The sequence below is a fragment of the Kitasatospora sp. NPDC048407 genome (assembly GCF_043200475.1).
Lineage (GTDB): Bacteria > Actinomycetota > Actinomycetes > Streptomycetales > Streptomycetaceae > Kitasatospora.
On record NZ_JBICXW010000033.1, the window covers coordinates 1 to 57016 of the forward strand.

Annotated in this window: 48 protein-coding genes and 2 pseudogenes (1 of these 50 cut by a window edge); 27 read left to right on the top strand and 23 right to left on the bottom strand. The window is 72.9% G+C overall.

Annotation, left to right across the window (positions count from 1 at the left end; genetic code table 11):
• Positions 1 to 148 precede the first annotated feature (148 nt).
• A complete protein-coding gene (locus ACGFWJ_RS34090; protein WP_392956444.1) occupies positions 149 to 1327 on the bottom strand; it encodes a serine hydrolase domain-containing protein in 1179 nt (392 codons plus the stop codon).
• Between the two features lie 259 nt (positions 1328 to 1586).
• Here ACGFWJ_RS34090 and ACGFWJ_RS34095 point away from each other — a divergent pair, with 259 nt between their 5' ends.
• A complete protein-coding gene (locus ACGFWJ_RS34095) occupies positions 1587 to 2285 on the top strand; it encodes an ArsR/SmtB family transcription factor (protein ID WP_392956447.1) in 699 nt (232 codons plus the stop codon).
• Between the two features lie 347 nt (positions 2286 to 2632).
• Complete coding sequence (locus ACGFWJ_RS34100) at positions 2633 to 3016, top strand: hypothetical protein (RefSeq protein ID WP_392956450.1); 384 nt, start codon at positions 2633 to 2635, stop codon at positions 3014 to 3016.
• A gap of 269 nt (positions 3017 to 3285) precedes the next feature.
• Here ACGFWJ_RS34100 and ACGFWJ_RS34105 read toward each other — a convergent pair whose 3' ends face one another.
• On the bottom strand, positions 3286 to 3468 hold the full coding sequence (locus tag ACGFWJ_RS34105) for a hypothetical protein (RefSeq protein WP_392956452.1): 183 nt from the start codon (positions 3466 to 3468) through the stop codon (positions 3286 to 3288).
• A gap of 57 nt (positions 3469 to 3525) precedes the next feature.
• Positions 3526 to 3825 carry a hypothetical protein gene (locus tag ACGFWJ_RS34110; protein WP_392956453.1) on the bottom strand — a complete coding sequence of 100 codons (300 nt, stop codon included), beginning with the start codon at positions 3823 to 3825 and terminating at the stop codon, positions 3526 to 3528.
• 2671 nt (positions 3826 to 6496) lie between these two features.
• Between ACGFWJ_RS34110 and ACGFWJ_RS34115 the strand changes: the two genes are divergently transcribed.
• Genes ACGFWJ_RS34115 through ACGFWJ_RS34130 form a run of 4 tightly spaced genes read left to right on the top strand, consistent with a single transcriptional unit; the run spans position 6497 to position 13627 of the window.
• Complete coding sequence (locus ACGFWJ_RS34115; RefSeq protein ID WP_392956455.1) at positions 6497 to 8308, top strand: toxin glutamine deamidase domain-containing protein; 1812 nt, start codon at positions 6497 to 6499, stop codon at positions 8306 to 8308.
• Between the two features lie 34 nt (positions 8309 to 8342).
• The gene (locus tag ACGFWJ_RS34120; protein ID WP_392956457.1) at positions 8343 to 10442 is read left to right on the top strand and encodes an SUKH-4 family immunity protein; all 2100 of its coding nucleotides are present in this window, start codon (positions 8343 to 8345) and stop codon (positions 10440 to 10442) included.
• Between the two features lie 37 nt (positions 10443 to 10479).
• Positions 10480 to 12288, top strand: coding sequence for an ATP-binding protein (locus tag ACGFWJ_RS34125; protein WP_392956458.1), 1809 nt, complete (start codon positions 10480 to 10482; stop codon positions 12286 to 12288).
• Between the two features lie 58 nt (positions 12289 to 12346).
• Positions 12347 to 13627 carry an SUKH-4 family immunity protein gene (locus tag ACGFWJ_RS34130; RefSeq protein WP_392956460.1) on the top strand — a complete coding sequence of 427 codons (1281 nt, stop codon included), beginning with the start codon at positions 12347 to 12349 and terminating at the stop codon, positions 13625 to 13627.
• Positions 13628 to 13637: 10 nt separating this feature from the next.
• Here the strand turns inward: ACGFWJ_RS34130 and ACGFWJ_RS34135 are convergent, their stop codons facing one another.
• Positions 13638 to 14297: a DUF6193 family natural product biosynthesis protein gene (locus tag ACGFWJ_RS34135; protein ID WP_392956462.1), complete on the bottom strand. Its 660-nt coding sequence runs from the start codon at positions 14295 to 14297 to the stop codon at positions 13638 to 13640.
• Positions 14298 to 14588: 291 nt separating this feature from the next.
• Here ACGFWJ_RS34135 and ACGFWJ_RS34140 point away from each other — a divergent pair, with 291 nt between their 5' ends.
• On the top strand, positions 14589 to 15896 hold the full coding sequence (locus tag ACGFWJ_RS34140) for an MFS transporter (protein WP_392956464.1): 1308 nt from the start codon (positions 14589 to 14591) through the stop codon (positions 15894 to 15896).
• Between the two features lie 82 nt (positions 15897 to 15978).
• On the opposite strand, the gene ACGFWJ_RS34145 is transcribed toward ACGFWJ_RS34140, so the two are convergent.
• On the bottom strand, positions 15979 to 16593 hold the full coding sequence (locus ACGFWJ_RS34145) for a hypothetical protein (protein ID WP_392956466.1): 615 nt from the start codon (positions 16591 to 16593) through the stop codon (positions 15979 to 15981).
• A gap of 263 nt (positions 16594 to 16856) precedes the next feature.
• Between ACGFWJ_RS34145 and ACGFWJ_RS34150 the strand changes: the two genes are divergently transcribed.
• Positions 16857 to 18272, top strand: coding sequence for a glycoside hydrolase family 6 protein (locus tag ACGFWJ_RS34150; protein WP_392956468.1), 1416 nt, complete (start codon positions 16857 to 16859; stop codon positions 18270 to 18272).
• A 60-nt stretch (positions 18273 to 18332) separates the two neighbouring features.
• Here ACGFWJ_RS34150 and ACGFWJ_RS34155 read toward each other — a convergent pair whose 3' ends face one another.
• Complete coding sequence (locus tag ACGFWJ_RS34155) at positions 18333 to 18719, bottom strand: hypothetical protein (protein ID WP_387641715.1); 387 nt, start codon at positions 18717 to 18719, stop codon at positions 18333 to 18335.
• 66 nt (positions 18720 to 18785) lie between these two features.
• Here ACGFWJ_RS34155 and ACGFWJ_RS34160 point away from each other — a divergent pair, with 66 nt between their 5' ends.
• Positions 18786 to 18989 carry a hypothetical protein gene (locus ACGFWJ_RS34160; RefSeq protein WP_392956469.1) on the top strand — a complete coding sequence of 68 codons (204 nt, stop codon included), beginning with the start codon at positions 18786 to 18788 and terminating at the stop codon, positions 18987 to 18989.
• 332 nt (positions 18990 to 19321) lie between these two features.
• Here ACGFWJ_RS34160 and ACGFWJ_RS34165 read toward each other — a convergent pair whose 3' ends face one another.
• The gene (locus ACGFWJ_RS34165) at positions 19322 to 20242 is read right to left on the bottom strand and encodes an aldo/keto reductase (RefSeq protein WP_392956471.1); all 921 of its coding nucleotides are present in this window, start codon (positions 20240 to 20242) and stop codon (positions 19322 to 19324) included.
• 199 nt (positions 20243 to 20441) lie between these two features.
• Here ACGFWJ_RS34165 and ACGFWJ_RS34170 point away from each other — a divergent pair, with 199 nt between their 5' ends.
• A complete protein-coding gene (locus tag ACGFWJ_RS34170; RefSeq protein ID WP_392956472.1) occupies positions 20442 to 20669 on the top strand; it encodes a hypothetical protein in 228 nt (75 codons plus the stop codon).
• A gap of 56 nt (positions 20670 to 20725) precedes the next feature.
• Here the strand turns inward: ACGFWJ_RS34170 and ACGFWJ_RS34175 are convergent.
• The 4 genes and pseudogenes from ACGFWJ_RS34175 to ACGFWJ_RS34190 all read right to left on the bottom strand — a co-directional run.
• Positions 20726 to 20785, bottom strand: a pseudogene (locus ACGFWJ_RS34175) (hypothetical protein); the annotation flags it as partial.
• A gap of 253 nt (positions 20786 to 21038) precedes the next feature.
• A complete protein-coding gene (locus tag ACGFWJ_RS34180) occupies positions 21039 to 21902 on the bottom strand; it encodes an alpha/beta fold hydrolase (protein WP_392956474.1) in 864 nt (287 codons plus the stop codon).
• 201 nt (positions 21903 to 22103) lie between these two features.
• Positions 22104 to 22880, bottom strand: coding sequence for an SDR family NAD(P)-dependent oxidoreductase (locus ACGFWJ_RS34185; RefSeq protein WP_392956476.1), 777 nt, complete (start codon positions 22878 to 22880; stop codon positions 22104 to 22106).
• A complete protein-coding gene (locus ACGFWJ_RS34190) occupies positions 22877 to 23611 on the bottom strand; it encodes a DUF998 domain-containing protein (RefSeq protein WP_392956478.1) in 735 nt (244 codons plus the stop codon). Before ACGFWJ_RS34190 ends, ACGFWJ_RS34185 begins: the two co-directional genes overlap by 4 nt.
• Positions 23612 to 23664: 53 nt before the next feature.
• Here ACGFWJ_RS34190 and ACGFWJ_RS34195 point away from each other — a divergent pair, with 53 nt between their 5' ends.
• Entirely contained in the window at positions 23665 to 24249 is a 585-nt protein-coding gene (locus tag ACGFWJ_RS34195; protein ID WP_392956480.1) for a TetR/AcrR family transcriptional regulator, read from the top strand.
• A 60-nt stretch (positions 24250 to 24309) separates the two neighbouring features.
• On the opposite strand, the gene ACGFWJ_RS34200 is transcribed toward ACGFWJ_RS34195, so the two are convergent.
• Positions 24310 to 25614: an APC family permease gene (locus ACGFWJ_RS34200; protein ID WP_392956481.1), complete on the bottom strand. Its 1305-nt coding sequence runs from the start codon at positions 25612 to 25614 to the stop codon at positions 24310 to 24312.
• Between the two features lie 105 nt (positions 25615 to 25719).
• On the opposite strand from ACGFWJ_RS34200, the gene ACGFWJ_RS34205 reads away from it, so the two are divergent.
• The 4 genes from ACGFWJ_RS34205 to ACGFWJ_RS34220 all read left to right on the top strand — a co-directional run bounded on the left by ACGFWJ_RS34205 (position 25720) and on the right by ACGFWJ_RS34220 (position 30694).
• Entirely contained in the window at positions 25720 to 26229 is a 510-nt protein-coding gene (locus ACGFWJ_RS34205) for an Lrp/AsnC family transcriptional regulator (protein WP_392956482.1), read from the top strand.
• 271 nt (positions 26230 to 26500) lie between these two features.
• Positions 26501 to 27142 (top strand): HNH endonuclease family protein, encoded by a 642-nt coding sequence (locus ACGFWJ_RS34210; protein ID WP_387864811.1) that lies wholly within the window; start codon positions 26501 to 26503, stop codon positions 27140 to 27142.
• Between the two features lie 31 nt (positions 27143 to 27173).
• Entirely contained in the window at positions 27174 to 28058 is an 885-nt protein-coding gene (locus tag ACGFWJ_RS34215; RefSeq protein ID WP_392956484.1) for an aminoglycoside phosphotransferase family protein, read from the top strand.
• An 80-nt stretch (positions 28059 to 28138) separates the two neighbouring features.
• Complete coding sequence (locus tag ACGFWJ_RS34220; RefSeq protein ID WP_392956486.1) at positions 28139 to 30694, top strand: DUF3376 domain-containing protein; 2556 nt, start codon at positions 28139 to 28141, stop codon at positions 30692 to 30694.
• Between the two features lie 13 nt (positions 30695 to 30707).
• Here ACGFWJ_RS34220 and ACGFWJ_RS34225 read toward each other — a convergent pair whose 3' ends face one another.
• Positions 30708 to 31427 (bottom strand): GNAT family N-acetyltransferase, encoded by a 720-nt coding sequence (locus ACGFWJ_RS34225; RefSeq protein ID WP_392956488.1) that lies wholly within the window; start codon positions 31425 to 31427, stop codon positions 30708 to 30710.
• Between the two features lie 80 nt (positions 31428 to 31507).
• Between ACGFWJ_RS34225 and ACGFWJ_RS34230 the strand changes: the two genes are divergently transcribed.
• Positions 31508 to 32980, top strand: coding sequence for a PLP-dependent aminotransferase family protein (locus ACGFWJ_RS34230; RefSeq protein WP_392956490.1), 1473 nt, complete (start codon positions 31508 to 31510; stop codon positions 32978 to 32980).
• Here ACGFWJ_RS34230 and ACGFWJ_RS34235 read toward each other — a convergent pair.
• The 5 genes and pseudogenes from ACGFWJ_RS34235 to ACGFWJ_RS34255 form a co-directional block, all read right to left on the bottom strand.
• Positions 32964 to 33554 (bottom strand): GNAT family N-acetyltransferase, encoded by a 591-nt coding sequence (locus tag ACGFWJ_RS34235; protein WP_392956492.1) that lies wholly within the window; start codon positions 33552 to 33554, stop codon positions 32964 to 32966. The two genes, ACGFWJ_RS34230 and ACGFWJ_RS34235, sit on opposite strands and share 17 nt — an antisense overlap.
• Positions 33548 to 34924, bottom strand: coding sequence for an ATP-grasp domain-containing protein (locus tag ACGFWJ_RS34240; protein WP_392956494.1), 1377 nt, complete (start codon positions 34922 to 34924; stop codon positions 33548 to 33550). Before ACGFWJ_RS34240 ends, ACGFWJ_RS34235 begins: the two co-directional genes overlap by 7 nt.
• Positions 34925 to 35056: 132 nt before the next feature.
• Positions 35057 to 35410 carry an alpha/beta hydrolase family protein gene (locus tag ACGFWJ_RS34245; protein ID WP_392956536.1) on the bottom strand — a complete coding sequence of 118 codons (354 nt, stop codon included), beginning with the start codon at positions 35408 to 35410 and terminating at the stop codon, positions 35057 to 35059.
• 121 nt (positions 35411 to 35531) lie between these two features.
• A pseudogene (locus tag ACGFWJ_RS34250) lies at positions 35532 to 37040 on the bottom strand (S9 family peptidase); the annotation flags it as partial.
• A gap of 164 nt (positions 37041 to 37204) precedes the next feature.
• On the bottom strand, positions 37205 to 37657 hold the full coding sequence (locus ACGFWJ_RS34255; RefSeq protein WP_392956496.1) for a hypothetical protein: 453 nt from the start codon (positions 37655 to 37657) through the stop codon (positions 37205 to 37207).
• A gap of 203 nt (positions 37658 to 37860) precedes the next feature.
• Between ACGFWJ_RS34255 and ACGFWJ_RS34260 the strand changes: the two genes are divergently transcribed.
• Complete coding sequence (locus ACGFWJ_RS34260) at positions 37861 to 38754, top strand: helix-turn-helix domain-containing protein (RefSeq protein WP_392956498.1); 894 nt, start codon at positions 37861 to 37863, stop codon at positions 38752 to 38754.
• Positions 38755 to 38905: 151 nt separating this feature from the next.
• Positions 38906 to 40564 (top strand): alkaline phosphatase D family protein, encoded by a 1659-nt coding sequence (locus ACGFWJ_RS34265; protein WP_392956500.1) that lies wholly within the window; start codon positions 38906 to 38908, stop codon positions 40562 to 40564.
• Between the two features lie 44 nt (positions 40565 to 40608).
• Here ACGFWJ_RS34265 and ACGFWJ_RS34270 read toward each other — a convergent pair whose 3' ends face one another.
• The 4 genes from ACGFWJ_RS34270 to ACGFWJ_RS34285 all read right to left on the bottom strand — a co-directional run bounded on the left by ACGFWJ_RS34270 (position 40609) and on the right by ACGFWJ_RS34285 (position 43901).
• Positions 40609 to 41370, bottom strand: coding sequence for an ABC transporter permease (locus ACGFWJ_RS34270; RefSeq protein WP_392956538.1), 762 nt, complete (start codon positions 41368 to 41370; stop codon positions 40609 to 40611).
• Between the two features lie 32 nt (positions 41371 to 41402).
• Entirely contained in the window at positions 41403 to 42398 is a 996-nt protein-coding gene (locus ACGFWJ_RS34275; RefSeq protein ID WP_392956502.1) for an ATP-binding cassette domain-containing protein, read from the bottom strand.
• 50 nt (positions 42399 to 42448) lie between these two features.
• Positions 42449 to 43294 carry a DUF4097 domain-containing protein gene (locus tag ACGFWJ_RS34280; RefSeq protein ID WP_392956504.1) on the bottom strand — a complete coding sequence of 282 codons (846 nt, stop codon included), beginning with the start codon at positions 43292 to 43294 and terminating at the stop codon, positions 42449 to 42451.
• 85 nt (positions 43295 to 43379) lie between these two features.
• Entirely contained in the window at positions 43380 to 43901 is a 522-nt protein-coding gene (locus ACGFWJ_RS34285) for a toxin-antitoxin system HicB family antitoxin (RefSeq protein ID WP_392956506.1), read from the bottom strand.
• A 195-nt stretch (positions 43902 to 44096) separates the two neighbouring features.
• On the opposite strand from ACGFWJ_RS34285, the gene ACGFWJ_RS34290 reads away from it, so the two are divergent.
• From ACGFWJ_RS34290 to ACGFWJ_RS34305, 4 genes are all read left to right on the top strand, one after another.
• Positions 44097 to 44324 carry a hypothetical protein gene (locus ACGFWJ_RS34290; protein ID WP_392956507.1) on the top strand — a complete coding sequence of 76 codons (228 nt, stop codon included), beginning with the start codon at positions 44097 to 44099 and terminating at the stop codon, positions 44322 to 44324.
• Between the two features lie 94 nt (positions 44325 to 44418).
• Positions 44419 to 45471, top strand: a complete 1053-nt coding sequence (locus tag ACGFWJ_RS34295; protein WP_392956509.1) for a hypothetical protein — start codon at positions 44419 to 44421, stop codon at positions 45469 to 45471.
• 351 nt (positions 45472 to 45822) lie between these two features.
• Positions 45823 to 51588 (top strand): PA14 domain-containing protein, encoded by a 5766-nt coding sequence (locus tag ACGFWJ_RS34300; RefSeq protein ID WP_392956510.1) that lies wholly within the window; start codon positions 45823 to 45825, stop codon positions 51586 to 51588.
• A gap of 26 nt (positions 51589 to 51614) precedes the next feature.
• Positions 51615 to 52718: a ricin-type beta-trefoil lectin domain protein gene (locus ACGFWJ_RS34305; protein WP_392956511.1), complete on the top strand. Its 1104-nt coding sequence runs from the start codon at positions 51615 to 51617 to the stop codon at positions 52716 to 52718.
• A gap of 22 nt (positions 52719 to 52740) precedes the next feature.
• Here ACGFWJ_RS34305 and ACGFWJ_RS34310 read toward each other — a convergent pair whose 3' ends face one another.
• A complete protein-coding gene (locus tag ACGFWJ_RS34310; protein ID WP_392956513.1) occupies positions 52741 to 52977 on the bottom strand; it encodes a hypothetical protein in 237 nt (78 codons plus the stop codon).
• A gap of 271 nt (positions 52978 to 53248) precedes the next feature.
• Between ACGFWJ_RS34310 and ACGFWJ_RS34315 the strand changes: the two genes are divergently transcribed.
• The 5 genes from ACGFWJ_RS34315 to ACGFWJ_RS34335 all read left to right on the top strand — a co-directional run.
• On the top strand, positions 53249 to 53710 hold the full coding sequence (locus ACGFWJ_RS34315) for an SUKH-3 domain-containing protein (protein ID WP_392956515.1): 462 nt from the start codon (positions 53249 to 53251) through the stop codon (positions 53708 to 53710).
• 49 nt (positions 53711 to 53759) lie between these two features.
• Positions 53760 to 54410 (top strand): hypothetical protein, encoded by a 651-nt coding sequence (locus ACGFWJ_RS34320; RefSeq protein ID WP_392956516.1) that lies wholly within the window; start codon positions 53760 to 53762, stop codon positions 54408 to 54410.
• 946 nt (positions 54411 to 55356) lie between these two features.
• Positions 55357 to 55824, top strand: coding sequence for a DUF6325 family protein (locus tag ACGFWJ_RS34325; RefSeq protein ID WP_392956517.1), 468 nt, complete (start codon positions 55357 to 55359; stop codon positions 55822 to 55824).
• A gap of 68 nt (positions 55825 to 55892) precedes the next feature.
• On the top strand, positions 55893 to 56186 hold the full coding sequence (locus ACGFWJ_RS34330; RefSeq protein WP_392956519.1) for an SHOCT domain-containing protein: 294 nt from the start codon (positions 55893 to 55895) through the stop codon (positions 56184 to 56186).
• Positions 56187 to 56251: 65 nt separating this feature from the next.
• A protein-coding gene (locus ACGFWJ_RS34335; RefSeq protein ID WP_392956520.1) for an MFS transporter crosses the window boundary here: on the top strand, positions 56252 to 57016 show its start. It continues 828 nt past the right edge of the window; 765 of the gene's 1593 nt are visible here — the first part of the coding sequence; the start codon lies at positions 56252 to 56254; its stop codon lies beyond the right edge, outside the window.

A 57016-nucleotide genomic window follows, 5' to 3' on the forward strand; every position in this document is an offset into this window, starting at 1 on the left:
GGGGGGGGGCGGCGCGGCGGGGGGGGGGGGGGGGGGGGGGGGGGGGGGGGGGGGTGTTGTGGTGGGCGGGGGGGGGGGGGGGGGTGGGGGGGGGGGGGGCGGGGCGCGCCCGCCCCCGCCCCCCCCCCCCCCCCCCCCCCGGGGAAGGTCAGCGGCAGAGCGCCTCGTCCACCGCCTGCTCGGCGTGCGCACCGGCGTCGCCGTTGCCCGGGAACGCGGTCACGGTGATGCTCGCGGCGCGGCCGTCTTCGGTGATGCCGCCGAAGGTCTCGTAGCCCGGGATCGCCCCGCCGTGCCCCCAGGAGACCCCGCCGCAGGAGAGCGGGCGGCTGATCAGGCCGAGGCCGTAGCGGACTCCGGCGCCGAGCATCTCGGCGGGGACGGTGGTGCGCATCTGGGCGAGCTGGGCCGCGGGCAGCAGACGGCCGCCGAGCAGTGCCTCGTAGAACCGGGTGAGATCGGTGTTGGTCGAGACCATCGCGCCGGCCGCCCAGCCCCAGGAGGGGTCCAGCTCCGTGTAGTCGGTCAGCGACCCGTCCTCGCCGCGCAGGTAGCCCTTGGGGTGCGCCTCGTGGATCGTCACGTCCCCGGCGAGCGGGAAGTAGGTGTGACGCAGGCCGATCCGCTCGACGACGCGCTTGGTGATCTCCTCGCCGATCGGGCGTCCGGTGACCTTCTGGACGATCAGGCCCGCCAGCAGGTAGTTGGTGTTGTTGTACTCCCACTGGGTGCCGGGCGCGAAGTGGGCTTTCTGGGCCAGCGCGGCGTCGAGGAGTTCGCGCGGTTCGACGTACCGCTTGGGGTCGCTGATTATGCCCCCGGTGTTCATGTACTCGGGCAGGCCGCTGGTGTGCTGGAGCAGCTGGCGGACCGTGATGTTCCGGCCGTCGAAGCCGTCGCCGCGCACCAGGCCCGGCAGGTAGGTGTCAACGTTCGCGTCCAGGCCGATCTTGCCCTCGGCGACGAGCTGGAGGACGACGACGGCGGTGAACATCTTGGTGTTGCTGGCGATCCGGACCTGCCCGTCCACCGGGACCTTGGCCTTGGTGGCCAGGTCGCCGACACCGGCGGTGTAGGTGCGGGTACGGCCGTCGCGGCCCTTGACGGTGGCGAGGGCGGCGGGCATCCCGTCGTCCTTCACCAGCGCGTCGAGGCGCTGCTGCACGGAGTCCGGGCGCGGCGCGGCGGTGGCCGCGGACGGTGCCAGGACGCCGGCCACCACGGCGGCGGCCACGGCGGTCACGGTCGCCGCCACCCCGTGCCGGCGGCCGCGGAGGCGGTTCGGACGGCGGTTCGGACGGTGGTGCTGCGGTGCGTGTGTGTTCATGGGAAAGCCCCCTGGGTAGGCGCCGGAGCTCTTCGCGGCGCCCTTCAAGAGGACCATCTGACGAACCGTCAATCCGTCCGCGCAGAGGACGAAACCGCACCCGGGAGCGTGCTCCGGGTCGGGGCCTGGTGCAGGACCGTCCTCCCGGGGCCGTGCGGCGCCCCGCCCGTGTCCACTGCGCGTCGGCCCGGGCTCGGCGGATCGAGCGGGGTGGGGAGTACCCTTATTCCATAGAATTACCGAGAAAGGGGCCGCAGTCATGGCGGACCGGGCCGCGAAAACCGAGCTCTACGAGGCGTTCGCCGCCACCGGGAAAGCCCTCTCCAGCGGCAAACGGCTCGAACTGCTCGACCTGCTGGCCCAGGGCGAACGCACCGTCGACGCACTGGCCAAAGCCGCCGGCCTCAACCTCACCACCGCCTCCGCGCACCTCCAGACGCTCAAGCAGACCGGCCTGGTCGCCACCCGCCGCGACGGCGTCCGCATCCACTACCGCCTGGCCGGCGGGGACGTCGCCCAACTCCTCGACCTGCTGCGCCGGGTGGCCGAACGCCACCAGGCCGCCGTCGCCCCCGCCCGCACCGCGTACCTCGGCCCCGAAGACCCGGGCGAGCCGGACGCCGTCTCCCGCGAGGACCTGCTGACCCGGATCGCCGACGGCCGGGCCGTCGCCCTCGACGTCCGCCCCGTCGAGGAGTACGCCGCCGGGCACATCCCCGGCGCGCTCTCCATCCCCGTCGAGGAACTCGTCGCGCGGATCGGCGAACTCCCCGAGGACGCCGAGGTCGTCGTCTACTGCCGCGGCGCGTACTGCGCCCTCGCTTACGACGCCGTCCGGCTGCTCACCGCGCGCGGGCGGCGGGCGATCAGGCTGGACGACGGGATGCTGGAGTGGCGGCTCGCCGACCTCCCCATCGACGCGGGCCGCGACGGGGGTGCGGGCGGGTCCGCGGCCTGAGTTGGCGTCATGTGACGAAGTTGTGGGGGAATTGTTGGTTGGTGGCGGGGTCTCTGTTGGGCCTCTGTCATGAGGGGCGGTCGGAAACTCCGTCGGGGGAACTCCCGGGCCGGTCAAGGCCGGTGGGCCCCGGCGGGGTGATCGGGGGAGCGCGGGCCACCGGTTGAGCGGTGGAGGAGTGGTGACAAGCTTTTGCACAGTCGGCAGGCGGCATGGTCGGGCAATGATTTGGGTTCTATGATTCAGAGACCAAAGCGGACCCCCGGCCGCCGGAAGCCGGCCCGAGGGTCCCGAACTCACGGGGCCAGCAGGACGAGCGACCCCGGCGGTGCAAGTCGGGGGCGGGCATGTCTCAGCAGATCGTGGTCGATTCGGCAAGTCTCCGGATCGAGGGCAGGAACATGTCCGCCGTCGGTGAGGACTTCCTCGCCGCCCTCCAGACCCTCTCCGGCCGGCTCGAATCGCTCGAACAGGGCGACACGCCCCCCTGGGGCGACGACGACCTCGGCGAAAAGTTCGGCATCGTCTACGAGGGCCTGCGCGACGGCATGAAGGAGTCGATGGACTCCCTCGGCACCCGGATCGGCGAGATCGGCGGCAAGCTGCAGAGCATGGCCGACAGTCACGAGGCCAACGAGAGCCAGAACGAGAGCAACATCCACACCCTGGAAGCCCGCGAGGGCGAAGTCGGCGGCCAGATCCGGGCGCTGTACCGGCCGAGGGTCTACTGACCCAGCCGCTCGCGGCGCGGCGGGGCCTGATGCCCGACGCCGCGTCCGTTCCGGCGCCGTCGCGCCGGTTGACGGCCCGTCCGTCTGTTGGTCCGTCCGTTCGTTCGTGTGAGGTCCAGGGGGTTTGGCGAAGTGTCGCTGATGTTGCCGAGCAGTGTCGAGTGGGTCCTGGAGATGCTCGGCTTCGACTGGCCGACCGCGGACGAGGACAAGCTCCGGGAGTCGGCGCAGGTCTGGCGGGACTTCGCGGATCAGGTGGAGGAGCTCCACTACCGGGGTGCGAGCGCGGCGAACGGTGTGCTGTCGAGCAACTCGGGTGACAGCATCGACGCGTTCGGCAAGACCTGGGAGAAGTTCTCGGGCGGCGGTTCGGACGGGTATCTCGCGGACGCGGCGTCGGCGGCGCGGTTGATCGCTGTCGCGTTCGACGCGGCGGCGGTGATCGTGGTCACGTGCAAGGTGGCCGTGATCGCTCAACTGGTGGCGCTGGCCGTGGAGTTGATCGCCGCTCAGGCGGCTGCGCCGTTCACGCTGGGTCTGTCGGAGCTGGGCGCGGTCGGGGCGACGACGGCGACGAAGATGATTGTGCGGCGGTTGCTGAAGGAGCTTCGGCAGGCGTTGATGGAAGCGATCATGGAGACGCTGAAGGAGCCGGCGGTCTCGGCGATCCAGGGCGTGATCAGCGACCTGATCGCGCAGACCGTGAACCAGAACTTCGGTGCGCAGAACGGGTACGACCTGGGGCGGACGGCCAAGCGCGGCGCCGACGACTTCGTCGACTCCGTCAAGAACTCCGGCCAGACCTTCACCGAGGCCCTCCGCGACGGCGTCGGTTCGCGGGCCGGCGGCCACGTCCGCAGCGGCATCGACCATGCGGCCGGGCACGGGGATTCGTCTTCGGGCGGGCACGGCTCGGGGGACTCCTCTTCGGGTGGGGGCGACCGCTCCGGGAGTGACCGTTCGGGAGGGGATTCGGGTTCGGGCGCCGGGGCGTCGTCTCCCGGGCACGGGGCCGGGCCGGTGCCGTCGGCTGGTCCGCACGTGAACTCGTCCTCCGGGGGCGGGAGTTCGTCCAGCGGCGGGCCTTCGCAGCACGGTGGGAACGGCAACGGTCCGACGCCCAGCTCGTCCGGCTCCGCCGATTCGGCGGGCAGCGGGTCGGACCACCACGCCCCGAACAGCGGGAACCAGCCCGCGCCGCCCCGTCCGCCACGCGCCGACCACGGCCCGGCGCTCGACCCCTTCGGCACCCGCCTCGGCACCGACCACCAGCCCCCCAGCCACGAGGCCGCCGCCGGCCCGTCCGGCCCGTCCGGCCCGTCGTCGCACGACGGCTCCACGCGGACCGGTGCGGACGGCGGGGGGCCGACGACCGGGGCTGACGGTGTGCGTCCGGCTGGGCATGACGGTGTGCCGCATCGGTCGGAGTCGGATGCTGGGCGTCCGGTTGGGCATGACGGTTCGTCGCGTGGAGCCGGGCCGGATGTGGGTCGTCCGGCGGGGCATGATGGTTCGGGGCATCGGTCGGATGTTGATGCGGGTCGGTCGGTTGGGCACGATGGTGCGGGGCGTGGGTCTGAGCATCACGGGCCGTCCCATGCTGGTGCGTCGCCGACGGGTACGGATGGTGTGCCGCATCGGTCGGAGTCGGATGCTGGGCGTCCGGTGGGGCACGATGGTTCGTCGCGTGGGGCTGGGCCGGATGTGGGTCGTCCGGCGGGGCATGATGGTTCGTCGCATCGGCCGGATGATGCGGGTCGGCCGGCTGGGCATGACGGTGCGGGGCGTGGGTCTGAGCATCACGGGCCGTCGCACGCTGGTGCGTCGCAGACCGGTACCGATGGTGGGCGTGCGGGCGGGCATGACGGTCCGACTCCCGGGCCCGACCACAAGTACAAGCTGGACTTCGACGAGCATTCGCTGAACGGCGACGTCGTCAAGGACCCCAACGGGGTCAAGGTCGTCCACGACCAGATGAGCGTCCAGTACCACGGCGGCGCCGCCACTGACTTCGGCGACGCCGGTCACAAGCCGGGCTTCACGGTGCACCCGCAGCCGGGGGTGGGCGACAGCTTCGGGCACGAGCCGGCGCGTGGGGGTGACTCGTCGTCGGGCCCGTCGCACGGTGCCGACTCGCGCCCGCCAGTCGGGGGCCCCGTTTCGGCCGGGGGTGCGCCGCCGTTCCGGGGCGGCGACCAGCGGAACGGTGACTCCGACTCCGGCGCGCACACCGGTCAGGTGCCGCCGCGTCTGGACGTGGCCGGTCTCGGTGCCACCGCCACGGCGACGCCGCCCCACGCCGGTCCCGACCAGCGGCCGGGTGTTGGCGGGATTCCGGCGAGCGGCCCCGACGGCACGAGTGTCGGCCCTGCGGGTGGGGCCGGTGTGCCGGGTGGCGGCATGCCGATGGGCGGTGGCGCGATGCCGGGTGGCGGCGCTCCGTCCGGTGCGGGTGCGGGTGTGGGCCGAGCGACGTCCGGACCCGGTTCCGCGCCGACGGTGCCGAGTCAGGGCTCGGCCCACCAGGGGCAACAGCACAACGGCAACTCCACGTTCACGCCGCGCCCAGCCGCCGACACGGCTCGCTCCGGCGGCGGACGCCCGGACGTGGGCCGGCTGGGCCCGGTGCGCCCCGAGGGTGGGCGCCCCGATGCAGCTCGCCCGGACACCGCGCGGCCGGACACGGTGCGCCCCGACGCGGCGCGGCCTGACGGCGGGCGTCCGAACGCCGGTCGTCCGGACGCTTCACGCCCCGACGGTGCGCGGCCGGACGCGGGTCGTCCGGACTCAACTCGCCCTGACGCGAGTCGTCCTGACGCCGGTCGCCCCGACGCTTCGCGGCCGGACGCGGGGCGCCCGGATTCGGCGCGTCCTGACGCGGGCCGTCCCGACTCAACTCGCCCGGATGCCCGTCGTCCGGACGGTTCGCGCCCTGACGCAGCGCGTCCTGACGGCGGGCGTCCGAACGCCGGTCGTCCGGACGCTTCGCGCCCCGACGGTGCGCGGCCGGACGCGGGTCGTCCGGACTCAACTCGCCCTGACGCGAGCCGTCCTGACGCCGGTCGCCCCGACGGTGCGCGGCCGGACGCGGGGCGTCCGGATGCGGCGCGTCCTGATACGGGTCGTCCGGACTCAACTCGCCCTGACACAGGCCGTCCTGATGCCGATCGTCCCGACGCGGGCCACCCCGAAACGGCGCGCCCGGACGGTGCTCGTCCCGATTCCGCGCGCCCGGACTCGACGCACCCCGACGTCGATCGTCACGACGCGGACCGCCCCGACACCGACCGTCCGAACACCGACCGTCCCGACGCGTCCAACGCCGACCCCTCGCACTCCGCCGACCCCTCGCGCTCCGCCGACGCCTCGCACCAGGACGGTCCGGTCGCGGACGGCCATGCGCACCGGCCGGAGGCGCTCGCGGACAGTCGGCCGTACGACACGCCGGGTGGGCTGGACCGGCCGGATCCGCAGCATCAGGTGGATCTGGAGAGCCGGGTGCCGCGGAATCCGGACGGGACGCCGCAGCGGCATCCGGATCCGAACGGGGACTGGCCGGGGGCGGTCAACGGGGACGGGCACCGGGCGCCGGGGCGGGACAACAACTGCCTCGATGTGGCGCTGTCGACGGCCGACACGTACAGCGGGAATCCGACGGCGGCCGCGCCGCGGCGCGACGGTGGGCCGGAGGGGGAGCGGGGCGGCCGGGACCGGGCTGAGGGTCAACTCGGGGCGCCGTTCCGGGACATGGGCAACGGGGACGCGGCGTTCCGTCGGGTCGAGGACCAGTTGCGCGGGGACGGGCACGGCTCGCAGGCGGTGATCATCACGCAGGACGCCAACGGGCGGGCCCACGCGTGGAACGTCGTCAACCACGACGGGAAGATCACCTACCTGGACAACCAGACCGGCCAGCGCAGCGACAAGCCGCTGCACAACGGTGACCACGGCGTGTTCGCGATCACCCTCGACCCCGACCGCCGCCCGACCGGAGACCACAGCAACCAGGACCACAGCGCCAAGGACCAAGGCACCCCCGACCGGCGTCCGGAAGACCGGCGTCCGGAAGACCCGGCGGGCAAGAAGAACAAGGCGGAGGACGACCCCGAGGGCGGCGCGCCCACCAAGAAGCCGAAGCACAGCGGGGACGGGAACGCCGAGGCCGGACCGTCGCACCACAACGACACGCCCAAGACCGACAAGCAGGTCATCGACGAGCGGCGGGCGAACGACCCCGACCACCCGATCCACGAAGCGGCCCGCTCCGACGAGAATCTCGGCCCGAAGCAGGACAAGAACCAGACGCACAGCAACCTCCCGCCGGACGACGCCCAGGTTCGGCTGCGGGAGACCAACGACGTCCGCCAGATCGACCGGAACGGCGTCTACAACAAGCTGAACGAGTGGGCGGCCAGCGGCGATCTCGCCAGGGTGCTGGACGAGAGCAAGGGTGACGCGCAGGCCGGCCCGAAGACGTTCACCCGGGCCGATCTGGAGGCCAAGCTGCCCGGGTTCAAGGACATGAACCCGGGCGAGCAGGGCGCGGCGGTCGCCGCCATGGGCCGGATGAGCGACGCGTTCCACCAGAACCACGGTGTGGGCGCCAGCCCCGAGTCGATGGCCCACCCGTACAACGCCGACCCGCGGGTGGCCGGCTCCCGCCCGGGCGAGGCGGACACCGCGAGTCGCGGCGGCGTCGACCACAGCACGTCCAAGGGCGAGGCGGGTCTGAAGCAGTCGCCGGACTACCAGCAGCTCCGTGCGGACATCAAGCAGGCGTTCGGGACGCGCAGCATCCAGGCCGCGGTCAACCAGGCCGTGCACCGGCCGGACCTCACCGGGCGCAACTACGCGGTGATCGAGGTGTACGACCCCAAGACGCGGCAGGTCAGTTTCGTGGTGGACAGCTCGGTTCCGCCCAGCAAGCCGCGGGCCGGGATCACGCCGCTGCACTCCGAGACGCACCTCGGCGGCTGGATGGACCACCTGAAGGCCACCCGTGATCAGAAGGACCAACCGGAGGTGCTCAGCCTCTACACCGAGCGCGAGCCGTGCGGCATCGGCCCAGGTCACGCGGACTGCTCGGGTTATCTGTCGCGTGATCAGACGGGCGTGCCGGTCTACTATGCGACCGGGTACCGGCATCAGAAGGACGCGGGCGCCGACGTGGCCGGCCCGGCCAAGCAGCAGATGGACCGGGACTTCGGCGACCACGTGGCAAAGGTGGGCCGGGCCTGGATGGGGATGGAGCAGCACCGTCAGCCCCCAGCTCCGGCCGGGCCGCAGCACTGAACGAACATGAGCGAGTGAGCAAGGGAGTGGCCGGATGACCGGGCGCGACGAGACGGCGGTGGCGGCGGCGATCACCGCCGCCACCGCGCGACTGCAGGACGGCAGCCGGGGCCGGCTCCACGTGACCGGCCCGGCCGGCAGCGGAAAGAGCGCGGTGCTCGCCGGGATCGCCGAGGCGTTCCCGGCGGCGCTCCTGATCGACTTCGCCGGGCGCAGCGCCGACTCCGTGGTGCAGGAACTGATCGACCGCACCGGCGTGTTGGAGCGCACCTTCGGCAGCCTGGACGAACTGAAGCGGGCGCTGCGCCGCGACTGGACGCCCCGCACCGTGCTGCTCGCCAACACCCAGCTGGCGGGCTCGGCGGCCGGCGGCGCGGCCGACCAGGCCCGGGCGGTGGTCGCCGAGCTCGCCATCCCCGCGCAGGAGGGCCGGCTGCAACTGGTCGTCGAACAGTCGCAGCCCCCCGAACCGCCCGCCGCCGAGCCCACCGGGTACTGGCTGGACGTGCTCCGGCTTCCCGGCGGCACGGGCCCGGAGGAACTGGCGGCGCTGACCGCCGCCGTCCCGCCGCAGACCCTGTCCGCGTTGCGGGCGCTGGCCAACGCCCAGCTGCGCCGGGTGCCGGTGGCCGGCTGGGCCGAGCTGTGCCGGGCCGCCGACGTCCTGGTGACCGAGGCCGACCTGCTGACGCTCGCCGCCGAGCCGCTGGTGCGGGAGGCGGACGGCACGGTCGGGTTCGACCGTCCCGCCCTGGTCGAGGAACTGCGTTACGCCCCGGCCGAGGCCGCCGCGTTCCACTCCCGGATGACGGAGCAGCTGTCGGCCGCCGACCTGACCGCGCCGTGGGCGGCCCGTTCGCTGCCCGGCCACGCCGCCGCCGCCGGACGCTTCGACGAACTGCTCGACGACGCCCGCGCCCTCGCGCACGTCCCGCAGGACGCGCTGACCGAGGCCCTGCGCACCGCGTACGCCGACGGCGCGTTCCGCTACGGCACCCCCGCCGCCGCCCTGCGCTACCTCGTCGGTTACGGCCTGGCCGGCGCGCCGCACGGCGAGTGGGTCGCCCGGCTCGCCCACGACGCCCACACCCGCGGGCAGTTCGACCGCGCCGAGGCGCTCGCCGCGGCCTGCCCCGAACCGCTGACCTTCCGCACCGTGTGGTCCCGGTGGAGCCCGATCGGCGCGTTCACCCCCCGCACCGAGCCCTGGCACACCGAGGAGATCGACCTGGTGCAGGCCGCCGAACTGGGCGGCAGGCCCATCGCCGTCATCGAGGACGAGGAGGAGAACCGCTTCCTCCGGGACGCGTCCACGGGGGAGTCGGTCCCGGACGACGGCGACGAACTCGAGCCGGTTGAGGCCCAGTTGACGGTGCGTCAGAAGGTTGGCTACGCCGAGATCCTGGACGGTCCGGACGGTGCGCCGCTCGGACTGTTCCACCACCCCGACGCGGATGCCGTCGGCGCCGTCGGCGACCTGCTGGTGCTGGCCGGGGTGCGCGGCGCCTACGCCGTCCGGCCGGACGCCACGCTGCTGCGCGACGCGCCCGAGCACCGACTGGTGGCGCCGGTCGGCTCGTTCGGCCGCCAACTGCCCCGCCCCTACGACCCCGCCGACACGCCCGACCTGCGGCAGCTGCTGGAACAGGCCTTCGGCGCCGGGCAGTTGCACCGGATCGACCCCGTCCCGGACGGCATCACCCACCGGCCGACCCGCGAACTGCTCGCCACCGTCGGCCTGCCCGCCGTCGACAGCCCCACCGGCTACTGGCTCACCCCCGACGACGGGCTGCCCGCCCGCAACCGCCCGGACGGCGGCGGACCGTACTACCTGCTCGGCGGCTGGATCGCTGCCGACCTGGTGCTCGACGGCAGCAACGGCCGGGTGCTCCGGACGATGCCCGCGCACTGGCCCGACACGACCCACCCCAGCGAGCCGCTGATCGGCACCACCCTGGAGCACTTCCTCACCATGGTCGCCGTCCAGACCCAGTACCTGACGGCCTACTGGCCCACCGAGGCCGACAGCTACGACCTGCTCTCCGAACTCCGCACCCGCCTCGCCGGAATCGACCCCGACGCCGCCGCCACCGACAGCTGGCAGTACGTCCTCGAACCCGACACCTGGGCCTGACTCCCCGCCGCCCACTCCCCCGACCGGAGAGACCGACGTGACCGACACCACCGTCGCCCACCAGCCCCACCCGCACCTCGGCGGCCGGGCGGCAGCGCTGCGCACCCTGGCGGCCTGGCGGTCCGGCACGGCCGACGCGCCGCGCACGGTGCTGATCACCGGCGACAGCGGCAGCGGCCGCACCCGGCTGCTCACCGCCTTCCTGATGCTCTGCGACCCCGCACACCGCGCCCTCATCGACACCGACGCCCTCGACCCGTCCACCGTCCCGCCCGCCGACCAGCCCGCACCCCCCGTCCTCGACGCCACCGGCCTGACGGCCGTCCAACTGCGCTGGCTGCTCGCCGACCGGTTCGCCCCCGGCACCGACCGGGCGGACCAGCTGCCCGCCGTGCTCGCCGGAATCGGCACCCCCCAGCAGCCGCAGACCGTGGTCCTCGCCGACATCGACCGGGCCGGCACGCTGACCGGCACCGACGAGCCCGCCAAGGTCACCAGCGAGGTGCTGCTGCCACTCGCCCTCAACCCCGGCGTCCGCCTGCTCGCCGACCTGCCCCGCACCGAGGCCGCCCGGCTCGCCGAGGACGTCCCCGACGGCCAGGTGCGGATCCTCGACCTCGACCAGGACCCGTGGCGCGACCCCGACGCCCTGCTCCGGCAGGCCGAACTCGCCGTCCCCGACCCCGTCGTGGCCCGCCAGCTGGCCGCCATCGCCGACAGCCCGCTGGTGGTCCGGCTGGCCGGCTGGTCCGTCCAGGCCCACCCCACCGGCCCGCTGCCCCTGCCCCGCAGCGCCGGCGACGCCCTCGACCTGCACGCCGAACGCTGCGGCGCCGACGAACTGACCCTGCGCCGCCTGCTCGCCCCGCTCGCCCTCGCCGGACCCGGCGAACCCCTGCCGTTCGAGCTGTGGGCGCCCGTCGCGTCCGCCGTCGCCGGCAAGGACCTCGGCCCCGCCCTCGCCGCCGGCCGCGACCTGCTTCTCCCGTTCTTCGACCTCGCCACCACCGACAACGGCAGACCCGGCGCCCGCATCGTCCACCCCGCCGTCGCCGACGAAATCCGCGAACGCCTCGGCCGTACCGCCCGCGAAGTCCACCGCCGGATCGCCACCGCCCTGCTCGCCACCCTCGACGGCGACCGGCCGCAGCGCTGGGCCGACGCCCCCCGCTACGTCCGCGAACAACTCGCCGGACACGCCCTGCACGGCGGCCTGCTCGACCAACTCCTCACCGACCCCGGCTTCCTGCTGCACGCCGAACAGCACCGGCTGCGCGCCGCCGTCGACCGCCTCGACCCTGCCGCGCTGCCACCGCTCGGCCGCACCTGGCTGCGCCTCGCCCCGCTGTTCACCCGCCAGGAACTCGACGTCGAACTGCGCGCCGCACTGCTCGACCACGCCGCCCGCCAGGACGGCCTCCCCGGCGTCGACACCACCGGCCTGGACGTGCCCTGGCACACCCTGTGGGCCCGGCCGCTCACCGGCGTCGACGCCGTCACCGCCGCCGTCCGCCCCGACGGCAACCACCTGCTGGTCGCCCACCGACCCGGCCATCAGCCCGAGTTGACGGCCTACGACGCCCGCACCGGCGAGATCGACCACACCGACCCCGGGCAACTCGCCCGCCCCGACGACGACCAGCGCGCCGCCGGCACCCTCGCGCTCAGCATTGGGGGCGACTACGTCCGGCTCTGGCAGCGCGACCCCGCCGACGGCAGCGCCATCGGGCCGATCGCCGCGTTCCTGTCCGCCGCACCACTGGCCGGCGCCGACCTCACCCCCGACGGCCTGCTGCTGATCGCCGACGCGCACGGCATCGCCGCCCTGCGACCGGCCGGTCGGTGACCGGCGCCCGTCCACTACTGTGAACACCGACCAACCGGCTCCGAAGGAGAACGACCGCGTGACGACCCGTGAGCAGGCCATCGAGGCGGCCCACCAGTGGATCAACGGTGCCCGGCCCGAGGACCAGTGGCACCGGATCGGCGTGCACGAGTTCGACCTCGGCTGGGTGCTCTGGCCGATCCCCGACGCCGAACCCGACCGGCCCGTCGGCGAACGCCGCGCCCCCGCCGAGATCGGCACCGCCTGCGCCGTCGTCGACCGGGAGACCGGCGAACTCACCCACTGGCCGTCGGTGCCCGTCGACGAGGTCGTCCAGCTCTACCGCGACAAGCTCGGCGCGGGCAGCTACGACCCGTCCCGCCCGCCGGTGGTCGGCCCCGGCACCTCCGTCGTCCTCACCTACCGGGACGCCGCCGGCGAGGAGCAGAGCCTGTTCCAGCTCTCCACCCCCGGCGCCGGCCACCCCGAGGTCCGCGCCTGGCGCACCCTCCAGCAGCAGGGCGTCCGCCCCGAGGACGTGCTGTCCGTCTACACCGACCTGCGGCCCTGCGAACTGCCCGGCGGCTACTGCGCCCCCGTGCTGCTCGCTGAACTCCCCAACGCCACCTTCGACTTCGGCCACGCCTACGGTCCGCGCTACGACCGCCGGGCCGCCGGCGTCCGCGAGCTCACCGACGTCACCGAGGACACCTTCCGCCGGGCCGGGCGCCCCGCGCCGCCGCGTCCCAACCGGATCCCCTTCCCCCGCGCCGTGCCCGCGGCGGCTGTTGAGAGCGACCGCGAACTCGGCGCCCGGCTGGACGCGCAGTTCGGCGCCGAGCGGATCCACCGCGTCGCCGGCCCCGCCCCCGCTGCCACCGCGGCCACGTTGGCCGAGGCCGGACTGCCCGCCGAGGTCCCGTCGTTCTTCCGCCACCTGCCCGGGCTGCCCTCCGTCGCCGACCACCTCGCCGCGACCGGCCGCGGCGCCCGCGTCCCCGAGCGGACCCGTTCCCTGCTCGCCGACTACCTGGTCCTCGGCGACGACGGCCACGCGCTGATCGCCGTCCAGTGCGGCGACGGCGGCACCGGCACCGGAGCGGGCATCGGCCGGATCTGGGCCGTCGACCCCGACACCGGCACCGGCCGCTACCTCAACACCGACCTCGCCGCGTACCTGCGCTGCCTGTCCCTGCTCGCCACCCGCCACCCCGCCCTGCGCGGCCTCGACCCGCAGGCCGCCGGCCTCGCCGTGGACGCCTTCCAGCGCGAACTGGCCGCGCTCGACGGCACGGTGTTCGGCGACCCCGAGAACTGGTGGGCCGTCATCGTCGAGCAGCTGTGGGACGGCCTGCTCTGATCCGCCGCCGTCAGTAGCCCGGCGGCAGGGTCGCCACCGCGAGCGCGACGGCCTCCTCGGCGGTGGCGGCCGGGCCCGCGTCGCGGACCAGGAAGGTACCGTCGCGCAGGGGCTCGACGGCCGTCCGCCCGACCCGCTGATGCGGGTATTCCGTGACGGAGAACCACAGCGTGAAATGACTGGTCACCGGTGTCAGCCGGCGCAATCGCGGCTCGGCGAACGCCGCCTCGAACATCGCCCGGTAGCCCGGCGGCTGGTAGTGGGGAGGCTGGGTGTCGAACCGGCCCATCCGCTGCTGCCAGGCCAGCTCCGTCGCGTCCAGCGGCTCGCGCTCGTGCGCGAACGCCCAGTCGTGGACGACCAGGAACGGTGCGATCTCCCGCACCGCCGCCAGGTCGGCGCCCGCCAGCCAGGCCACGACCGCGGGCACCGCCGCCGCGAGGTCAGGGGCGTGTCCATTGGCGAGCGTGATGTTCGCGCGGGCCAGCGAGACGGTCGGCCCCGCGCCCGGAGTCCAGTTGCGGATCGACGCCCGGTCGCCGGTCTCCGCGTCGTGGAAGTTGGCGTGGCGGTGGCTGAACCCCTCCGGCTCGGGCAGCGACAGCCCCAGGCCGGCGGCGATCCGGTGGAGAACGGGGCCGAGGCCCGCGGTGGTGGATGCGTCGGTCATGGCGTGCAGTGTAGGGACGCAGGTGTGAACGCCTCTGGCGGCCGGGCAGTTGTTGCCCGTGCCGGCCGGGCGATATCCGGGTGGCGCCGCGCGCCATCGCTCGGCAGTCTCCGCCTGTACCGCCCCGACGACGACCAGCCCGGCCGGCCCTCGCTGCCGATCAACCGGAGCCGGCGACATGGACCCGGGCCGACGCCGGATGGCCGAATGAGCTGGTTCGTGCTCGTTCGGGTTGTGATCCGGCTCTCAGCGGTGGTCAACCTGCGGTTCGGCACCGCTACGGTCGGGCGCATGCCACAGAAGATCGTGAGTGCAAGTGAGACCGGCGAGCCGATCTCCGCCCACCGGAGGCGGTTCGCGCCGGAGCCGTTCCGTGCGGTCCTGGGCGCGTCCGTCCTGGCCAACACGGCCGACGGTGTCTTCCAGATGGGGCTGCTTCTCGTGGCGGCCCGACTCACGCATTCCGGGGGCGCGTCCTCCCTGGTGATGGTGGTGATGACGCTGCCGTGGCTGATCTTTGGAGTTCCCGCCGGTGTGCTGGCGGACAGGACCAGTCGCAAGGTGTCGATGGTCGCCGCCGACTGGGCCCGCGCCCTGCTCATCGCCGTGGTCGGTGTCGCCGCGGCCTGCCACGTCCTGTCGCTGCCCGTGCTGCTGGTGCTGGCGTTCCTCGTCGGCGTCGCCGAGACGGTGTTCAACACCAGCAGCGAAACCGTGCTCCCCACCATCGTCGCGCCGGACGCTCTCACCAAGGCCAACGGCCGGCTCAACACCTCCATGCGGGTGACCAGCCAGTTCATCGCCCCGCCCCTCGCCGGCTGGCTGACCGCCATCGCCATGCCCCTGACGTTCCTGGGCGCCGCAGCGGGCTACCTCGGCTCGATGCTCCAACTGGCCCTGCTGCCCAAGGACGTCGGACGCGTCCCGGCGCGCGAGGAAGAGCCCACCAGGATCTGGACCGGTCTCGCCTTCGTGCTCCGCCACCGGACCATACGGATGATCACCTTGACGGGCGCGCTGACCACGCTCGCGAACACCTCCTTCCTCGCCCTGCTCGTGGTGTACGCCACCTCCGGGCCGCTCCACCTCAGCGACGCCGGCTACGGACTACTCCTCAGCTGCGTCGGAGTCGGTACGGCGCTCGGCTCCCTGACCGCGCACCGCGCCGAACAGCGACTGGGCAGCGCCCCGGTGCTGTGTGCCTCACGCATCGGCTGGGGCCTGATGTTCGTCGCACCCGTGCTGTTCCACGGCCCCTGGCTCTGGGCCACCATGACTGCGGGCAGCTGCCTGGGAGGCATGTGGGGAGTCGTCACCGTCTCGCTGCGCCAACGACTTACACCGCCCGAGATCCGAGGCGCCGTCGGCGGGGCCTATCGCACGATCATCATGGGAGCCATGCCCGCCGGAGCGGCGCTCGGAGCCCTCGTCCAGAGCCGACTCGGAACCCCCACCACCTTCCTGCTCTACGGCGTCGGCATGGCTGTGCTCGCCGTCCCGGTGTACCGGTCCATGCCCAAGAAGCCGAGGAAGTCGCCCGCTCTCGACCCGCACCCCTCGGATTCCCTCACCGGCGAGCCCGGCGCCGATGTCCGATGAGGTGCGGCGAACGCGCGTGAGACGTTGCGCATTGGGGGTCGACCCGATCGGCTCGGTGGGGATCGTCGGGCTGCCGGGAGTGTCAACTGCGGTCGGGGGAGCGGCGTTTGCGGGTGCGTTCCACTGCCCAGGCGGTGAGGGGCGCGCCCATCAGGACGGCCGTCGCGGTGTCGATCCGGGCCGTCCAGCGTTCGTCGCCGGTGCTGGGGGTGGTGCCGAGTTGCGGACCGACGTGGCCGGTCGGGTCGGTGGTGACGGTGACGGTGGCGCCGACGTCGTAGTAGTCGCCGTAGCCGCCGTCGATCGTGGCGGTGATCGGCGGGCCGTCCAGCGCCTCCAGGGTGTAGCGCTGGTGGGCGTTGTTGTTGGCGTCCCACTCCGTGGTGACGCGGGTGACCCGGGCGTGCTGTTCGATGCCGTGGTCACGCAGTGCCCGGACGTCGAGCAGGTGCATGTGGCCGACCAGCATGATGGTGCCGAGGACGGCGACGATGACCAGCCAGCCGGTGGGGTCGTCGCGGGACCCCACCCAGGCGATGAAGGCGATCCACATGGCGATGATCACCAGTGTCGGAACGATTGCCTGAAGGTGTTGTTGGTAGGAGTATTCCGCCAGTCCGCGGAGTCCGAAGAACACCGCTGCCCATATCAGCGCCGCCAGCGCCGAGTTCCAGACCGCCCGCCCCGCCATGCGCATCGTCGCCCTCCCCAGGTCTTCGTACGTCGCGGACCAACGGTACGTGACGTCCGGGCCGGGAAACTTACACGCGGACGGGGTCTCCACGGCGGTCCCGAACGGTCGGCGCGGGTGCAGGTGGGAGCAGGTGTGGTGGCGTCAACAGGCGGTTCTGGAAGAGGAGTTCGGGAGGTGCCTGGCCCGTCTGGAGGGGCTACCATCGGCCGGACGCGTTGCGGGAGCGCTCCCACGTTCCTGCCCCGGCAAGCACCCCGGAGGACATCGTGCACATCCCCGACCGCACCGTCCCTCGCCCCACCCGCCGCACCGTCCCTCGCCCCACCCGCCGCGCCGCCGCGCTCGCGCTGGCCGCCACGGCCACCGCGTTCGGGCTGGTGGCCGGGGTGCAGAGCGGCGCCGACGCTGCCGCGCAGGGCAGTCTGCCCGCCGGTACCCAGTTCTACCGGGACCCGGCGTCCCAGGCCGTCAAGTGGGTGGCCGCCAACCCTGGCGACTCCCGCACGCCGGTGATCTCCAAGCGGATCGCCAGCCAGCCGCAGGGCATCTGGTTCAGCAACTACCGCCCCACGACTGTCACTTCCGATGTCCGCGCCGTCACCGCCGCCGCCGAGCAGGCCGGGCAGACCCCCGTCCTGGTCGCCTACGCCATCCCCAACCGGGACTGCGGCGGCGCGTCCGCCGGCGGCGCGCCCGACCTCGCCTCGTACGACGCCTGGGTCGGCAAGTTCGCGGCGGGGCTGGGCAGTTCGCGCTCCTTGGTGATCCTCGAACCGGACTCGATCGCGCTCACCACCTGCCTCACCGCCCAGCAGCAGAACGACCGCTTCGCTTCGCTGGCGCGCGCCGTCTCCACCATCCACGCCGCCAGCCCCGCCGCCAAGGTGTACCTGGACGGCGGGCACTCCACCTGGAACTCCGCCGCCGAACAGGCCAACCGGCTGCGCGGCGCGGGCGTGCTCAACGCCGACGGGTTCTTCACCAACGTCTCGAACTTCAACACCACGGCCGGGGAGAGCGCCTTCGCCCACAACGTGCTCGCCGCGCTCGGCAACCCCGGCAACCTGCACGCCGTCATCGACACCAGCCGCAACGGCAACGGCCCGGCCGGCAGCACCTGGTGCGACCCGTCCGGGCGCGCCATCGGCAACTACCCGACGGCCAGCACGGGGGATGGTGCGGTCGACGCCTTCCTGTGGGTCAAGCCCCCGGGCGAGGCGGACGGCTGCGCGGCCGCCGCCGGTACCTTCGTGCCCGACATCGCCTACCAGTTGGCGGTGAACGCGGCCGACCCGAGCGGTCCGTCGCCCAGCTCCCAGCCGCCGACGTCGCAGCCGCCGACGTCGCAGCCGCCGAGTGGTGGGGCGTCGTGCTCGGTCGCGTACCGGGCCAACTCGTGGAGCGGGGGCTTCACCGCCGACATCACCGTGAAGAACACCGGCACCGCCACCATCTCCGGCTGGACGCTCGGTTGGACGTTCCCGGGCGACCAGAAGGTCACCAGCGCCTGGAACGCCACCGTCACCCAGAGCGGGGCCGCCGTGACCGCCACCGACCTGGGCTACAACGGCACCCTGGCGGCCGGCGCGTCCACCGCCTTCGGGCTCCAGGCCACCTACGGCAGCGGCAACACCGCTCCGAGCGCCTTCACCCTGAACGGCGCCGCCTGCACCACCGCGTGAGCCCGTTCCGCCCCGCCGGCCCTCCCGCCGCGTGGGCCCGGCGGGGCGGGATTCCCCTGCTCAGGGCCGGAGTTGGACGGCCGTCACCATCACGTAGCCGACCAGCAGGCCGAACAGGCACACCGCCGTCACGTACCGGGGTGTGAACGGCAGACCCGCCAGCGACGGGTACAGCAGCACCGCGCCGCCCGCCGCCAGGTCCGCCAGGTACAGACCGTCCGGCGGGACGATGCCGGTGCTGTGAGCAGCCCACCCGGTGGCGATCAGGAACCCCGTCAGCAGGGTGAACCCGGAGAGCAGTCCGGAGCCGATCGCGCCCAGCGCCGGGTGCGGGTCCGGAGGCGTCTCGCCCTCCGGCGTCCGCGGGCGGAGTCGGTGCGCGATCACGAGGGAGCCGACGGCCAGCGTCATCGCGGCCAGCGCGCCGAGCAGCGGAGAGGGATTCATCGGTTCCTCCTGGAGAACGCGAGATGCTGCCCGGCCAACGCGGCGAGCGCCGCCGGCAGCAGGACGGTGAGCATCAGCACGGTCGCCCACACCGACGGCTCGATCGCCGCCGGGGCGGCCGGCGCGACCGCCGCCGGTGGCGCGGCGACCGTGGTCGACGGCGTGAGGGTCGGACGCGGCTGGACGGCGGCGGGCGGGGGCGCGTCGACGGCGGCCGGGGCCGGGGCCGGTGCGTGCGAGGCCGGCTTCGGTTTGACGTGCGGGGACTGACGGGGCGTCGGCGCGTGCGGTGCCGGGGCGGCCGTCGTCTCCGTGGGGGTTGGTGTTGGCGTCGGCGTTGGTGTCGGTGAGGGTGTGGGGCTGGGCGTGGGGCTTGGGCTCGGGGTCGGGCAGTGCCAGGTGGGCGGGTGCGGATATGGGTGTGGTGGTGGCCACGGCAGGTAGGGGAGCGGCGGGGCGGGCGGTGGGAATGTGCCCGGGGCAGGGTCCATGGCCAGATCCTCCGGCTGTCGAGACCCTGGCACTGCCCGACCCCGCCCAAACCCCACGGGGCGGTGAACCACTCACCGTTCCGGGCGGAATGCCCGAGCGATGACGGTCCGTCAGTTCGACTCTGGACGAACGGAGTTTAGGATCTCGAGCTCTTCGGTCGAGAGTCGCAGGGCGCCGGACGCCATGTTCTCCGTGAGGTGGTCCGGGTCGCCGGTTCCGGGGATCGCCAGCACGTGCGGCCCCTGCTGCAAGGTCCAGGCGAGCCGGACCTGGGCGGCGGACACGCCGTGCGCGCGGGCGACGGCGCGTACCTCCTCGTGCTCCTCGTCGGCCGGGCCCGACTCCTGCCTCGCACCGGCGATCGTGAAGAACGGCACGAAGGCGATGCCGAGTTGGCCGCAGAGCCGCAGCAGTGCCCGATCCTCGTCGGGCGCGCCGATCCCGAACGGGTTCTGCACACAGACCACCGGCGCGATGGCCCGCGCCTCGGCCAGTTGCTCGGCGTTGACGTGGGAGACACCGAGGTGACGCACCAGCCCGGCGTCGCGCAGCTCGGCCAGGGCGCCGAAGTGCTCGCCGATCGAACCGGTCCGGCGGCTCGGCGGCACCCGCAGGTTCACCACATCCAGGTGGTCGCGGCCGAGTTGACGCAGGTTCTCCTCGACCTGGCCGCGCAGCTGCTCCGGGGAGGCCCACCACCACCCGCCGGACGGGTCGCGGCCCGGCCACACCTTTGTGCTGATGACCAACTCGTCCGGGTAGGGCGCCAGAGCCCGGTTGATCAACTCGTTGGCGGAGCGCGTCGCCGAGAAGTAGAACGCGGCGGTGTCGATGTGATTCACCCCCAGCTCGACCGCCCGCCGGAGCACACCGATCGACCGCTCACGCTCGCGCGGCACGCCGTGGTGGAACGGCGCGGTGCCGGTCAGACGCATCGCGCCGAAACCGAGGCGGTTGACGGTTCGGTCGCCGAGTTGCCAGGTGCTTGAGGTGGTGGAGATAGCGGGTGCGGTGGTCGGTCGTGGGTTCATGGCAGGGGTCTCCCTTGGCGGTTTGGAAGGGGTGAACGCGGCGGCCGGGGCGGCGTGGGCCGGCTCCGGGCATGAAAAAAGCCTCCCCGGCGGATCGGAATCCGCGCCGAGAAGGCTCAGTTGACGTTCGGAATTCTAGCAGCCGGGAAGGCGGGCCGGGTGGGGATTCGGAGAGCCGCAGCCGAGATTGAGCAGGACGGTGAGGACCGGTCAGGGGCCGGCGCAGGTGGCGATGCCGGCCGCGTTGGTGGTGGCGGTGCACACGGTGGTGGTGCCGACCTTGAAGGTGACGGCGGCGCCGGGGACGGGCCGGCCGGTGGTGGTGTCGGTGAGCGTGGCGGACAGGTTGAGGTTGATGCTCAGCTGTCCGGGGGCGATGGAGAGCAGGACCGGGTCGGCGGTCAGCTTCGTGGTGTCCTTGGTGTAGGTGTACGCGGCAGCGGTGCTGGTGCCCGACGGGGTGGTGGCGGTGAGACCGACCGGGCCCGCAGTGGTCGTGGCCGGGGCGGTGGCGGTGATCCGGGTGTCGCTGTCGACCGTGAAGGAGGCGGCGGGCGTGGTGCCGAAGGTGACGGCGGTGGCGCCGGTGAAGTCGGTGCCGGTGGGGTCACGGTGGTGCCGCCGGCGGCCGGGCCCTGTACGGGGGTGACGGCGGTGACGACGGGTGCGGGCCGCTGGTAGGTGTAGGTCCCGGCGGGGACGGTGCGGCCCTTGGCGGTCAGCGAGACGTTGACGGTGCCGGCCGCGTGCGCGGGGGCTGCCTTCCCGCGCCGGTCGTCCCGCTGGTGGGGATGGGTCAGTGGGTGGTGGCCCGAGCGGCTTGTTCGACGAGGGTGGTGACCGCGCCGGGGTTGGTGAGCATGATCAGATGGGGGCCGTTCACCTCGATGGTGTGCGCGCCGGCTCGGGTTGCCATGAAGCGTTCGAGGTCGGGTGCGATGGCGCGGTCGTTCTTTGCCACCATGTACCAGGACGGGATGGTCTGCCAGGCCGGGGTGCCGGAGGGTTCGGTGGCCGCGTCCAGGCTCAGCGGCCTCTGCTCGGCGGCGAGGGCCTGCTCCTGGGCGGGCGGGAGTTGGTTGTTGAGGAAGACGGCGGGGTACTTGGCCGGGTTGATGGTCAGCTCCGTGCCCGTGCTGCCGCCGGGCTGCGGGTAGCTCGTCGGGATGGCCGGGACGGCTGGGATGCTCCGGCCCGGCGCCGAGCCGTTGAGGCTGGCCAGCGAATCGCCCTGGGCTGGTGCGAAGGCGGCGATGTAGACGAGGGCCTTGACGTTGGGGTTGCCTTCGGCGGCGTTGGTGATGACTGCGCCGCCGTAAGAGTGGCCGACCAGGACGACCGGACCGCTGATCTGGTGCAGGACGGCGGAGATGTACTGGGCGTCCGAGTCGAGTCCGCGCAGCGGGTTCGGGGGCGCCATGACCGGAAAGCCCGCCTTCTCCAGCCGCTCGACCACCGGGGTCCAGCCCGCGGCGTCTGCCCAGGCGCCGTGCACCAGCACGATGGTGGGCTTGACGCCGTGCCGGTCGGCGGCGGCCTGGGCGTACGCGGTACCGGCCGGGGCCGGGCCGGCCTTGGCGTTCGGGGTGAACGCGATCGTCGAGAGCAGGGCGACAGTGACTGCGGCGACCAGGCCGGCGGTGCGTGCGTGGCGGATCACTTCTGGTTCTCTCCTCATCGAGGTGCCTGTGCGACATGGGTCGTGCGATGTGCGGTCATGCGAGGACCGGGGCCCACGACGGGCGGAGGGCCATGTTCGTCGTGCCCGTCGGCCACTGGGCCGACGGGGCGCGCGGCGGGGCCGTCGGGCAGGAGCAGGGGCCGGTGCCTCGCCGCTTCGCCCCGCTGAGCGGGTGCGGTGCTATCGGGTGGCGAGGTATCCGCCGTCGACTGGCAGGGTCACGCCGTGGATGTGCGAGGCCCGGTCGCCGGCCAGGAAGACGACGGCGTCGGCGATGTCGGCGGCGGTGCCCGGCCGGCCCGCGGGGGTGGTGGCCGTGTACTTGTGCAGCATGTCGTGGGAGGCGGCGTTCTCGTCGGTCATCGTGGGTCCGGGGAGCACCGCGTTGACCCGGATGCCCTGCGGGGCCAGTTCCGCGGCCCAGGAAGCTGTGAGCGAGTGCAGGGCCGCCTTGGTCGCGCCGTACAGGGCGGAGACGGCGGCGCCGACCGCGCCGCTGATGGACCCGACGTTGACCACTGCGCCGCCGCCGGCCTGGGCCATGGCCGGGGCGAGTGCGGCCGTCAGCAGGACCGGGGCCTTGACGTTCACCGCTAGTGCCAGGTCGGCCAGTTGCTCGTCCACGTCGGTGAGCGACTGCGCGGGGATGAGCAGGGCGGCGTTGTTGACCAGCAGGTCGATCGGTCCGCCGGCCGCGGTGGCCGCCTCCTGGGCCAGACGCGTGGCGGCTCGGCCGCCCTCGGCGAGGTCGGCGCGCACGAAGTGGCCCGCGCCGCCCGCCGTGCGGATCGTGTGGACGACCGCGGCGCCGCCCTCCTGGTGGCGGCCGGTGACCACGACGGTGGCCCCTTCGCGGGCGAGGGCCGTAGCGATCGACCGGCCGATGCCGGACGTGGAGCCGGTCACCAGGGCACGGCGGCCGGCCAGGTTCGTACGCAGACCGGGGATGGTGGTCATGAGCTGAGCCTTTCGGTGGGAGTGGCGATGGCGTGGTCGGCGGCAGGCGCAAGGGTGTTGTGGAGGGATGGGCGGGCGAGCATGGCTGCTCCGAGGATCAGCTCGAACGTCAGGATCGCGTACACCGAGATCCGTTCGGGTACGCCGCCGGCGGCGTGGTAGAGCGGGCGGTCGGCCTGCAGCAGCGCGAACGAGGCCAGCCCGAGCACCCCGAGCGCTGCGGCTGCCACGCGCGGGCGCCGCGGGATGCCCAGGCGCTCGCCACGGACGCCGATCACGATCGGGATCGCGTTGCCGGCCAGGACCGCGGCGGCGGCTCCGAGGCTGTGGACCACGATCACCCCGTTGTGCAGGGCCGCTGACGACTCGTGGAAGAAGCCGACGAGGATCACCCCCACGCCGTGGACGATCGCAAGAGCGAGCAGCACGCTCTTCAGGCGCCCCGCTACAGCGGTGCGCAGCAGAACGGCGGCTGCGATGAACAGCACGCCCTGGGCGACGAACGCGATGTCCATCAGCAGGTGCAGCGGCGAGTCGACGACCCGGCCGTCGAACACCTCCCCGGCGACCGGGTTACCGAGATCGCTGATGAAGCCGACGGCATAGCTGTACGGAGGGTCACGCCACGCGGCGGCGGCGAGGTACTCCAGCAGCACGTACTGCAGGGCGGCGAGCACGAGCAGCACGCCCGCACCGCGTAAGGCGGGTGTTTTCTGGACTTTCACGTCCATTAGGCTGGCACGCAGTATTTGGACTCTCAAGTCCAGAAAGCTAGGATCGCGCCATGGCCACACGCAAGGGCGAGGCGACCAAGGCCCGCATCCTCGAAGCCGCCACCGATCTGCTGGTCACCGGTAACGACATCAACCTCGACGAGGTCATGAGCCTGACCGCCACCAGCAAGGGGCAGCTCTTCCATTACTTCCCCGACGGCAAGGAGGAACTGCGCCGCGCCGCCGCCGAACGCCACCTCGCGCGCCTCGCCCAGCAGGAGGCACCTGCCGCCCTCTCCACCTGGCAGGACTGGGAGTCCTGGATCGAGCAGATCCTGCGCCTGCACGCGCAGCAGAAGAACGCGGACGCCTGCGAGGTCGCGGCCCTGGCCGGCCGGGCACTCGACACCGACCAAACCACCCGCCATCTGGTCGGCCGCATGTACGATCAGTGGACCACCCAACTGGCCGACCAGCTCACCACGATGCAGGCACACGGCCTCCTACGCGACGACGCGCCCGTCACCGACCTCGCCTCCACCGTGCTGGCCGCACTCCAGGGCGGCGCGGTCATCGACAAGGCCACCGGATCCACCCTGCATCTCACCCGTGCCCTGCGCCAGATCCTCACCCTGCTCCGCTCCTGGGCCACGTAAGGTGCGGCGCGGCGAGGGTGGGACGGCCGCGCGGTGTGTGCGTGGCCGTTCCCCGTTGGTTCAGTGGCTGTTGTGCGACGCCAGGACCACGTTCCCTTCCGTGAGTTCGGGCTCGTTCCGGTGGGCGTCCTGCGCGGCGGAGATCGAACCGCGCCCCGGGAGGGTTGCTGCCAGGAGGGCGACCGCGGCGACGGCGAGGACCGGCCAGCCGGTGCCGAGGACCAGGGCGAGGACGGCGGGGCAGCAGACCATGGCGGCAAGTCGGGGGAGTCCGTTGAGGATTCGGATCGCGGAGGCCGTGCAGGTCAGGTAGACGGAGAGGAAGAGCGCGGTCGGTACGGCCACCAGTTGGTCGGTCGACAGGACGCCCGAGCCGACCAGGGCGATCAGCGGGCCGCCGGTCAGGGCGGTGGTCGCGACCACGGCGTAGGAGCCGCGGCGGCTGGGGGTGGGAGTGGGCGGGAGGAGGGCGTCGGTGAGTTCGGCGGCGCCGGTCAGGTAGGTGTTGGTGGCGGCGAGGGTGAGGACAAGTGCCGCGCCGACGGCAAGGATTCGGCCGCTGTCGCCGATCGCGGCGCGCATCAGGTCGGCGAGCGGGACGGCGCCGCCCGCGTCCGGGCCGAGCACCGCGACGGTGGCCGCGCCCAGGCCGAGGCAGAGCAGGGACGTCACCACGAAGGCGATCAGTACCACCAGGCGGAGCTGTCGGCGCGGGTCGCGCAGGCGGGTGGTGAGCGAGGCGGCGGCCTCCCAGCCGACGAAGGCGAACATCAGCGGCGGTGCGGCGCGGGCCACGCCCGCCCAGCCGTGCGGCAGGAACGGCGTCCAGTTGGCGGCCCGGGCGTGCGGTGCGGAGCCGAGCATGGCGAAGAGCACCAGGGCCACCAGGGCGGCCACCAGCACCAGTTGGAGCTTCGCGCCGGTGCGCACCCCGACCAGTCGGACCGCCAGCACCAGTCCGAGCAGTACGAGCGCCGCCGGTACCGCCGCCGACTCGCCCATGCCGAGCGCCGCCGCCGCGTAGCTGCCGCCGATCAGGGAGACCACCGGCGCGCCCGCCACCACGCCGGCGAGGAAGCACCAGGCGGCCGCCCGGCCCGCTCGTTCGCCGAGGCCGGCGGCGGTGTACCCGGCGACGCCGCCGGTCGAACCGACCTGCGTGCCGAGGGCGCAGAACACGACGGCTATCAACCCGGACAGCACCAGCAGGGCCAGCCAGACGAGGAGTGAGGCGGGGCCGGCGGCGCGGGCGGCCAGCCCCGGGAGGAGCAGCAGGCTCGGGCCCAGCAGGGCCCCGATGTACAGCGCGGACGCGGCGGCGGTGGACAGGTGGGAGTGACGGCTTTCGGTGGTCTTCTCGGGCATGCGGCGATTGTGGCCCCGCTCGCGCGGCACGCGCTGGCGAATTTCGCCGTGCGGAGTGCTCGAAACGGCAGGATCTGCCGCGTGAAGACGATTAGGGTGCACGGCATGCCGAGCCAGCAGTACGACCGCATCGACCGTGCCATCCTGGAGCACCTCCAGCGCCACGGCCGCACCGCCAACGTCGATCTCGCCGAGGCCGTCCGGCTCTCCCCGTCCTCCGCGCTGCGCCGCACGAAGGCGCTGGAGGCGGACGGGGTGATCGCCGGGTACCGGGCCGAACTCGACCGGGAGCGCGTCGGGTTGGGGCTGACGGTGTTCGTCTCGCTGCGGGTCGATCAGCACTCGCGGGAGACCTCGCGGCAGATCGAGCAGGCGCTGACCGAGATTCCGGCCGTGGTGGCGTGCCATGTGGTCTCCGGGGAGGCGGACTTCCTGGTGGAGATCGCCGTGCCGGACCTGGCCACCTACGAACTGGTGCTGCTGGACGAGATCCTGGCGATCGGTCCGATCCGGGACGCCCGCTCCACCTTCGCGATCCGCACCATCCGCTCCCGGGGCCCGCTCCCGCTCGACCGCTGGCCGCTCGACCGCCGGCCGGCCGCGCGCGGGCGGTGAGCGGTCGGGCCGTGCGCGGGCGGTGAACCGGTCCGGCCGTGCGCGGGCGGTGAGTTGGCCCGGCAGGGGTGCGGCGGGTTGGCCCGGCAGGGGTGCGACGGGTTGGCCCGGCAGGGGTGCGTCCGGCCGTTGATGATGAACCTTCACATCAGCCGCCGATATGGCCATCAGACGGTAATGCAATCTTCACGACGGAGCATCTACCCGCATAGACCGCGGGCTGCCACGCTGACTCGGCACCACACCCCGCCGAGTTCAGGAGCTCCCCGCCGTGACGAATCGTTTCCTCAGCCGCTTCGCCACCCTCGCCGCCACCGCGGCCCTTGCCACCGGTGTCCTCACGGTCAACGCCGGCACCGCCCAAGCCGCGCTGCCCACCCCGGTCTCCGCCGCCACCGCCCGCGGCTACCTGGCCCAACTCACCGTCAAGGCCGAGGACCGCACCGGCTACAGCCGCGACCTCTTCCCCACCTGGATCACCATCTCCGGCACCTGCAACACCCGCGAGACGGTCCTCAAGCGCGACGGCTCCAACGTGGTCACCGACGCGAGCTGCGCCGCCACCTCCGGCACCTGGGTCTCCCCGTACGACGGCGTCACCATAACCTCGGCCTCCGGCCTGGACATCGACCACGTCGTCCCGCTCGCCGAGGCCTGGGACTCCGGCGCCTCCGCCTGGACCACCGCCCAGCGCCAGGCCTTCGCCAACGACGTCACCCGCCCCCAGCTCGTCGCCGTCAGCGCCAGCACCAACCGTTCCAAGGGCGACAAGGACCCGGCCGAGTGGCTGCCGCCCGTCACCTCCTACCGCTGCACCTATGTCCGCGCCTGGGTGCAGGTGAAGTACTACTACGGCCTGTCCGTCGACACCGCCGAGAAGACGGCCCTGACCAACGTCCTGGCGGGCTGCTGACAGCTCGAGCCGCCGCCGTAGGGTTTCCGGTGTGACAGCTCACCGCATGCCCGCCGCCGAGCTCTCCGTCTCCGTCGAGCTGGTGCGCCGACTGCTCGACGCGCAGCACCCCGACCTGGCGGGGCTGCCGGTCGAGGTGCTGGCCAACGGGTGGGACAACCTGGTGTGCCGGCTCGGCGAGGACCTCCTCGTTCGGCTGCCGCGGCGCGCGGCGGCGGCCGGGCTGGTCGCGCACGAGCAGCGCCGGCTGCCGGAGTTGGCCGGACGGCTGCCGCTGCCCGTGCCCGCGCCGGTGCGGGTCGGACGGCCGACGGACGAGTACCCGTGGTCCTGGAGTGTGGTGCCGTTCCTGCCCGGGCGGATCGCGGCGCCGGCGGAGTTCGATGCCCCTTGGGAGGCCGCGACCGCGCTCGGCGGTTTTCTCGCCGCGCTGCACACCCCGGCGCCAACGGAGGCACCCGTCAACGCGTTCCGCGGGATCCCGCTGGCCGGGCGCGCCGAGGGCGTCCGGGCCGGGCTGGCGCACCTCGAACCGGCCGACCGCGCCGCCGCGTTGGCGATCTGGGAGGCCGGCGCGGCCGTGCCCGTGTGGGACGGGCCGCCGCTGTGGCTGCACGGGGACCTGCACCCGGCCAACATCCTGGTCCACCAGGGCCGGATCAGCGCCGTGATCGACTTCGGCGACCTCACCGGCGGCGATCCCGCGACCGACCTGTCGGTGGCGTGGATGCTGTTCACCGAGGAACCGCGAGACGGTTTCCGACAGGCGTACGGCCGGGCCGACGACGCCACCTGGGAGCGGGCCCGCGGGTGGGCGCTCGCGCTGGCGCTGGTGTTCCTCTCCCACTCGGCGGACAACCCGCTGATGCGCGGCGTCGGCGAGCGCACCCTCCGCGAGGTGCTGGCCTCCGGCTAGGGCTCGCGCAGTGGACCGGGTGGATCAACCGGCCGGTACTGCGGGAGCGGTCCGGAGGCCGCCGACCTACGGTGCGAGACATGGCGGTGAAGCAAGAGGTCAGGCTGGCCCTGGTGATGAACGGCGGCGTCAGCCTCGCGGTTTGGATGGGCGGCGTCACGCACGAGCTCGACCTGCTGCGCCGCGCCTCCGCCGACGCACCCGATGAATCGGTCTCCCCGGCCGATCAAGAAGTGGCGGAGATCTGGCGGCAGATCACCGGCGCGGCGGGGGCGAATGCCCGGGTGGTGATCGACATCGTCTCGGGCACCTCGGCCGGCGGCCTCAACGGGCTCCTGCTGGCCACCGCGATCGGCCGTGGTTCGGACCTGGGCTCGCTGCGCAAGGTGTGGAAGGCGGCCGCCTCGCTGCCGGAGCTGGTGAAATCGCCCTCCCGGCAGAGCCTGCTCAACGGCACCTTCTTCGAGAAGGAGATCAGAGCGCAGCTGGAGGACATGCCCGAGGGCGAGACGCCCGAGCAGCCGATCACCCTCTTCATGACGGCCACCTCGCTGGACGGCCGGGCGCGTGAGTTCAAGGACGGCTTCGGCAGCCGGTTCGACGTCCGTGACCACCGGCGCGTGTACCGGTTCCGGAACGACAAGCACGCGGTGGTCTTCCGGACGACGGACGACGGCACGATGGGCTTCGATCTCGACAGCCGTGACGACTTCTGTTCGGCGAACAACGACGCGCTGGTTCAGGCGGCGCGGGCGAGCGCCGGCTATCCGGTGGCCTTCCCACCGGTCGACGAGCGGCCGATGTCCCACTTCCGCGAGCTTCCCGCTCCCATCGCCGAGGCTCCGGCGAGCTGCGTGATCGACGGCGGTGTACTCAACAACGCCCCGTTCGGCCCGGTTCTCGAGGCGATCACCGAGCGTCAAGTGGACGAGCGGGTGGTGCGCCGGGTGGTGGTCTACGTGACGCCTTCGGTCGGCCTGGAGGCGGTGAACACGGCGGGACAGTCGCCCTGCGGTGACGTCTCGTTCGTCACCTCGGCCTTCAACGCGCTGCAGTACCCGCGGGAGGCGGATTTCCGGTCCGGGACGCAGGAGCTGTCGACCCGGCTCGGGACGAGCGTTCGCGGCACGCAGCTGAATCTGTTCCACCGGATGAGCAGGAACAGGGACCTCCGCGACTACGTGCGGGAAGCGGCCGAGACGATGCTCGGTGAGTACCGGCTGTGCCGGGCCAGCGCGGTGCTCTGGGAGACCCGTCACCGGCTCGCCGAGCTGGGCACGGTGACCTCGCTCGTCACCGTGCCGGAGGCGGACTCCGAGGAGCTCGGCCGGATCCTCGGGGAGAACCCCAACTGGAGCCCGCGGTGGCCGAGCCAGGACATCAACACTCCCGACATGTCCAATTGGCCCTGGGGAATCATCACCGCCGAACGACTCTTCGAGACCCTCGGCGGTTACCTCCAGCAGTACCTCGGCTCCATGGACCTGCGCGCGGATCCCGGCGAACAGCGCGTACTGCTTGCCGGCGCGACCGACATCAGCCGGCAGCAGCGCCGCGCGCTCGCCGTCACCAAGGCCGTCAGAAACCGGATCCGGGACCACTACCGGCCGGGGGTGGAGCTGTCGAACCAGGAACTGGGCGAGCTCCTCGGCCGTGTCTTCGACGATCTGGACGTCCCGGCCACGATCGGCGGACTCGTCTCGCAGGCGTGCGGCCGTTTCGCCGAGGTGACCCGGCAGGCCGGCCTCGGCCACTGGGAAGGTCCCGAGGACGTCGTGCACGACTGCCTGGCGGTCGAAGTGGTCACCAGGATGTACGCACCCCCGTCCAAGGCCGCCGGGCCGCTCACGCCGGCGTTCGAATTCCTGCGGCTCGGGCCGGACAGCATGAGTCCGGTGTTCAACGTCGACCGGTTCGCCGATCTCGGCGACCGGAAGCTCTACGGCATCCGCTTCCAGCACTTCGGCGCCTTCATCAACCGCGAATGGCGCCGCTCCGACTTCATCTGGGGCCGGCTCGACGCCGCCCACCACCTGCTCTTCCTGCTCGTCCCGTCCCGCGAGGAACGCCTGGCCTGGGAGGAGAGGCTCCACCTGGCCATCCTCGAAGCGGAGACCGAAGCGGAGACCCAGGAGCGAAAACAAGAAGCGGCGCCCCAGGGCCAAGAGGCGGAGGCTCAGGACCACGCGGCCCAGGTCTCCGCCAAGGACCAGCTGGAGCAGAACCTCGAGGAGCTCCGGACCACGAGGGACAGGGAGCTGCTGGGGCGGATCCTCGGGACCGACCAGGGCAAGGCCGGCCTGCGGGCCGTCATCTGTTCGGCGATCACGCTGCTGGGCAACACCGACAAGGACGAAGCAGACGCGGTAACGAAGTCCGCCGGCCCGCTCTGGAACAGGGTGCTCGCCTTCACCCGCCCCCTTGTCGCCACCGATTCGAGGGCCCTGCAGAAGGCCGACAAGCGGTGGCTCCGCTGGGTGACCTGGTACGTCCGGTTCAGGGCCCGGAACGCGCTCAAGAAGAAGGACCCGCGCACCATTCCGCGTGTGGTGAAGTGGGCGCTGAGGGTGACCCTCTTCGCGGGCGTGCTGATCCTGGTCGGCATCGGCATTGCGATCGGGCTTGCGGTCGGCTGACCCGAAGACAGGCCTAACCGGCCGCGGACGCGCGGACCTCGGACAGCGACCGCCGCTGGCGGCCCGCCGGGTCGAAGTTGTCGGGCGAGAGCCACTCCCGCAGCGCCTTGCCGACCTGCGGCCACTCGGCGTCGAGGATCGAGAACCAGGCGGTGTCGCGGTTGCGGCCCTTGTAGACCACGGCCTGGCGGAAGACCCCCTCGAAGGTGAAGCCGAGCCGTTGGGCCGCCCTCCGCGAGGGCTCGTTGAGGCTGTCGCACTTCCACTCGTAGCGCCGGTAGCCGAGTTCGTCGAAGGCGTAGGACATCAGCAGGAACTGAGCCTCCGTGGACACCGGAGTCTGCTTCAGCTGCGGAGAGAACGACACGCTGCCGACCTCGACGACGCCGTTGGACGGGTCCTGCCGCATCAGCGCGAGCGTGCCCACCGCCTTTCCGCTGCGCCCGTCGACGACCGCGTAGTGCAGCGGGTCGTCCGCCCGGGCCGCCGTCGTCACCCAGGACCGGTAGGCGGCAAGGTCGTTGAAGGGGCCGACCGTCATGTACGTCCAGTCCCGGCCGTCCGCCGCGAGGGCGAAGGCGGCGTGCAGGTCGTCGGCGTGGCGGTCCGCGTCCAGGGGCTCCAGGCGGCAGAAGCGGCCGTCGAGGGTGACCCGGGCGGGCCCTGGGCGCGGCGTCCAGTCGGGCAGCGGGCTGCCGATGGGCTGGCCGTGGGCGTTGAGGCGTGCGGGCATGCGGTTCTCCTGGGGTGTGGCGGTCCTGCCAGGCTAGGCAGTGCGTGGATCCTCGAAAAGGTCCACGCTAGGGTCGTTCCATGGAGCCACGCGAGGAGGGCCGAGGGCCGCAGTTCGATTTTCTGCTTCAGGAACCGCTGTCCCGGGAGAGGGCTGGGGACTCCCTGCAGAAGCAACTGCTGCACCGCCTCCGGGCCGCCGTCCTCGACGGCCGGCTCCCGGCGGGCAGCCGGCTGCCGGGGTCGCGGGCGCTGGCCGAGAGCCTCGGGGTGTCGCGCAACACCGTCACGCTGGTGTACGAGGTGCTGAGCACGGAGGGCTACATCGAGCCAAGCCGGCAGGGCACCCGGGTCGCCGCGCTGGCCCGCCCGGAGCCGGCCGGCCACCCGCGCCCCGCCCCGGCCGGGCTGGCCCGGCGGGCCGGGCGGATCCGCAGGTCGGGCCCGGGCGGCGAGGCCGCGCCCGCCTTCGCGCCGGGGGTGCCCGCGCTGGCCCGGTTCCCGCTGGCCGCCTGGCGGCGTTCGCTCGACCGGGTGCTCCGGCACGGGGGGACGGAGCTGCTGAGTTACGGCCCGCCGCGAGGCGAACTCGCGCTGCGGACGGCCGTCCTGCACCACCTCGCGCTCGCCCGCGGCATGCGCTGCACCCCCGAACAGATCGTCATCACCGAAGGCGCGCAGGAGGCACTCGCCCTGTGCGTCCGGCTGGTCACCGACCCCGGGGACACCGCCTGGGTCGAGGACCCGGGCTACCGGGGCGCGCAGACCGCGCTGACCTGCGGAGACCTGACAGTCGTGCCCGTCCCCGTCGACGGCGAGGGCCTGCGGACCACCGCCTCCGACTGGGCGGACCGCCCGCCCCGCCTGGTGTGCACCAGCCCCGCGCACCAGTACCCGACAGGCGCCGTCCTCACCGCGTCCAGGCGCCTCGACCTGATCGAGAAGTGCCTGCTGCACGGCGCCTGGATCGTCGAGGACGACTACGACGGCGAGTTCCGGCACAGCGGCGAACCCCTCGCCTGCATGCAGGGGCTGACGCCCGGCGCGCCCGTGTTCTACGTCGGCACGTTCAGCAAGACCATGTTCCCGTCCTTGCGGCTGGGCTTTCTGGTGCTGCCCGAACCGCTGGTCGGGCCGGCCGCGCCGGTGGCGGACGAGCTGCTGCGCGGCGGACACCGCCACGAACAGCTCGCGCTCGCCCACTTCATGGAGAGCGGCCAGTACAGCCGGCACCTCGCCCGGATGCGCCGCCTCTACCGCCGTCGCCGCGACGCACTGCGACCGGCACTGGCCGAACACTTCGACGTGCCGCACACGGTGACCGGCGGCGACAGCGGCATGCACCTGACGGTGCGACTGCCGCCGACCGCCCCCGACCAGCCCCTGGCCCGGGCCGCCCGCCGGCACGGGATGGCACCCCGGCCGCTGTCCCAGCACTCCCTGCTCCCCGGCGCCGGCCACAACGGGCTCGTCCTCGGGTACGGCAACACGCCCGAGTCGGCGTTCGCGCCCAAGCTTCGCCAACTCGCCAAGCTGGTCAGGGAGTTGTCGTGATCTCCGCCAGTAGTGGCAGCTCGCCCAGCTCGTGGACCTGCGGCGGCGGTGGCGGCGGCGGCCGCAGCGGCAGCTCGAACAGGCTCCCGCTGCGGCTGCCGGCGACGGTGCGCACCAACTGCCAGCCGCGGGCGCGGTAGTAGGCGTGCAGGGACGTGTTGTCGCTCCACACGTTCGCCCGCAGCACCAGCGCGCCCGCGCGGGCCGCGCGCCACCTCGTCCAGTCGGTCAGCCGGGTGCCGACGCTGCGCCCGGCGTACCGGCGATCGATCACGAATCCGCTCAAGTAGCCTGCGGGGCAGGCCCGTTCCTCCTCCGTCCAGAGTCCGGAGCTGGCGGACGGCCGGATGGTGAGCGCGGCGAGCACCTCGCCGTCGGGCTCCGGCATCGCCACCACCGTCGCGCCCCGGCCGATCCGGGCCAGGCCGCGCCGGGCGTCGTACGGGTCCGACCACTGGCGGGAGCCGTGCACGCGGGCGATCCAGTCGGCGGCGGCGCCGCGCAGGGCGGCCAGCCGCTCCAGGTCGGACGCGAGTGCCGCGCGGACGTACAGCGGGAAGGGTGCGGTCAGCACGGTGCGCCGGCCCGGGCCGGTTCGAGGACGAAACCCGCGTGCAGGGCCTCGACCAGTTGCCGCCCTTGCGCGGTGAGGCCGGACCCGTCGGGGCCGGTCAGCGGGTAGCGGGTGACCAGCCGGGCGATCGGCACATCGGTGTACAACACCGTACCGGCGGCCGGGAGTTGGAGCAGCACGCAGTCGTCGGGGCCGCACTCCAGCAGACCGAACCCGTCGCCGCAGCGCTGCAGTTGCCCGTCCTTGAGCCGGTGCAGCCCACCGGTCGGCGCGGCCGCCACCCGCACCGGGCCGCCGGTGTGCCGGACCACCAGCTGGCAGCCGTCCGCCGGGTCCAGCGAGGGTTCGCCGCCGGTGGCGTGGCCGTAGCGCTCCAGGGCGTGGCGCAGCGCGGCGGGCAGCGTGTGCTGGGCGAGTTCGATCTCGCTCAGCAGCCAGGTCGAGCCCTGCATACGGGAGTTGACCTCCAGCAGCAGTGCGTCGTCCGGTCCGTCCAGCACGAAGTCGGCGCCGAACAGTCCCCGGTAGCCGAGACCCGCGAGCGCCGTGCCGACCTGCCGGGTCTGCTCGACGGCCCGGTCGAGGGCGCGGGACGGCAGCAGGGCGGGCGCCGCGAAGTCGCAGCCCGAGTAGGCGCCGAAGGCCGCGCCGACCCCCTCGACCCGGGTCAACTGGACGGACGGGCGCAGGATTTGAACCGTGCCGTCCACCGAGACCAGGCCGTGGACGTTGACCGGGGCGCCCTCGACGTATCCGCTCACCAGCCAGGGCCCGGCGCCGCTGTTGATGCCGAGCAGGTCCGCCTCGCCGGTGACCAGGTACGTTCCCTTTCCGCCGGAGCCGCGCGGTGCCTGAACGACGTAGGTGCCGCCGAAGCGGCGGCGCAGCTCCCGGTGGTCGAGGGTGCCGACCACCGCGTCCGGCGGCGTGTTCACCCCCACCGAGCGGAGCCACGCCCGCTGCGCGGTCTTGTCCTGCAGGCCCGCCAGCGAGACCGACTGCGTCGGCTCCACCAGCCGGGTGCCGAGCTCCGCGAGTGCGCTGCGCCAGTGCGGCTGGAACGCCTGGTACGGCAGCAGCGCCAACTCCCGGCCCAGCCGCGGCCGTTCACCGCTCCGTGCGAGCGCACGCAGTAACTCGTGGATCCCGACGCCCATCGCGGTGTGGTCCCGCCGCCCGGTGGTCGCCTCCAGCGCGTGGAACTCGGCGTCGAACTCGCCCTCCCAGCCCGCGTCCGGGGACTCGACACTGAGCACGGCGGACAGGCAGCCGGTGCGCAGCAGCGGAAGCGCGAGCAGGGGGCGGGGGCAGACCGAGAGCCCGGGGACTTCCCGTAGCCGGTCGATCGCTTCGTCACAGGATGTGATCACCAGGTGAATTATGGGAGCCCCCGCGAGCCCCCAGCGCCGCCCCGCCGCAGACCCGCTGGTGCGGGGCGCGTGCCGCCCCCGACCTCACCCGTACGAGGGGGAGCGCGGAGTTGACGGCCCGCTGGGGCGGGTCTACAGCCAGCGGGCGAACCAGGCGCGGATGCGGCGGAGGGCGTCCAGCTGGTGGGCGCGTTCGGTGAGGCCGTGGCCCTCGCGGGGGTAGACGACGAACTCGTGCTCGACGCCGAAGTGGCGGAGGGCGCGGTGGAAGTGGATGGCCTGGCTCAGCGGGACGTTGGTGTCCTCCTCGCCGTGCAGGATCAGGATCGGGGTGCGGATCCGGGAGGCGTACGAGATGGGGCTGTTGCGGTCGTGGACGTGTGGCCCCGGGCCGTCCCAGCCGGTGCTGCCGCCGAGCGCCGCGTCGACGCTCGCCCAGTCGCCCGTCCCGGCCTGCATGCCCCAGTCGCTGATGCCCGCACCCATGACGGCGGCCTTGAACCTGTCCGAACGGCCCGCCGCCCAGGCCGCGATGAAGCCCCCGTGGGCTCCATCCGGAGATTCCCAGCCGCCCGGGGTCGGCGACGCCCTCGGTCACCAGCAGGTCGATTCCGCCGAGAATGTCGGTCCATTCGTCGCCGCCGACCGCGCCCGCGACCGTGGCGGCGAACTCGTGGCCGCGCCCCGAACCACCGCGGGGGTTGGGCAGGAAGACCGCGTACCCGGCGGTCGCCAGCCACTGGCCGCAGTCGACCGCGTTGAGGGTGAACTCGTCCGCGTGACGGAAGTACGGGCCGCCGTGGACCAGGGTGACGAGCGGGAACGGTCCGTCGTCCCGGGTCCGGCCGGCCGGCAGGATCAGCAGGCCGTCCAACTGGAGTCCGTCGGAAGCCCGGTAGCCGAGGCGCTCCTGAACTCCCCAGCGGATCCCGCGCAGTTCCGGCGCGGTGTCGCCGAGTCGCAGCAGTGGTCCGCCAGTTGGCCCGGCGTGGACGTTCTTGGGCTCGTACGCCGTGCTCGCCAACAGGGCCACGGTCTCCCCCGAGCGGCTCGCGGTGAGCCCGGCGAGCAGGCCGGGGGCACCGGACAAGCGGTGGAACCGCAGGGACTCCGGATGGAGCCGGTACAGCGCGGTGTCCAGCCCGTCGGCGAACAGCGCGAGCGGCGGCCCGTCCGCGACCTGCACCAGTTCGGTCGGGCAGACGGTCATACCGGCGGTGAGGTTGCGGTGCTCGACGGCCCGGCCGGCCGCCGGCGGGACGGTGTCGAGCACGGCGAGCCCGCCGACCAGGTGCGGAGGGGCGGTGGCCAGGTGGGCCAGATGCCAGACGCCGTCGTGCTGCCACCAGGCCGGGGACTGCGCCTCGCTCCCGACCGGGCCCAGCTCGTGGACGCCGGCCGATTCCGGGTCCACCACGTGCAGTTGAGCCGTCATGACGCCGGGGTCGAGCTCGGCGGTGGACCAGCTCAGCACCGCCAGCGGGCCGCCGTCCGGACGCTGCGCCAGCTCGACCACATGCCGGTCGCCGAGGCCGTCCACGGTGCGAAGCCCGCCGGTCTCCAGGTCGAGCAGGCGCAGCCGGGTGGGGGGAAGGTGCCGGCCCCAGACCTTGGCGTCGTCGCGCTCGGCCTTCCGGCGTTCGTCCTCGGCGGTGGGCTCGTCCGCGGCGAGCACGGCGACGGTGCGGCCGTCGAGGAGCGGGTGGTGGCCGGTGACGCCGCCGCGCCAGGTGGTCAGGGCCTCGGCCGCGTCCTGGTTGCCGTCCAGGCGGATTCGGTGGAGTTGGGCGGTGCCCTGCTCCTCGCGGTCGGAGGTGAAGAACAGCGTGGCCGAGTCCGGCGCCCACTTCGGGGCGCGGTCACGGGCCGTGCCGTCGGTCAGCCGGCGCGGGGGAGTGCTGCCGTCGGCGGCGGCGACCCGGATGGACCCGCTTCCGTCGCTCGCGACCACCGCGTGGGCGACCAGACGGCCGTCCGGCGAGACGGCCGGTGCCACGGCGGCGGCGATGTCCACCACCAGTTCGGCGGTGAGGAGTTCGGACGGTTCGGGTGTCGGCCGGGGTGCGGGGTGCGGCATGCGGGCTGCCTTTCGCTCGTCAGGACGGCAGTCGGACATCCTGCCGCACCGCCGGGCCCGCGTCAGTCGAAATTCGCCCGGATGCCCCGCCGCCGGTCCGTGGCCCGGAGCGGACTCGGACCGACGGCAGGGAAGTGACCTGTATGCGGAATCAACTCTCCGTCCAGAAGCGACAGTTGAACTCGCGCGAGGCCGGACAGCTCCTAGTTGCAGGTGGTTCCGACGGGCTGGCTGGTCCCGGTGTAGATCCAGGCGTCGGTGGTGACCGCGTGGTCGTACGACGCGAACCACTCCACCGGCCCGCCCGGCCGCTGGTAGTAACCCACCGCGTCCCAGACCGTGGTGGGACCGTAGTTGCCGGTCACCGCCGGGCCCGGCAGCGTGCAGTAGATCCAGACCTTGGTGCGGTAGGGCAGGGCGGTCGTCAGCGGGTCGTTCCAGCTGACCGTGCCGCCGGCGGTGTGCCAGCGGAAGTACAGGCCGTCGGTCGCGTAGACGCAGCCGTTCCAGGTGAGTCCGGGCTGGCCGTCGATCGGCTCCCCGATCCCGCCGCACGGCGCGGTCGCCGCCTGCGCCTGTCCCGTCCCGCCGATGATGCCGCCGGCCACCAGGGCGACCGTCGCCGCCAGCGCGGCCGCCGCTTTCCTCACTCGCATGTCAACTCCTCGGGTCCGTCGCGGCGTTCGCCGCGTCCGATGGGAGGAGTGCAGCAGCAGCCGACCGCGCAGGCCAGAGGGTTGAAGCGCGGGTTCACCAGGACCGAACAGGCCCTCCACCGCGCCCGTGTGGGGCTTGACGCCGCCGAACAACGCTGAACAATCAAACAGCGTTGGCAGGCCAAGACCCCCAGGGGGAACGGATGGCACGCAGACAGGCTCCACTGGAGGGGAACGGCGCTGCCGCGAGGTTCGCCGAACGGTTGCGCGAAGTGCGGCGGGAGTCCGGGCTGACGCTCCGTCAACTCGCCGCGATCTCCGGGTACTCGCACAGCACGCTCTCGCTGGCGGAGAACGGAAGACGCCTGCCGTCCTGGGACGTCGTCGCGGCGTTCGTCCAGGCGTGCGGGCGCAAGGACATCGACCGCTGGCGGGGGTGGTGGGACGCGGCCGAGGAGCAGTCCTTCCCCGCAGGGCAAGGGCCGGAGCCCGAGGCGCCGACGATCGACCCGCAGCCCGTGCGCGTGCCGGAGCCCGAGCCGGTCGTGGTGGTGCGCACGCGATGGTGGGCGCTGCTGCTCGCCGTGCTGCTCTCCTCCGCGCTCACCGCGACCGTGACCCTGCTGCTCGTGCCGGCCCGGTCCGACGGCTCCAAGGGGCACGCGGCGCTCGCGGGCAACTTCCCGCCGGGCAGCGACCCGATCCCGTCCGAGGACTGCGGCGGGGGAGCGCCGGGCTACGGATGCCGGCACAAGGACCCCAACGCGACGCCGTGCTGGGGCGAGGGCGTGCAGCAGGGGCACGTCACGGACATCGAGTACGAGGGTCAGGTGATCGGCAAGGTGGTGAACTGGTACTCCCCGAGGTGCGGCACCAACTGGTCGGCCCTGCACCTTCCGGCCGGCTGGCGGGGCCGGACCGAGATCGTCAGCCAGACCGACAAGATGTGCTTCCCGGCCGACTGCCAGTCGCTGGAGGGCAAGACGCCGCCGTTCTGGACGCCGATGGTGTTCGGCATGAATCAGCCGGTGGTCGCGCGCGGGTATGTCGAGTATCCGGACGGCCAGATCAGGATGGTGACGGCCGGGACCACCTGACCGCCGCCGGCAGGGCGTCAGCCCCTTGCGCGCGGCCCCCCGGAGGGTTCGTGGGCGACCTGATCGTCTTGGCGATATCGTGGTGAAGCCTTGAGGAATAGTCAACTCGGGCTCTGGACAAGGCATTACCCGTCGGTAAATCTCAGGTGGTGTGACCGAACCCACCGCCACCGCGCCCACCGCCCGCCCCGCGCGCCGCCAGGTCATCCAGGCGGCCGCCCTCACCGCCGGGGCTCTCGCCCTGCCCCTCGCCGCCTCCGCCGGCAGCGCAGTCGCCGCCGGCGGGGCACAGTTCCTGCACGGCATCGCCTCCGGCGACCCGCTGCCCGACGGCATCCTGCTGTGGACCCGGGTCACCCCCGGCGCCACCGCCGTGCCCGGCTCAGGACTCGGGCCCGACACCGCCGTCCAGTGGCAGCTCGCCACCGACCGCGCCTTCACCGCCGTCGTCGCCCAAGGCGCCGTCACCACCACCGCCGCCACCGACCACACCGTCAAGGCCGACGTCCGCGGCCTGCGCCCCGACACCGCCTACTGGTACCGCTTCCTGGCCGGCGACGCCGTCTCGCCCACCGGCCGCACCCGCACCGCACCCGCCGCCGACGCCGCCGTGGACCGGCTCCGCCTGGGCGTCGCGTCCTGCGCCAACTGGGAGGCCGGCTACTTCTCCGCCTACCGCCACCTGGCCGCCCGCGGCGACCTCGACGTGTTCCTGTTCCTCGGCGACTACATCTACGAGTACGCGTCCGGCGCCTACGGCACCCGTGGCACCGTGGTGCGCCCGCACGCCCCCGCGAACGAGATCACCACGCTCGCCGACTACCGCACCCGGCACGGCCGTTACAAGACCGATCCGGACCTCCAGGCGCTGCACGCCGCCGTCCCCACCGTCGCGATCTGGGACGACCACGAGTTCGCCAACGACGCCTGGTCCGGCGGCGCCGAGAACCACACCCCCGGCACCGAGGGCGACTGGAGCGCCCGGGTGACTGCCGCGAAGCAGGCGTACTTCGAGTGGATGCCGGTCCGCCCGTCCATCGCCGGCACCACCTACCGGCGGCTGCGTTACGGCAAACTCGCCGACCTGCACCTGCTCGACCTCCGCTCGTTCCGCTCGCAGCAGGCCGGCGTCGGCAGCGGCGACGTCGACTCCGCCGACCGGACCATCACCGGCCGGGCCCAACTCGACTGGCTGAAAGCCGGATTGGCCGCCTCCGACACCACCTGGCGGCTGGTCGGCAACGAGGTGATGATCTCGCCCGTCGCGTTCCTGGCGCTGCCGGACTACCTGCTGCGCCCGCTCGCCCAGTTGCTCGGCCTGCCCGGCGAGGGGCTGGCCGTCAACACCGACCAGTGGGACGGCTACACCCACGACCGGCGCGAGCTGCTCGGCCACCTGAAGGACCGGCACATCACCAACACGGTGTTCCTCACCGGCGACATCCACTCCGCCTGGGCCTGCGACGTGCCCTTCGAGGCCGCCACCTACCCGGCCTCCGGCAGCGCCGCCACCGAGTTCGTGGTCACCTCGGTCAGCTCCGACAACATCGACGACATCCTCAAGGTCGCCCCGCACACGCTGTCCCTGGTGGCCTCCGCCGCGATCCAGTCCGCCAACGGCCACATCAAGTGGACCGACCTGGACTCGCACGGCTACGGCGTCCTCGACATCACCGCCGAGCGGGCGCAGATGGACTACTACGTGCTCTCCGACCGCACCAAGCCCGACGCCACCACCAAGTGGAGCCGCTCCTACCGCACCCGGAGCGGCACCCAGCAGATCGAGCGGGTGTACGCGCCGGTCAACTGACGCATACAGCAAGCGGCCTGACGGAGCGTCAGGCCGCTGGCTGCTCAGCGGGTGGTGCTGCGGTTGAACAGCGCACGCGACCAGGCGTAGCCGACCGCGCCGATGCCCGCGCACCACGCCAGCGACACCCAGCCGCTGGAGCCGACCGCCGTCCCGGACAGCAGCCCGCGCAGCGCCTCCGTCATCGGGGTGAACGGCTGGTACTCGGCGAACAGGCGCAGCCCGGGCGCCATCGAGCCGGCCGGCACGAACGCCGAGCCCAGGAACGGCAGGAACTGGATCATCATCGGCTTGTTGCTGGCCGACTCCACGGTCTTCGAGATCAGCCCGAGTGCCACCGACAGCCACGTCACGGCCACCGCGATCGCCACGATCAGCCCGAGCGCCGCCAGCCACGCCAGCACGCCCGCGTGCGACCGGTAGCCGAGCCCCAGCGCCACCGCGACCACCAGCAGCACGCTGAGCATGGTCTGGATCACGCTGCCGATCACATGGCCGGTCATGAACGAGGACCGGGTGATGTTCATGGTGCGGAAGCGGTTGATGATGCCGCCCGTCATGTCGGAGCAGATCGCGACCGAGGTGGTCATCGAGCCCGCCGCCAGACCCATCACCACGATGCCGGGCGTCAGGTAGGCGAGGTAGGCGTCGCGCCCGCCGGCCAGTCCGCTGCCGAGACCGGCGCCCATCGAGTCGCCGAAGGCGTAGACGAACAGCAGCAGCATCAGGATCGGCGTCATCGCCGAGCTGAACGAGAGCGCCGGGTAGCGGGCTGCGTGCTTGAGGTTGCGGCGCAGCATGGTCATCGAGTCGTGCGCGGCCAGGGCGAGGGTGCTGCTCAACGCGGGGTCTCCTCGGTGGCGAAGACGGGTGTTGTGGCGGTGCCGGTCAGGGCGAGGAAGACGTCGTCCAGGTCCGGGGTGTGCACGGAGAAGTCGGCGGCGGGCACACCGGCCGCGTCCAGCCGGTCGATCACGCCGCGCAGGGCGTCCAGGCCGGCGTCGCCGGGGATGCGCAGGGCGAGGTTCTCCTCGTCACGGCTCGCGTCCGGGAACGCGGCGCAGGCGCGGGCGTAGCCGGCCGGGTCGGCGAGGCGCAGGCGGACGTGGCTGCCGGGGATGCGCGCCTTCAGCTCGTCGGGGCTGCCCTCGGCGACGATCCGGCCGCCGTCCAGGACGGCGATCCGGTCGGCGAGTTGGTCGGCCTCCTCCAGGTACTGGGTGGTCAGGAAGACGGTGGTGCCGCGGGCGACGAGGCCGCGCACGGTCTCCCACATGGTGCGGCGGCTGCGCGGGTCGAGGCCGGTGCTGGGCTCGTCCAGGAAGATCACCTGTGGGTCGCCGACCAGCGTCATGGCCAGGTCGAGCCGGCGGCGCATCCCGCCGGAGAAGGTCGCGGCGCGCTTGCCGGCCGCCTCCGCGATGTCGAAGAGCCGGAGCAACTCCCTTGCCCGGGCCCGCCCTTGAGCCCGGGGGAGACGCAGCAGGTCGGCCATCAGGAGGAGGTTCTCCTCGGCGGTGAGCAGGTCGTCCAGGGCGGCGAACTGTCCCGTGACGCCGATCGCCGAGCGCACCCCGTCCGGGTCGGTGGCCAGGTCGTGGCCGGCGATCTGCGCCTGGCCGCCGTCGGCGCCGACCAGCGTGGAGAGGATCTCCACCGTGGTGGTCTTGCCGGCGCCGTTCGGCCCGAGCAGGGCGAACACCGTGCCGGCGGGGATGGTGAGGTCGATGCCGTCGAGGACGGTCTTGTCCCCGTACGACTTGCGCAGGCCGATCGCGGTGACGGCGGGGCCGTGCGGCGCCTTCCTGGACGCGGGCATGGCTAACGTGGGCATGTGTCCTCCCGGTGGGAAACGGTTTACGTGGAAAGAAAGGTGACGGCACGTCAGGTGCGGGCGCGGCGGATGTCGATGTTGCCGAAGCGGGTGCGGGCGCGGACCTCGACGGTCTCCTCGCCCTGCTCCGGTCCGTCCGCGCCGGTGAGCGCGTTGCGGATCTGCCCGCGCTGCGCGCCGACGTCCAGCCAGGCGGCCGTGCCGGTCCGGACGCCGATCTCGATCGTGCCGAAGCCGGTCTCCAACTGCACGCTGCCGCGCACCACTTCGCCCACCAGCAGGGTGCCCCGGGCGGTGCTGGCGCGCAGCGAGGCCTCGGCCCGTTCGACGGTGATGTCGCCGTTGGCGCCGCTCACCTGGAGGTCGGAGGTGGCGAGCGCGACGGTGGTGCTGCCGTGCGAGTTCTTCACTACCGCCGGGCCGTCCAGCAGCCCCACCCGGACGCTGCCCGAACTGGTGCTGATCTCGGCCCGGCCCCGGACCTCCTCGACGGTCACCGACCCGTGTGCGGCCGACAGTTGGAGCGGCCCGGTGCTGTCCAGCCGGACGTCGCCGGAGGCGGTCTTCACCCGCACCTCGCCGAGCGGGCCCTCGCCGAGCACCTGCGTCCACGCGCCGCCGGCCTCCAGGTGCGAGCCGGCCGGCAGCTCGACGGACACGTCCACCGTGCCGGTCCGGCCCAGCGGGTAGCGCTGCTTGGGGGTGCGGACGGTCAGCACGCCGCCCGCGAAGCCGACCTCGGTCTGCTCGGCGGCGCGCACGTCCACCTCCCGGTCCGGGTCGCGCGGCCGGGCCTCGACCACGGTGTCGGCGCGGTCGGTCGCGATGACGTGCACCGAGCCCGCGTACACCTGGACGTTCAGCGAGATCGGCTCGGGAGTGTCGAAAGAAGGCATGGCAGTACCGTCCTCATGGGTCGTCAGAGGCGTCGGGGCCCGGTCGTCGGGTGTCGGGGCGATGCGGGGTGGTGCGGGTGTTCGGTCAGCGGACCCAGCCGGTGTAGCCCTGGCCGAAGGTCTGCGAACGCTCCGCCTGCGCGCGCGGACGGGCACCGCCCTCGACGGCGGACGCCACCGCCCGCACCAGCCAGGCGTTGACCGACAGCCCCTCGCGGGCGGCGGCCTCCTCGGCGCGCGCCTTCAACTGGGCCGGCAGGCGCAGGTTGATCCTGGCCTGGCCGCCGTCGTCCTCGGCGGCGGGCAGGTCGGGTGCCACGGGAGCTACGGGTACGGGTGTCGGTTCGACGGCGGCGGGCTCGGCGGGCGGTGCGGTGACCACGAAGTCCGGGTCCAGGCCGCGCAGTCGGACGTCGACCGAGCCCGGGGCGAGCTCGCGGGTGACCTCGGCCATCGCGGCCGAGAGCACGTGCAGCATGGTCAGCCGGGTCGCCGACTCCAGCGGGGCCGTCAGCCGGTCGGCCAGTTCGCGGGCCTCGGGCCCGCCGGCCTCGGCGGCCACCGCCAACTCGCGCCGGAGGTTGTCGACATACGGGGTGAGGTCCATGGCTCCATAGTGGCATCACTCTGATGCCGCGACAAGTTCCTTGCGGTGTCGGATGGTTGGTCTTTCATGTCTGGCTGCTCTGACCAGCGGAGATGAATGGGTGCCAGGTAGTGCCACTGATGGCGCGCCATGGTGCCGCCCGGCCCGGCGGGTAGCATCCCCGGGAGAAACCGCCGACGGGGGAGGACCGCCGCCATGACCGAGGAACACCGCACCCGCTGGTGGCAGCGCCGAACCGCCCCCACCGAAGTCCCGGACCCCGCCGCCCCGTTCGACGTGGTGCGGCGCGGCTACGACCGGCAGCAGGTGGAGGCCCACCTCGCCCTGCCGCCCGAACAGCGGCCGCGCCCTGCCGCGTTCGACATCGTCCGAATGGGATACGAGCGCGAGCAGGTCGACCGGGCGCTGCGCGAACAGGGCTGAACGCGGCCACCGGGCTTGACGTACGGTCGAAAACCCCTTGCCTTCGAACCGGCCGGTGTGCGATCTTGCGCCGGTCGTCGAAGGAGGGCGCCCATTGGAGCTTTTCGCGTGCGCGCACTGCGCGAGCACACTCACCCGGCCGGTCAGCCGGGTCCGGTTCCCGCCCTACGCCCGTCATCAGGTGGGCAACGGCCTGCGGATGCCGGCCCTGATGGACGCGGGGAGTTACGCCGTCGACCCGGAGCAGTCCGGCCCACCCTGGCGGCTCTGGGAGGAACTCGCCGACGGCGAGGCGGAGGCCCGCGGCTACTACGACCGTGTGTACTCCCTGCCGGACGGCCCGCGCGGGCAGATCCTGCTGGCGCCCGGCGACGACATCGGCACCACACTGATCGTCGACGGCGCCGACGGCTACTGCTGCGGCCTCACCGGCGGGCACGGCCCCAACCTGGCCTGTGCTCACTGCGGGCTCCCCGTCGGCGCACGCGAGGACGACTGCTCCGTCTGGCAGGCCGTCTGGCTGCAACCCGACGCGGTCCGTGCCGTCCCCGCCGGCCCCGATCTGCCCGTCACCGACTGGGACGGGCTGATCGACGAGCGCTACGCCGTCCCCCCGGTCGACGCGGCCGGCCGCTGGGACCGCCGCTGCGAACAGGAGATGAGCACGACCCTCGTCGGCCTCGCTCTCGCCGCCGGCGGCGCGCCCGTGGCGTTCGACGACGGCGAGGCCGCCGCCGTCTTCGACCGCGCCATGCGCCACTTCCCGCCCGACGCCGGCCGCCCCGCGAAGCGCTGCGCCCTGCACGGCCCCGGCCGCCCTCTGGCCGGCCGTCACCCCGAGCTGGCACTCGTCCCGCGCCACCCGCAGACCGGCCGGCCGTGGCCGACCCCGCCCGGCGTCACCGGCATCCCGCTCGACCTCGCGGTCTGGCGGCACCTCGCCTTCCCGCGCATGCGCGCCGCCGTCCGCGTCCACAGCGTGCTGCGCGCCGAACTCGACCGCGACGACCCGCCGTTGCCGACGTGGCGCTGCGGCGTCTACTTCGACGGCTGGCTGATCCACGACCTGCTGGCCCGTGTGCCCGCCGACCGGCGCCCGGCAGTGCGCGCCATTCACCCGGGCTGGATGCCGTTCGGATGGTGCTGACGGGGCGCCCATGCGGGTCTGAGCAGGCCGCGGTGTTGCGGCGCGGGTTCCGGCCAAGTTGGGGGTGTGGGTGTCGGCGGTCCTGCGGCTCCGCTTCGGGGGTGCCCGGGGGTGCATCTTTGGTCGTGTTCCTGACAGGGGTGGGTGGAGGTGGCGGACGGCCCGTGGGGCGGGTGTTCCGTTTGGCGTTCGGTGGGTCGGTGATTCCGGCCAAGGTGGACGGAGCCTGTTCCCCGGGGTCCGGTGGGCGCGGAGGATGTCCTCCGTTGTTGCCCAGGCCCGCGGGTTCCGGCGGACACCGACGACGTTGGAGGGGCCTTGTCCAGAGGGGGCGGCAGGGCGCGGTTGTCCGTGCGGTCGTGGTCGCGGTTGATCGTGTTCGCGGTGGCGATGGTGCTGATGGTCTCGCTGGCGCAGGCGCAGGTGGTGCCGGCGGCGTCCGCGTCGGCGGCGTCGAAGCCGGTGCCGAGGGATCTGCCGATCCTGTCGGTGCCGTCGGCGGGCAAGCAGCAGCCGCAGGCCGAACCCGGGCAGCCGAAGGCCGACTTCAAGCCGTTGGCGACCGGCGGGCACACCCGGTTCGACGCGCAGCGGTCGGCGTCCGGCGCCGACCCGGCACCGCAGACCAGTCCGGTCGCTCCGGTCGACGGCGCGGTGGTGGGCACGGAGACGCCGGTGTTGCAGGTGGCCGCGGTCGGCGACGGCGTCCTGTACTGCTTCAAGGTCTCCACCGGCTTCGACGGCCGCTCGGGCAGCGTGGTGGACTCCGGGTGCCTCGACCAGCCGCAGTGGACGGTCCCCAAGCACGTGCTGCACGACGGCGGCCGCTACACCTGGACGGCGGCCACCTCGACGCCCGGGGCGACGACGGCGACGGCGCCGCAGTGGGTCGGACACTTCACGGTCAACCAGCGGGTGGGGGATCCGGGGCCGGCACCGACCGACCACCTGGGGCCGGTGACGGTGAACCTGTTCAACGGCAACGCGCACGTCGAGGCCGCCGGGCCCGCGTTCCAGACCGTCGGCGGATCGGCCGGGGTGAACCTCGCCTACAACTCCCGGCAGGGCGCACCGCACGGTGTGCGCGCCTCGTACTTCAACGACTCGCGGCACGCGGGCGCCCCGGACGCGACCCCGGTGATGGTGCGCGGCGAGTCCCAGGTCAACCTGGACTGGGGCGTCACGTGGACCGGCAACCCGGACAACCTGCCGTGGCGGGACAACCCGATGCCGCCCGCGCTGGACAAGAACTGGTTCGTGGTGCGCTGGGAGGGCCAGTTCAAGGCCCCGGTGACCGGGGAGTTCCGGTTCGCGGGCGCGCACACCGACGGTGCGCGGGTCTGGCTGGGCGACACGCTGGTCTACGACAGCCCCGGGGCCGCCGATCCCGGCGACGACTTCCTGCTGCCCGGCCCGCACCAGGCTCAGGACATCGCGCTGACCGCCGGTCAGCTGGTGCCGATCCGCGTCGAGCTGTACCACCACTCCGACCAGCGGCCCCGCATGGTGCTGTGGGCCAAGAGCAGCACCGGCCCCGACGACCAGCGCGTTCACAACCTCGAACCGCGGATCGTGCCGACGGAGTGGCTGTTCTCCTCGGACTCGGAGTCGCTGCCGCCGGGATGGACGCTGTCGGCCCAGTCCAGCGGCTACAGCCACGCCGAGATGCTGGACGGCTCGGTCGTGCTCACCGATGCCGCCGGCGGCAAGCACACCTGGGCCAAGGCCTCCGCGGGCGGCTACGCACCCCCGGTCGGGGAGGACGGCGTGCTCGCGTTCGACAGCGCGGGGCGGATCACGGTCACCGAGGGCGACGCGGTGTCGGTGTTCAACCCCGACGGCACGCTCGCCGCGGTGGAGTCGGTGCTGGACGGCAAGAAGCCCGCGGCCCTGCAGTACCTCTACAGCGGGACGCCGCCCCGGCTGACCGAGATCAAGGACCCGGTCTCCGGCCGGTCGCACCGGCTGTTCTACAACACCGATGGCAGCGACGGCTGTTACGGCGGGGTGTCCCGCCCGCCGGGCTCCGACCCGGCCCCGGCGCGGATGCTGTGCCGGATCCGCTACTGGGACGGCAGTGAGACCCGGCTGTGGTACCAGCTGGGCACCCTGGCCAGGATCGAGAATCCCGGCGCGGCCATGCAGGACTTCGACTACGTCGGCCGGGCCTCGGCCAAGCAGCGCTACGACCAGGCCGGCGACAACGAGGAGGAGAAGCAGAGGGCCCTGGACAGCATCGGGCCGCTGGCCACCCTCCGCGGCAGCCTGGCCTACGACTGGGTGGCCCACCAGGCCCCGTCCGCGGAGAACGGGTGCACCAACACCGGTGACATCGCCGCCGCCTGCACGGTGATCGGCTACGACTCCGTGGTCGAGCACCCGCAGGAACCGCCCGCCCTGCGCGCGGTCCAGGTCCTGGCGGCGGCACCGGACGGCCGCTCCGGCGACAAGCGCGCCGAGCACTTCTACCAGTACTACCTCGAACGCAACCAGGCGACCGTGGCCCTGGCCGGGGTGTACGACTCGACCCGCTCGCGCACCGTGACCTACGACGACGCCGGACGCACCCTGGTCACCACCGATTTCACCGGCGCGAGCATCTCCGCCGAGTGGAACGCCAAGGACCAGGCCACCGCCGCGGTCGACAGTGCGGGCCGGCGCTCCACCACGGTGTACGACCACGCCGACCGCCCGGTCGACAAGTACGGGCCCGCACCGGCGTCCTGCTTCACGGGGCTGATCCCGACACCCGCCTGCGCGGCCACGATGCCGCACAGTCACACCAGCTACGACGAGGGCCTGGTGGGGCTGTCGGCCGCCTTCTACGACAACCCGGAACTGGCGGGGGTGCCGCGGGAGTTCGCCACCGGGGTCGGCGCCGGTGACGGGGCGCTGGCACGGTCGTGGGGGGCGGGCCCGCCGGTGGCGAACACCGCCGGCTGGTCGGGCCGGTTCACCGGCGAGATCGAGTTCCCCGCCGCCGGGGACTACGGCCTCGGGTTCACCGCGGTCGACGGCGTCCGGCTGTGGGTGGACGACGTGCTGACCGTCGACAGCTGGACCGACAAGCCCAGCACGGCAGTTGCGGGTACGTACGGCAACACCGCGGCCGGCAGCCGGCACCGCGTCCGCGTCGACTACTACAACCGCTCCGGTACGACCGGGGCACTGTCCTTCACCTGGACTCCGCCCGGCGCCGGCACGCCGGTGCCGGTGCCGGGGACGAAGCTCGCGCCCCGGTACGGCTGGGCGACCGGCTCCACCACCGAGGACACCTCCGGCGGCGACACGGAACGGGCACCGTCCAGGCACATCGCCAGCAGCTACGCGGATCCGGCGGCGGGCATCGACCCGGTGTACGGGCTCACCGTGTCCACCACGGCCGATCCCGGCGGACTGGGCCTGACCACCCGCACCGGCTACGAGCGGCCGGGCGACAAGTACCTGCGCCAACTGGCCACCGCGAAGCCCGGCGGCGACCTCGCCGACCCCGACAAGCACGCCACCACGGTCTACTACGGCGACTCCGAGACCCGGACCAACCCGTGCGATCCGAAAGCTCCGGCCGCCAACCAGGGCGGCATGGCCAAGACCGCCACGGAAGCCAGACCGGCCGACGGGACGCCGCTCACCGGCGAGACCGTGTACGACGAGACCGGCCGTGCCGTCGCCGAGCGCGCGGGCGACGAGGGCTGGACCTGCACCACGTACGACGCGCGCGGACGGGTGGTCAAGAAGACCTTCCCCGCGTACGGGGCCAAGCCGGCCCGCACCGTCGTCACCGACCACGCCGTCGGCGGTGACCCGCTGACCTCGCAGGTGAGCGACGAGAACGGGTCGATCACCACCGTGATCGACCTGCTCGGCCAGGAGGTCCGCTACACCGATGCCAACGGCGTCACCTCGATCTCCACGTACGACCAGGTCGGGCGCCTGACCACGGACACGACCACGGTCAAGGGCGTGTCCAGCACTGTGATCTACGCCTGGAGCGATGCCAATCAATTGACGAACGTCAAGCTGGACGGGACCATCGTCGCCACCCCCGGCTACGACGCGGCCACCGAACTGGCCCGCGTCGCCTACGGCAACGGATCCCGCCTCGACGCGCTGGCCCGCAACGCCTCGGGCAAACCGACGGCGCTGACGTGGAAGACCTCCGCGTCCACGGTCGTCGACACAGTCACCCGCTCCCGCAACAACCGGGTCACCGACGACGTGGTGACCGCCGACGGCAAGACCGCCGCGACCTCCTCCTACACCTACGACACGGTGGGCCGGCTCGTCGCGGCGACCGTCCCGCACCACCAACTCACCTACCGGTTCGATCCGGCCGGCGGCTGCGGGCCGGCGGCAGCGGCCGGGTCGAACACCAACCGCACCGCGTCCACCGACAGTCTCAACGGCGCCCCGGCGGTCACCACCGGCTACTGCTACGACGGCGCCGACCGGCTGACCTCCACCAGCGGCGGCACCGCACTCTCCTTCGGCTACGACAGCCACGGCGACACGGTCAGGATCGGCGGCGACACCCTGGGCTACGACTCCGCCAGGCGGCACATCGCCACCACCACCGCCGACGGGAAGACGATCTCCTACCTGCGCGACCCGGCCGACCGGCTGACGGCCCGCACCGTCACCGGCGCCGCCGACGGCTCGAAGAACGGGACCACCCGCTACTCGTACAGCTCCAAGCACGACGACGCGGACCTCGTCCTGGACAAGGACGGCGGCCTGCTCCAGCGGATCGTGGCGCTGCCCGGCGGCGTGCTGCTGACCAAGAACTACGACCGGGCCGCCAGCACCAACTGGTCCTACCCGAACATTCACGGCGACGTGCTGTTCACCGCGGACGGGACCGCCGCCCGCACCGGCGACCTCCACCTCTACGACCCCTTCGGCCAGAACATCGACCCCGCCACCGGCGCCTTCGCCGACCTCCCCATCCCCGCCACCGCCGCCGGCGGGATGGACTTCGGATGGCTGGGCCAGCACGAGCGGCCGGTCGAGCACCTGGCCGGCCAGCAGGCCATCGAGATGGGCGCCCGGGTCTACCTGCCCGCACTCGGCCGCTTTCTGCAGATCGACCCGGTACCCGGCGGGTCGGCCAACGACTACGACTACGTCGACGCGGACCCGGTCAACGGCCTGGACCTGGCGGGGACGTTCTCCTGGAAGTCGGTGGTCAGCGTCGGGACCACCGCGGCGGAAGTGGTGGCCTACGTGCCGGGCCCGGTGGGGACGGTCGCCTCCGGGGTGGCGGTGGCCGGCCAGCTCGCCCAGGGCAACAAGAAGGCCGCCGCCATGGACGCACTCGGCATGATCCCCGGCGGCAAGCTCGCCAGTACCGTCGCCAAGACCGCGGCCAGAGAAGCCTCGACCGTCGGCAAGGCCGCCGAGGCGGTCGAGAAGACGTGCAACTCCTTCGCCCCCGACACCCCGGTGGTGATGGCCGACGGCACCATCAAACCGATCGGTGAGGTGCGCGAAGGCGACCAGGTCCAGGCCACCGATCCCGCCACCGGCCGGACCGTCGCGGAACCCGTCACGGACGTCATCACCGGCCACGGCACCAAGCACCTGATCGACATCGGCCTCGAAGGGCCGCGGCCGGCGACGATCACCGCGACCGCCGGACATCCCATCTGGGTCGAGGACCGCGGCTGGGTCGATGCCGGCGACGTCCGGGCCGGCGACACCGTCCGTGGTGCGCCCGGTTCCGCGGCGCTGAAGGTCGCCTCCGTCCACGACCGCGGCGAGGTGGCCGACGCGACCGTCCACAACCTCAGCGTCAGCACCATCCACACCTACTACGTCCAGGCCGGGGCGAGCCGGTTCCTGGTGCACAACGCGGCGTGCCGGGCGTACATGGACTTCACCCGGGCCGGCAAGCGGGACGTCGTCGCGATCAACGCGGACAAGTACAACGGCTACAACCTCTGCGAATGGTGCGGCCGGGAAGTCGTCCAGCCGCAGAAGTCGCAGCGCGGGGTGACGCCGTCCAACGACGAGTGGCAGGTCGACCACATGGAGCCCAAGGCCCACGGTGGTGCCGGATCCCCGGAGAACGGCCAGCTGCTCTGTCGCTGGTGCAACCGCTGGAAGTCGGACAAGTGACTGCGCATCACGAAAGGATCGTGCCGGTGACAACCGAACCATCAAGGCAGCGACGGACCTTCTGGAGGAAGGCCACCGTCATCGCGGTGGCGCTGTGCGCGGCCGTGGGGATCACGGCGTCCCCCGCCGCCGCGCACGAGGAGAGCGCCGCGTCGCCCACGGCGCTGATCCAGCTGACGATCACCAACGTCAGCAACGGAAAACTGCTGGACGTCCAGGGCGGCAGCTACGACGACAACGCGGCCATCTCGGTCAACCCGGCGCCCGGATCCGCCACGGCGTGGCGCATCAACACGGGCACCAGCCTCGGTTCGGGCTTCGCCATCGTCAACACCACCACCGGCAAGTGCATGGACCTCACCACCGCCCGCTACCAACTGCGGCAACAGCCCTGTGACGGGCGCGCGTCCGAACAGTGGTACTTCCAACCGGTCGCCGGATCGGCACAGAAGGCGTTCAGGATCCGCCAGGTCGGCGACAACTCCTGCCTGACCGTCCAGATACCGCCCGCCACCGACAACTGGGTGTACACCTACCGCTGCGACAACACGCCCTACCAGCAGTGGGTGCTGCCCGCCGAGGTCTACCAGACGGCGTGGAACACCGCCGTGGACTACGCGGCCGCCCGGTGCAACAAGGACACCTCGACCTGCTCGTGGTCCACGGCCAACCAGACACCGCCGTTCACGCTGCCGGAGTCGTGCGTCTCCCCGATCTGGTTCAACGACACCTCGACCACGATCCCGTGGGAGTTCACGCTCAACACCACCACGGGGTGGACCAACACCATCGGCTTCAAACTGGGCGGAAGCCTGTCCGTCGGAGGCGACGTCGGCCTGGCCAAGCTCCAACTCGAGGTCACCGCCGAGGTCAACGGCGCCACCACGGTGGACCTCAAGCAGGAGATGGGCAACAAGCTGACCGTGAGCGTGCCCCCGCGCCAGTACGGGTGGGTCGCGCTGTCCGAACTCGCCACCAAGGCCACCGGAACCTGGACCTTCGACACCCAGGGCTTCCCGTGGACCGCCGACGACACCATCACCGTGCCGCTCAAGTACGACGCCAACGGCGGCGCGAGCATCTACAGCGCACGGACCCGGGCCACGTTCACCAACTGCGCCGGAACCTGACGGCGGCGCCCGGCGCGCCGGGTCAGCTGCTCGCCCAGCCGGTGAGGTCGGCGGGGCCGCGGCCGAGCGCACGGGCCGCGGCGGCGTGGATCCGGGTCGGGCGGGGGGAGTTGGCGTCGAAGTCCTGCGAGATGCGGAGCTGAGCCTGCTCGCCGGAGTCGGCCGCGTGGGCCGGGGAGACGCCGGTGAAGGTACCGACGGCCAGGACCACCGCGGCGGCGATCGACTGGGCCCGGCGGGCGAGGTGGTGGAACTTCATCGTGCGCATTCCCTTTCGAATGGCCGTGCGGGAGGAGTGGCACCACGCAGGCGTCGTGCTGCGGCCGACCGGGAGCCGGTCGCAGCCACGGTGGTTCGGGTACCGGCACGATGATGGCGGCCCGACGCGAGCCCGATCGATGCCGGAGCGTTCCTGCTCGGCCGATCGGGTGGTACGTAGTACCGCGTCCAGGCGTGCGCCAGCCCGAAGTGCGCCCCGTGCGCGCCGGTGTGGGAAGGTGAACCACCGTGACGGGCAAGGGGGATGACGAATGAACCGATGGTCGGACGAGGTGACCAGGGTGCTGACGGCGTCCGGGTGGACGCCCGGGCGGGCGGTGGAGACCGGGCGGTGGCGGGAGCTGTTCGAGCCCGAGGGCGTGGAACTGCACGCGGCGGCGGAAGCGTTCCTGCGCGAGTTCGGCGGGCTGACCGTCGACATCGACGGGCCCGGAATCACCTGCGCGCGCACGCCGTTCGAACTCGACCCCGAGCTGGCCGTGGGGGAGGAGGACCGGTACCTGGAGCTCGGGGAGGTCGTCGGGCGGCGGATCTTCCCGCTCGGCGAACTCGACCACGGCCGGTTCTTCCTGGGCATCGACGAGACCGGCGAGGTCTACCTGGTCGAGGGCACACTGGCCAGCTTCGGGCCGATGCCGCAGGCGATGGAGCACCTGATCCTCGGCGTCATGCCCCGCTGGATCCGTGACGAACCGCCAGTGGACGGGGGCTGATCGGCGTAGGTTCGGGAGCGGTGATCCACAACTGACGGGTGGTAGAAGGATGGTCGAGTCGCATCCGCTGCTGGGGTACTTCCTGGACGCGGCCAAAGGCGTGTTCCCGCCGGTGGACGGCGAAGTGACGGTGCTCGGGCCGCTGGCGGGCGGGCTGGAGTGCTCGGTGGCGTTCACCGGACACGCGGTGGTCGCCACGGCGCGGCCCGCCGACGAGGTCCGGGCACACGGCGCGGACGGGTTCGGCGAGTCGATGTCGCCCGACTTCCTGCGCCACCTGGCCGGCCCCGGCGGCTGGATCGGCTGCCTCGACGCGACACTGGTCGCCCCCGGCAGCGGCGGCCCCGCCCAACTCGGCCCGCTGGACGGCGCGGACGCACACCCCCGGGTCCAGCACGCCCGCGAGATACGGGCCGGCGTCGAGGTCTACGGCGACGCGCGCGGGCTGGTCACACTCGCCCAAGGACTCGCCGGACGGCGGGAGTTGAGCATCGAACTGCACGACCCCGACGAACCCCTCCCCGGCCGCGGACGCACCCTGATCGCCGACGCACTCACCCTCGTCCCGGAAGGCGAACCGGTCTTCGCCGCCGTCTCGCCCGGCAACGCCCGCTCGCTGCGCGCCTTCCTCGCCTGCGGATTCACCCCCGTCGGCAGCGAGGTGCTGCTGCGCCCACGACGCCCCGGTCGCCCGGTGTAGCGGCACGGCCCGCGCTGGAGCGCGGGTCGGTGGTGGTCGGTGAAGAGCCGGCCGGGTGGCGGGAGGGGCATCGGGCTGTGCGAGTCGGACCAGCCCTTGTGTCGGAGGCTGACGCGTGCTTGCCGCAGGCCGTTCTCGTGTGCGGGTTCACCTCCGTCGGCAGCGAGGTGCCGCGTTCCGTACTCGGTCGCCCGGTGTAGCGGCAGGGTCGCGCTGGAGGGCGGGCCGGTGGCGGTCGGTGGATAGCCGGCCGGGCGGCGGGAGTTGGGCATCGAGCTGTGCGAGTCGGACCGACCCTTGTGTCGGAGGCTGACGCGTGCTTGCCGCAGGCCGTTCTCGTGTGCGGGTTCACCTCCGTCGGCGGCGAGGTGTCGCGTTCCGTGCGCGGTCGCCCGGTGTAGCGGCACGGCCGCGCTGGAGCGTGGGCCGGTGGCGGTCGGTGAAGAGCCGGCCGGGCGGCGGGAGTTGGGCATTGAGCTATGCGAGCCGGACCGACCCTTGTCCGGGAGGCCGATGCGCGCTTGCCGCAGGCCATTCTTGCGTGCGGGTTCACCTCCGTCGGCAGCGAGGTGCCGCGTTTCGTGCGCGGCCGCCCGGTGTAGCGGCAGGGCCGCGCTGGAGCGCGGGCCGGTGGTGGTCGGTGAAGAGCCGGCCGGGCGGCGGGAGTTGGGCATCGGGCTGTGCGAGTCGGACCAGCCCTTGTGCCGGAGGCCGAGGCGCGCTTGCCGCAGGCCGTTCTCGTGTGCGGGTTCACCTCCGTCGGCAGCGAGGTGCCGCGTTCCGTACCCGGTCACCCGGAGTAGCGGCACGGCCGCACCGGAGCGCGGGGAGCCGGGGCGCGGGCTAGCGTGGGACCGGGCCGGTACGCGGCGAACGCCGCCGGCCCGGTCCCGGTCGGCATGCCCGGCCGGCCTTCCATCCCGGGAGCCGCTGTGAGGGAGCCGCCGTGAGCAAGCAACTCCAAGACCCGGACGAATTGGGCCCGATCGACTACCTGGTGATCTCGTTCCCGGGCAGCCGGCTGACCGGCGAGGGCATGCCACTGCTGGTCGACCTGGTCGACCGCGGCATCATCCGGATCCTCGACCTGATCTTCCTCCGCAAGGGCACCGACGGCACGGTCGCGGCCGTCGAAGTGGCCGACCTCGACGCAGACGGAAAGCTCGACCTCGCCGTGTTCGAGGGCGCCTCCTCCGGCCTGCTCGGCGACGCCGACCTGGCCGAGGCCGGCGGCCTGCTCGACCCCGGCGACTCCGCCGTCGTCCTGCTCTACGAGAACCGGTGGGCCGCCCCGCTCGCCGCCGCGCTGCGCCGGGCCGACGCCCGGATGATCGCCGGCGGGCGCGTTCCGCTGCAGGACCTGGTCGAGGTGCTCGACGCGATCGAGGAGCTCGGAACCGGGCCCGCGGCCTGACCGCAGCGACACCCCCAGAGAAACCGCCAGAGAACCGCCAGAGAAACCGCCAGAGAAAAGAGAACGCCATGCCCGGACTGCTCCGTGGCGTCGCCCGTACCGCGGTCATCTCCGGTACCGCCACCGCCGTCTCCAACCGGGTCTCCCGCCGCCAGGCCGGACGCTGGGCGCAGCAGGACGCCCAGCAGGTCGGCTACGCCGAACCCGCCGCCCCGCCCCCGCCCCCGCAGCAGGCTCCGGCGGGCGCGCCGGACATGGAGCAGAAGCTCGACCAGCTCCAGCAGCTCGCCGCGCTCAAGGAGCAGGGCGTGCTCACCGAGCAGGAGTTCGCCGCGCAGAAGGCGCGGATCCTCGGCGGCTGAACCGAGGGGAACCGGCTGAACCGGGGGAACCGGGGGAACCGGCATCGGGACGCCCGGGAGGCGCAGTGAACAGGTGGAAGCCGCTGATCGTCCTCGGGACGGCCCAGTTCCTGATGGTGCTGGACGCCTCGGTGATGAACGTGTCGATCAGCCAGCTGGTCGCCGACTTCCACACCGACGTGACCACCATCCAGGCCGTCATCACCCTCTACACCCTGGTGATGGCGGCCTTCATGCTGACCGGCGGCAAGGTCGGCGACATGCTCGGCCGCCGGCAGGTCTTCGTGATCGGCCTGGTGGTGTACGGGTTCGGCTCCGGGCTGACCGCGCTGGCGCCGACCGTCGGCGTGCTCGCGCTCGGCTGGTCGGTGATCGAGGGGCTGGGCGCGGCGCTGGTGCTGCCCGCGCTGGCCGCGTTGGTGGCCGGGTCCTATCAGGGGCGCGAGCGGGCGATCGCCTACGGGGTGGTCGGCGGGCTGGCCGGTGCGGGCATCGCCGTCGGGCCGCTGCTCGGAGGCTGGGTCACCACCTACCTGACCTGGCGGCTGGTGTTCGCGGGCGAGGTGGTCCTGGTGGTGGCGATCCTGGCGGTGATGCGCTGGGTGCCGGCGCAGCCCGCGCCGGAGGACCGGCCCGCGCTGGACGTGCTCGGCGCCGTGCTGTCCGCCGCCGGTCTCGCCCTGGTGGTGCTGGCCGTCCTGCAGAGCGGCACCTGGGGCTGGGTGCAGCCCCGCAACCCCCCGTTCACCGTCCTCGGCTTCGCCCCGACGCTGTTCACCATCGGGCTGGGCGCCGTGCTGCTGTATGCCTTCTGCGTGCACGAACGGCAC

What these genes read in the sequence shown, in the direction of transcription:
- ACGFWJ_RS34165 (WP_392956471.1), bottom strand. Translation starts at nt 20,242, where the DNA reads ATGAACCCACGACCGACCACCGCACCCGCTATCTCCACCACCTCAAGC.
- ACGFWJ_RS34155 (WP_387641715.1), bottom strand. Translation starts at nt 18,719, where the DNA reads ATGAATCCCTCTCCGCTGCTCGGCGCGCTGGCCGCGATGACGCTGGCC.
- ACGFWJ_RS34185 (WP_392956476.1), bottom strand. Translation starts at nt 22,880, where the DNA reads ATGACCACCATCCCCGGTCTGCGTACGAACCTGGCCGGCCGCCGTGCC.
- ACGFWJ_RS34285 (WP_392956506.1), bottom strand. Translation starts at nt 43,901, where the DNA reads ATGGACCTCACCCCGTATGTCGACAACCTCCGGCGCGAGTTGGCGGTG.
- ACGFWJ_RS34275 (WP_392956502.1), bottom strand. Translation starts at nt 42,398, where the DNA reads ATGCCCACGTTAGCCATGCCCGCGTCCAGGAAGGCGCCGCACGGCCCC.
- ACGFWJ_RS34230 (WP_392956490.1), top strand. Translation starts at nt 31,508, where the DNA reads ATGGAGCCACGCGAGGAGGGCCGAGGGCCGCAGTTCGATTTTCTGCTT.
- ACGFWJ_RS34120 (WP_392956457.1), top strand. Translation starts at nt 8,343, where the DNA reads ATGACCGGGCGCGACGAGACGGCGGTGGCGGCGGCGATCACCGCCGCC.
- ACGFWJ_RS34140 (WP_392956464.1), top strand. Translation starts at nt 14,589, where the DNA reads ATGCCACAGAAGATCGTGAGTGCAAGTGAGACCGGCGAGCCGATCTCC.
- ACGFWJ_RS34100 (WP_392956450.1), top strand. Translation starts at nt 2,633, where the DNA reads ATGTCTCAGCAGATCGTGGTCGATTCGGCAAGTCTCCGGATCGAGGGC.
- ACGFWJ_RS34290 (WP_392956507.1), top strand. Translation starts at nt 44,097, where the DNA reads ATGACCGAGGAACACCGCACCCGCTGGTGGCAGCGCCGAACCGCCCCC.
- ACGFWJ_RS34195 (WP_392956480.1), top strand. Translation starts at nt 23,665, where the DNA reads ATGGCCACACGCAAGGGCGAGGCGACCAAGGCCCGCATCCTCGAAGCC.
- ACGFWJ_RS34280 (WP_392956504.1), bottom strand. Translation starts at nt 43,294, where the DNA reads ATGCCTTCTTTCGACACTCCCGAGCCGATCTCGCTGAACGTCCAGGTG.
- ACGFWJ_RS34270 (WP_392956538.1), bottom strand. Translation starts at nt 41,370, where the DNA reads ATGACCATGCTGCGCCGCAACCTCAAGCACGCAGCCCGCTACCCGGCG.
- ACGFWJ_RS34330 (WP_392956519.1), top strand. Translation starts at nt 55,893, where the DNA reads ATGCCCGGACTGCTCCGTGGCGTCGCCCGTACCGCGGTCATCTCCGGT.
- ACGFWJ_RS34315 (WP_392956515.1), top strand. Translation starts at nt 53,249, where the DNA reads ATGAACCGATGGTCGGACGAGGTGACCAGGGTGCTGACGGCGTCCGGG.
- ACGFWJ_RS34220 (WP_392956486.1), top strand. Translation starts at nt 28,139, where the DNA reads ATGGCGGTGAAGCAAGAGGTCAGGCTGGCCCTGGTGATGAACGGCGGC.
- ACGFWJ_RS34145 (WP_392956466.1), bottom strand. Translation starts at nt 16,593, where the DNA reads ATGCGCATGGCGGGGCGGGCGGTCTGGAACTCGGCGCTGGCGGCGCTG.
- ACGFWJ_RS34205 (WP_392956482.1), top strand. Translation starts at nt 25,720, where the DNA reads ATGCCGAGCCAGCAGTACGACCGCATCGACCGTGCCATCCTGGAGCAC.
- ACGFWJ_RS34135 (WP_392956462.1), bottom strand. Translation starts at nt 14,297, where the DNA reads ATGACCGACGCATCCACCACCGCGGGCCTCGGCCCCGTTCTCCACCGG.
- ACGFWJ_RS34245 (WP_392956536.1), bottom strand. Translation starts at nt 35,410, where the DNA reads ATGGGTGCGGGCATCAGCGACTGGGGCATGCAGGCCGGGACGGGCGAC.
- ACGFWJ_RS34320 (WP_392956516.1), top strand. Translation starts at nt 53,760, where the DNA reads ATGGTCGAGTCGCATCCGCTGCTGGGGTACTTCCTGGACGCGGCCAAA.
- ACGFWJ_RS34310 (WP_392956513.1), bottom strand. Translation starts at nt 52,977, where the DNA reads ATGAAGTTCCACCACCTCGCCCGCCGGGCCCAGTCGATCGCCGCCGCG.
- ACGFWJ_RS34260 (WP_392956498.1), top strand. Translation starts at nt 37,861, where the DNA reads ATGGCACGCAGACAGGCTCCACTGGAGGGGAACGGCGCTGCCGCGAGG.
- ACGFWJ_RS34095 (WP_392956447.1), top strand. Translation starts at nt 1,587, where the DNA reads ATGGCGGACCGGGCCGCGAAAACCGAGCTCTACGAGGCGTTCGCCGCC.
- ACGFWJ_RS34255 (WP_392956496.1), bottom strand. Translation starts at nt 37,657, where the DNA reads ATGCGAGTGAGGAAAGCGGCGGCCGCGCTGGCGGCGACGGTCGCCCTG.
- ACGFWJ_RS34190 (WP_392956478.1), bottom strand. Translation starts at nt 23,611, where the DNA reads ATGGACGTGAAAGTCCAGAAAACACCCGCCTTACGCGGTGCGGGCGTG.
- ACGFWJ_RS34225 (WP_392956488.1), bottom strand. Translation starts at nt 31,427, where the DNA reads ATGCCCGCACGCCTCAACGCCCACGGCCAGCCCATCGGCAGCCCGCTG.
- ACGFWJ_RS34090 (WP_392956444.1), bottom strand. Translation starts at nt 1,327, where the DNA reads ATGAACACACACGCACCGCAGCACCACCGTCCGAACCGCCGTCCGAAC.
- ACGFWJ_RS34200 (WP_392956481.1), bottom strand. Translation starts at nt 25,614, where the DNA reads ATGCCCGAGAAGACCACCGAAAGCCGTCACTCCCACCTGTCCACCGCC.